Source organism: Streptomyces sp. TRM68416 (assembly GCF_014596915.1).
Lineage (GTDB): Bacteria > Actinomycetota > Actinomycetes > Streptomycetales > Streptomycetaceae > Streptomyces.
Genome location: NZ_JACVWU010000003.1, coordinates 114,380 through 171,002, shown reverse-complemented (window position 1 = coordinate 171,002; position 56,623 = coordinate 114,380). Strand labels below are relative to the sequence as shown.

51 protein-coding genes and 1 pseudogene (2 of these 52 cut by a window edge) are annotated in these 56,623 nt (G+C 72.7%); 20 read left to right on the top strand and 32 right to left on the bottom strand.

Annotated features, from left to right (window positions below; genetic code table 11):
* Positions 1–178 carry the 5' end (the start) of a maleylpyruvate isomerase family mycothiol-dependent enzyme gene (locus tag ICC28_RS06200; RefSeq protein WP_188287388.1) on the bottom strand. The gene continues 488 nt to the left of window position 1, outside the view, so only the first 178 of its 666 coding nucleotides appear in the window; its start codon is at positions 176–178; its stop codon lies off the left edge, out of view.
* Between the two features lie 172 nt (positions 179–350).
* On the opposite strand from ICC28_RS06200, the gene ICC28_RS06195 reads away from it, so the two are divergent.
* On the top strand, positions 351–1,400 hold the full coding sequence (locus tag ICC28_RS06195; RefSeq protein ID WP_188287387.1) for a PASTA domain-containing protein: 1,050 nt from the start codon (positions 351–353) through the stop codon (positions 1,398–1,400).
* 4 nt (positions 1,401–1,404) lie between these two features.
* On the opposite strand, the gene ICC28_RS06190 is transcribed toward ICC28_RS06195, so the two are convergent.
* The 5 genes from ICC28_RS06190 to ICC28_RS06170 form a co-directional block, all read right to left on the bottom strand.
* Complete coding sequence (locus tag ICC28_RS06190) at positions 1,405–1,596, bottom strand: DUF397 domain-containing protein (protein ID WP_188287386.1); 192 nt, start codon at positions 1,594–1,596, stop codon at positions 1,405–1,407.
* Positions 1,593–2,462, bottom strand: a complete 870-nt coding sequence (locus tag ICC28_RS06185; RefSeq protein ID WP_188287385.1) for a helix-turn-helix domain-containing protein — start codon at positions 2,460–2,462, stop codon at positions 1,593–1,595. Before ICC28_RS06185 ends, ICC28_RS06190 begins: the two co-directional genes overlap by 4 nt.
* Positions 2,463–2,645: 183 nt before the next feature.
* Complete coding sequence (locus ICC28_RS06180; protein WP_188287384.1) at positions 2,646–3,065, bottom strand: DUF6299 family protein; 420 nt, start codon at positions 3,063–3,065, stop codon at positions 2,646–2,648.
* Between the two features lie 105 nt (positions 3,066–3,170).
* Positions 3,171–3,569, bottom strand: coding sequence for a RidA family protein (locus tag ICC28_RS06175; RefSeq protein WP_188287383.1), 399 nt, complete (start codon positions 3,567–3,569; stop codon positions 3,171–3,173).
* Positions 3,566–4,696 (bottom strand): acyl-CoA dehydrogenase family protein, encoded by a 1,131-nt coding sequence (locus ICC28_RS06170; RefSeq protein ID WP_188287382.1) that lies wholly within the window; start codon positions 4,694–4,696, stop codon positions 3,566–3,568. The genes ICC28_RS06175 and ICC28_RS06170 overlap by 4 nt, the downstream gene beginning before the upstream one ends.
* A 198-nt stretch (positions 4,697–4,894) precedes the next feature.
* Between ICC28_RS06170 and ICC28_RS06165 the strand changes: the two genes are divergently transcribed.
* From ICC28_RS06165 to ICC28_RS06145, 5 genes are all read left to right on the top strand, one after another.
* Positions 4,895–6,508: an AMP-binding protein gene (locus ICC28_RS06165; protein ID WP_188287381.1), complete on the top strand. Its 1,614-nt coding sequence runs from the start codon at positions 4,895–4,897 to the stop codon at positions 6,506–6,508.
* Positions 6,509–6,552: 44 nt separating this feature from the next.
* On the top strand, positions 6,553–7,389 hold the full coding sequence (locus ICC28_RS06160; protein WP_188287380.1) for a PaaX family transcriptional regulator C-terminal domain-containing protein: 837 nt from the start codon (positions 6,553–6,555) through the stop codon (positions 7,387–7,389).
* Positions 7,390–7,507: 118 nt separating this feature from the next.
* Positions 7,508–8,059 carry an adenylyl-sulfate kinase gene (gene cysC / locus ICC28_RS06155; RefSeq protein ID WP_188287379.1) on the top strand — a complete coding sequence of 184 codons (552 nt, stop codon included), beginning with the start codon at positions 7,508–7,510 and terminating at the stop codon, positions 8,057–8,059.
* Positions 8,056–8,958, top strand: a complete 903-nt coding sequence (gene cysD / locus ICC28_RS06150; RefSeq protein ID WP_188287378.1) for a sulfate adenylyltransferase subunit CysD — start codon at positions 8,056–8,058, stop codon at positions 8,956–8,958. Before cysC ends, cysD begins: the two co-directional genes overlap by 4 nt.
* Positions 8,959–8,960: 2 nt before the next feature.
* Positions 8,961–10,205, top strand: a complete 1,245-nt coding sequence (locus ICC28_RS06145) for a sulfate adenylyltransferase subunit 1 (RefSeq protein ID WP_188287377.1) — start codon at positions 8,961–8,963, stop codon at positions 10,203–10,205.
* A gap of 302 nt (positions 10,206–10,507) precedes the next feature.
* Here the strand turns inward: ICC28_RS06145 and ICC28_RS06140 are convergent, their stop codons facing one another.
* Both ICC28_RS06140 and ICC28_RS06135 read right to left on the bottom strand, forming a co-directional pair.
* Positions 10,508–12,907, bottom strand: a complete 2,400-nt coding sequence (locus ICC28_RS06140; protein ID WP_188287376.1) for a bifunctional salicylyl-CoA 5-hydroxylase/oxidoreductase — start codon at positions 12,905–12,907, stop codon at positions 10,508–10,510.
* Between the two features lie 2 nt (positions 12,908–12,909).
* The gene (locus ICC28_RS06135) at positions 12,910–13,737 is read right to left on the bottom strand and encodes an enoyl-CoA hydratase family protein (protein ID WP_188287375.1); all 828 of its coding nucleotides are present in this window, start codon (positions 13,735–13,737) and stop codon (positions 12,910–12,912) included.
* 304 nt (positions 13,738–14,041) lie between these two features.
* Between ICC28_RS06135 and ICC28_RS06130 the strand changes: the two genes are divergently transcribed.
* Positions 14,042–14,494: an ATP-binding protein gene (locus tag ICC28_RS06130; protein WP_188287374.1), complete on the top strand. Its 453-nt coding sequence runs from the start codon at positions 14,042–14,044 to the stop codon at positions 14,492–14,494.
* A gap of 29 nt (positions 14,495–14,523) precedes the next feature.
* Here ICC28_RS06130 and argF read toward each other — a convergent pair whose 3' ends face one another.
* A complete protein-coding gene (gene argF / locus ICC28_RS06125; protein ID WP_188287373.1) occupies positions 14,524–15,531 on the bottom strand; it encodes an ornithine carbamoyltransferase in 1,008 nt (335 codons plus the stop codon).
* A gap of 60 nt (positions 15,532–15,591) precedes the next feature.
* Positions 15,592–16,815 carry an arginine deiminase gene (locus tag ICC28_RS06120; protein ID WP_188287372.1) on the bottom strand — a complete coding sequence of 408 codons (1,224 nt, stop codon included), beginning with the start codon at positions 16,813–16,815 and terminating at the stop codon, positions 15,592–15,594.
* A 126-nt stretch (positions 16,816–16,941) separates the two neighbouring features.
* On the opposite strand from ICC28_RS06120, the pseudogene ICC28_RS06115 reads away from it, so the two are divergent.
* Positions 16,942–17,945: pseudogene (locus tag ICC28_RS06115) on the top strand (SPFH domain-containing protein).
* Positions 17,942–18,835 carry an NAD(+)/NADH kinase gene (locus ICC28_RS06110; RefSeq protein WP_188287371.1) on the top strand — a complete coding sequence of 298 codons (894 nt, stop codon included), beginning with the start codon at positions 17,942–17,944 and terminating at the stop codon, positions 18,833–18,835. The pseudogene ICC28_RS06115 and the gene ICC28_RS06110 overlap by 4 nt, the downstream one beginning before the upstream one ends.
* 264 nt (positions 18,836–19,099) lie before the next feature.
* Here ICC28_RS06110 and ICC28_RS06105 read toward each other — a convergent pair whose 3' ends face one another.
* The 3 genes from ICC28_RS06105 to ICC28_RS06095 all read right to left on the bottom strand — a co-directional run bounded on the left by ICC28_RS06105 (position 19,100) and on the right by ICC28_RS06095 (position 24,204).
* Positions 19,100–21,637, bottom strand: a complete 2,538-nt coding sequence (locus ICC28_RS06105) for a polynucleotide kinase-phosphatase (protein WP_188287370.1) — start codon at positions 21,635–21,637, stop codon at positions 19,100–19,102.
* Entirely contained in the window at positions 21,634–23,142 is a 1,509-nt protein-coding gene (locus ICC28_RS06100; RefSeq protein WP_188287369.1) for a 3' terminal RNA ribose 2'-O-methyltransferase Hen1, read from the bottom strand. The genes ICC28_RS06105 and ICC28_RS06100 overlap by 4 nt, the downstream gene beginning before the upstream one ends.
* 138 nt (positions 23,143–23,280) lie before the next feature.
* Complete coding sequence (locus ICC28_RS06095; protein WP_188287368.1) at positions 23,281–24,204, bottom strand: LLM class F420-dependent oxidoreductase; 924 nt, start codon at positions 24,202–24,204, stop codon at positions 23,281–23,283.
* 238 nt (positions 24,205–24,442) lie between these two features.
* Here ICC28_RS06095 and ICC28_RS06090 point away from each other — a divergent pair, with 238 nt between their 5' ends.
* The 3 genes from ICC28_RS06090 to ICC28_RS06080 all read left to right on the top strand — a co-directional run bounded on the left by ICC28_RS06090 (position 24,443) and on the right by ICC28_RS06080 (position 26,686).
* Positions 24,443–24,664: a hypothetical protein gene (locus ICC28_RS06090; protein WP_188287367.1), complete on the top strand. Its 222-nt coding sequence runs from the start codon at positions 24,443–24,445 to the stop codon at positions 24,662–24,664.
* A 148-nt stretch (positions 24,665–24,812) separates the two neighbouring features.
* A complete protein-coding gene (locus tag ICC28_RS06085; protein ID WP_188287366.1) occupies positions 24,813–25,385 on the top strand; it encodes a GNAT family N-acetyltransferase in 573 nt (190 codons plus the stop codon).
* 104 nt (positions 25,386–25,489) lie between these two features.
* On the top strand, positions 25,490–26,686 hold the full coding sequence (locus tag ICC28_RS06080; protein WP_188287365.1) for a LuxR family transcriptional regulator: 1,197 nt from the start codon (positions 25,490–25,492) through the stop codon (positions 26,684–26,686).
* On the opposite strand, the gene ICC28_RS06075 is transcribed toward ICC28_RS06080, so the two are convergent.
* The 17 genes from ICC28_RS06075 to ICC28_RS05995 all read right to left on the bottom strand — a co-directional run bounded on the left by ICC28_RS06075 (position 26,638) and on the right by ICC28_RS05995 (position 45,626).
* Positions 26,638–27,963 (bottom strand): MFS transporter, encoded by a 1,326-nt coding sequence (locus ICC28_RS06075; protein WP_188287364.1) that lies wholly within the window; start codon positions 27,961–27,963, stop codon positions 26,638–26,640. The genes ICC28_RS06080 and ICC28_RS06075 overlap by 49 nt on opposite strands.
* Positions 27,960–28,838 carry an isocitrate lyase/phosphoenolpyruvate mutase family protein gene (locus ICC28_RS06070; RefSeq protein WP_188287363.1) on the bottom strand — a complete coding sequence of 293 codons (879 nt, stop codon included), beginning with the start codon at positions 28,836–28,838 and terminating at the stop codon, positions 27,960–27,962. Before ICC28_RS06070 ends, ICC28_RS06075 begins: the two co-directional genes overlap by 4 nt.
* A 129-nt stretch (positions 28,839–28,967) precedes the next feature.
* A complete protein-coding gene (locus tag ICC28_RS06065; protein WP_188287362.1) occupies positions 28,968–30,212 on the bottom strand; it encodes an ATP-grasp domain-containing protein in 1,245 nt (414 codons plus the stop codon).
* The gene (locus ICC28_RS06060) at positions 30,209–31,501 is read right to left on the bottom strand and encodes an ATP-grasp domain-containing protein (RefSeq protein ID WP_188287361.1); all 1,293 of its coding nucleotides are present in this window, start codon (positions 31,499–31,501) and stop codon (positions 30,209–30,211) included. The genes ICC28_RS06065 and ICC28_RS06060 overlap by 4 nt, the downstream gene beginning before the upstream one ends.
* Positions 31,491–32,687, bottom strand: coding sequence for an aminotransferase class I/II-fold pyridoxal phosphate-dependent enzyme (locus tag ICC28_RS06055; protein WP_188287360.1), 1,197 nt, complete (start codon positions 32,685–32,687; stop codon positions 31,491–31,493). Before ICC28_RS06055 ends, ICC28_RS06060 begins: the two co-directional genes overlap by 11 nt.
* A 225-nt stretch (positions 32,688–32,912) precedes the next feature.
* Positions 32,913–33,635, bottom strand: coding sequence for a sulfite exporter TauE/SafE family protein (locus ICC28_RS06050; protein ID WP_188287359.1), 723 nt, complete (start codon positions 33,633–33,635; stop codon positions 32,913–32,915).
* Entirely contained in the window at positions 33,632–34,411 is a 780-nt protein-coding gene (locus ICC28_RS06045; RefSeq protein ID WP_188287358.1) for a fumarylacetoacetate hydrolase family protein, read from the bottom strand. The genes ICC28_RS06050 and ICC28_RS06045 overlap by 4 nt, the downstream gene beginning before the upstream one ends.
* 3 nt (positions 34,412–34,414) lie before the next feature.
* On the bottom strand, positions 34,415–37,501 hold the full coding sequence (locus ICC28_RS06040) for an FAD-binding and (Fe-S)-binding domain-containing protein (protein WP_188287357.1): 3,087 nt from the start codon (positions 37,499–37,501) through the stop codon (positions 34,415–34,417).
* A complete protein-coding gene (locus tag ICC28_RS06035; RefSeq protein ID WP_188287356.1) occupies positions 37,491–38,180 on the bottom strand; it encodes a 2OG-Fe dioxygenase family protein in 690 nt (229 codons plus the stop codon). Before ICC28_RS06035 ends, ICC28_RS06040 begins: the two co-directional genes overlap by 11 nt.
* Positions 38,181–38,714: 534 nt before the next feature.
* On the bottom strand, positions 38,715–39,194 hold the full coding sequence (locus ICC28_RS06030) for a DUF6099 family protein (RefSeq protein WP_188287355.1): 480 nt from the start codon (positions 39,192–39,194) through the stop codon (positions 38,715–38,717).
* 195 nt (positions 39,195–39,389) lie between these two features.
* Positions 39,390–39,716, bottom strand: coding sequence for a nucleotide pyrophosphohydrolase (locus tag ICC28_RS06025; RefSeq protein WP_188287354.1), 327 nt, complete (start codon positions 39,714–39,716; stop codon positions 39,390–39,392).
* A complete protein-coding gene (locus ICC28_RS06020; RefSeq protein ID WP_188287353.1) occupies positions 39,713–40,888 on the bottom strand; it encodes an AAA family ATPase in 1,176 nt (391 codons plus the stop codon). Before ICC28_RS06020 ends, ICC28_RS06025 begins: the two co-directional genes overlap by 4 nt.
* A gap of 86 nt (positions 40,889–40,974) precedes the next feature.
* On the bottom strand, positions 40,975–41,364 hold the full coding sequence (locus ICC28_RS06015; RefSeq protein WP_188287352.1) for a cell division protein SepF: 390 nt from the start codon (positions 41,362–41,364) through the stop codon (positions 40,975–40,977).
* 449 nt (positions 41,365–41,813) lie between these two features.
* A complete protein-coding gene (locus tag ICC28_RS06010; RefSeq protein ID WP_188287351.1) occupies positions 41,814–42,740 on the bottom strand; it encodes an MBL fold metallo-hydrolase in 927 nt (308 codons plus the stop codon).
* Positions 42,737–42,937 carry an acyl-CoA carboxylase epsilon subunit gene (locus ICC28_RS06005; protein WP_188287350.1) on the bottom strand — a complete coding sequence of 67 codons (201 nt, stop codon included), beginning with the start codon at positions 42,935–42,937 and terminating at the stop codon, positions 42,737–42,739. The genes ICC28_RS06010 and ICC28_RS06005 overlap by 4 nt, the downstream gene beginning before the upstream one ends.
* A gap of 26 nt (positions 42,938–42,963) precedes the next feature.
* On the bottom strand, positions 42,964–44,529 hold the full coding sequence (locus ICC28_RS06000; RefSeq protein WP_188287349.1) for an acyl-CoA carboxylase subunit beta: 1,566 nt from the start codon (positions 44,527–44,529) through the stop codon (positions 42,964–42,966).
* Between the two features lie 212 nt (positions 44,530–44,741).
* Positions 44,742–45,626, bottom strand: a complete 885-nt coding sequence (locus ICC28_RS05995; protein WP_188287348.1) for an aromatase/cyclase — start codon at positions 45,624–45,626, stop codon at positions 44,742–44,744.
* Positions 45,627–45,646: 20 nt separating this feature from the next.
* Between ICC28_RS05995 and ICC28_RS05990 the strand changes: the two genes are divergently transcribed.
* Positions 45,647–46,030 carry a hypothetical protein gene (locus tag ICC28_RS05990; RefSeq protein ID WP_188287347.1) on the top strand — a complete coding sequence of 128 codons (384 nt, stop codon included), beginning with the start codon at positions 45,647–45,649 and terminating at the stop codon, positions 46,028–46,030.
* Between the two features lie 72 nt (positions 46,031–46,102).
* Here the strand turns inward: ICC28_RS05990 and ICC28_RS05985 are convergent, their stop codons facing one another.
* Positions 46,103–47,326, bottom strand: a complete 1,224-nt coding sequence (locus tag ICC28_RS05985; protein WP_317453964.1) for a beta-ketoacyl synthase N-terminal-like domain-containing protein — start codon at positions 47,324–47,326, stop codon at positions 46,103–46,105.
* Entirely contained in the window at positions 47,323–48,582 is a 1,260-nt protein-coding gene (locus tag ICC28_RS05980) for a beta-ketoacyl-[acyl-carrier-protein] synthase family protein (RefSeq protein ID WP_188287345.1), read from the bottom strand. Before ICC28_RS05980 ends, ICC28_RS05985 begins: the two co-directional genes overlap by 4 nt.
* Before the next feature lie 440 nt (positions 48,583–49,022).
* Here ICC28_RS05980 and ICC28_RS05975 point away from each other — a divergent pair, with 440 nt between their 5' ends.
* The 7 genes from ICC28_RS05975 to ICC28_RS05945 form a co-directional block, all read left to right on the top strand.
* Positions 49,023–50,861, top strand: a complete 1,839-nt coding sequence (locus ICC28_RS05975; RefSeq protein ID WP_223188479.1) for a 2-oxoacid:acceptor oxidoreductase subunit alpha — start codon at positions 49,023–49,025, stop codon at positions 50,859–50,861.
* Positions 50,851–51,864, top strand: a complete 1,014-nt coding sequence (locus ICC28_RS05970; protein ID WP_188287343.1) for a 2-oxoacid:ferredoxin oxidoreductase subunit beta — start codon at positions 50,851–50,853, stop codon at positions 51,862–51,864. The genes ICC28_RS05975 and ICC28_RS05970 overlap by 11 nt, the downstream gene beginning before the upstream one ends.
* Before the next feature lie 70 nt (positions 51,865–51,934).
* Positions 51,935–53,209, top strand: coding sequence for a cation:proton antiporter (locus ICC28_RS05965; RefSeq protein ID WP_223188444.1), 1,275 nt, complete (start codon positions 51,935–51,937; stop codon positions 53,207–53,209).
* Between the two features lie 20 nt (positions 53,210–53,229).
* Positions 53,230–54,366 carry an acyl-CoA dehydrogenase family protein gene (locus ICC28_RS05960; protein ID WP_188287341.1) on the top strand — a complete coding sequence of 379 codons (1,137 nt, stop codon included), beginning with the start codon at positions 53,230–53,232 and terminating at the stop codon, positions 54,364–54,366.
* Entirely contained in the window at positions 54,363–55,844 is a 1,482-nt protein-coding gene (locus tag ICC28_RS05955; protein ID WP_188287340.1) for an amino acid adenylation domain-containing protein, read from the top strand. Before ICC28_RS05960 ends, ICC28_RS05955 begins: the two co-directional genes overlap by 4 nt.
* Before the next feature lie 20 nt (positions 55,845–55,864).
* Positions 55,865–56,362 (top strand): flavin reductase family protein, encoded by a 498-nt coding sequence (locus ICC28_RS05950; protein WP_223188443.1) that lies wholly within the window; start codon positions 55,865–55,867, stop codon positions 56,360–56,362.
* Positions 56,363–56,481: 119 nt separating this feature from the next.
* On the top strand, positions 56,482–56,623 hold the beginning of the coding sequence (locus ICC28_RS05945; RefSeq protein WP_188287339.1) for an NAD(P)/FAD-dependent oxidoreductase. 1,604 nt of this gene lie beyond the right edge of the window; the window shows 142 of its 1,746 coding nt (coding positions 1–142); the start codon lies at positions 56,482–56,484; its stop codon lies off the right edge, out of view.

Here is a 56,623-nt window from a genome sequence, read left to right as displayed (position 1 = left end):
CCGCGGTGAGGTGCGCCAACACCTCACGCACGGTCAACCCGGTGCACAGCGACGGCGTCGCCCACTGCTCGTCCGTCAGCCCTTCGAGATCGGCCGCCAGCGCCGCCCGCTCGGCGCGGATCACGGGCCAGAGGCCGGTCGTGCGGCTGCGGTCTGCGGTCAGTTCCGGGTCGGTCATGGGGGGGTCTCCTGTCGGGGGGCGTGCTCTACGGCGCTCTGCTCTCTACGGCGCGCTCTACGTCGCGCTCTACGTCGCGTTCCTGAAGGAGACTCTCGCTCCGCGGCGAAGTCATCGCCGACGAGCGGCCTTTTACCGTGCCCGGTCCCGCGCTTGAGGAGTTAGGCCTCGCATGAACCCGTACAACGCCCCAGCCCTGCCCCGCACTTGGTGGAGGACAACACCGGCCGCGCTCGGTGTCCTCGCCCTGGTCGCCCTGCTCAGCGCGTTCAGTTTCGCCCTGGGCTTCCTCGTGATGATCGCCGCCATGGTGGCCGTGTGGGTCCTGCCACCGTGGCGCTGGTTCGCCAGGCTCGGCGCGACGTTCGGAGCCCTGGTGCTCCTGGTGGTCGGCGCGGGCCTGGGCGGGCAACTCGACGAGAGCGGGACGGGCGAGTCGGACGCCAAGCCGGCGGGCGGGGCGAGTGCCGAAGCCGTCTCCGCGTCGCCGACCGCGTCCCCGTCCAAGCCCGTCGAGGCCGCCGACTATGTCGGGCAGCCGCTGGACGAGGCCGAGAAGCAGGCCCGCTCGGCCGGATACACCGCCGGTCACCATGACGCGGCCGACGAAGACCGCTCGATCCTCCTGAAGTCCGCATGGACCGTGTGCTTCCAGAAGGCCGACACAGCCGCGAAGACCATCGACTTCGCGGCCGTCAGAAGCGCCGAGCCCTGCCCCGAGAAGGACGGCGACCCGCTCCCGTGGCCGAGGATGCCGGATGTCGTAGGCGCCACCTACAACACGGCCGTCGGGGATCTGGAGCAGGCCGGTATCGACCCCGACCGCGTCACGCTCGACGACGTCTACCTCGACGTCGACACTCCGAGCGCCGAGGAAGCCGCGGAGGACGGTGACGAGTGGCGGGTGTGCTTCCAGTCCCCCGACGAAGGAACCAAGGTCACCTCCGCCGCCGCGGTCCGTCTCGACCTGGGCAAGTGGAGCGACGTCGACCTCGTACAGCGCTGCCCGTCGGCGAAGGACACGGCCTACAAAATCCCCGCCAACGACCCCGACTACAACAACGACGACGAAGACAGCTCCACCGGAGGCGGCAGCAGCGTCCGCACGGTCCACCCCGGCTCGTACTGCTCCCCGGCCGGAGCGACCGGCGTCACCTCAGCCGGAACCCCCATGGTCTGCGGCCCCGGCTCCGACGGCCGTAACCGCTGGCGCAGGGGCTGACCGTTCAGACGCCTTCCACGAACCGCACGAACCGCCCCCAGCCTTCCCGGCCCACCGCGAACGCCGGGCGGCTCACGTCCTTGGAGTCCCGTACGTGGACGGCGTGTTCGGCGATCGCGATCTCCACGCAGCTGTCGCCCTCGCTACCGCTGTAGCTGGACTTGAACCAGGCCAGTTCCGTCGTCCCGCTGCTCATAGCTCTCCTCGCAGTCGCTCCAACAGGGCCCTGGATTCCTCGGGGTTCAGGGCCTGCGAGCGCAGTGTTTCATAGCGATGGCAGAGCACACTCACCTCTTTCGGGTCGGAGATGAGCCGCCCGTTCTTCTGGCCCTCGGAGTACGCGAGCCGTCGCCCCTCCGGTGTCTCCAGAACCTGCACCGGCCCATCCAGGCACGCATGCAACCCCGCCTCCAGCGGCACCACTTGAAGCGTCACATTGCGCGGAGCAGTGCGCTCGAGGACATGGTCGAACAGCTCCCGCATCGCCTCCGCGTCCCCGAACCGCCGCCGTAACACATGCTCCTCCACGATGAAGCTGAACGGCACGGTGGGCCGCTCCCGCATCATCCGCTGGCGGTCCATCCGCGCGGCGAGCTGGGCCTCCAGTTCCTCATCCGTCCGCAGCGGAATCGCGCCCTCGAACACCGCCCGCGCATACGCCTCCGACTGCAACAGCCCCGGCACCAACCGGCACTCGTACGTGCACAGGCTCACCGCTTCCCGCTCCAACCGCGCCCACCGCCGGAACCATGCCGCGAGTCCCGGCTCGCCCCGGGTGAGATGGCGCGAGGCCTTCCGTAGCGCGCCCGTGCCGCCGGTCGCCTGCTCCCCGCGCTCCACGAAGGAGTCGTCCGGCATCCGGCGACCCAACTCCACCGACGCCACCGTGTGCTTGGAGAACCGCACGATGTCGGCGAACTCCTCCCGGCTGAGCCCCGCATGCTCGCGCAGCGCCTGGACGACCGCACCGAACGTCCGCAGACTGTCCGACGGATGGGGCTCCCGCTCCCACTCCCCCGCTCCCGCCGGAGCCGTCCGGCCCTCCCCCTCGACGCTGTCCATCCGCCGCCCCTCTCCAGCCGCTCGCAGCCGCACACGTTCGGCACCCAGCGTGATGGCCCGCTCACGTACTGTCCACCCCCTGCCCTCGTACGCTGACTTCGCGTACGCGGGCAGCCGGGGCTCGGGCCGACCGGCGGCGCGTGACCCCGCGGGCGACGCGCCGTCGGACAGGGGCGGGCCGGTTCAGGCCTCGACCAGGGTGATGTCCTGCTGGTGTGCGGCGTGGAAGCGGGGCAGGGGCAGGCCGCCGGCGGGGCTGAGTTCCATCACGGTGGCTTCGACGTGGGCCGTGCCGGGTTCCAGGGTGGTGGAGGGCTTGCCGGTGTTCTGCCAGCGGTGTTCGGCACCGTCACACACCGCGCGCGTGCCGCCGATGCCGTAGCGCGTCGTGGGCGAGGCCTGGGCGACGGAGGAGCTGACGAAGACCGGTCCGGTGCCGCCGGTGCAGCGGTAGGTGCCGGAGAGGGTGACGGTTCCGTCGGCGGCGACCGTGCCGGTCGGGTCGACGGTGACCGTCTCGTAGGGGTCGGCCGTGGCCGAGGGGGCCGCGGTCAGCAGGAGCGCGGCTCCCGCGGCGGCGGCGAGGGCGGTGCGTACGGGCATGGTGATGCCTCCCGGGTGAGTGGAATGGGGGCCTCCACTGGTACCGGGCGCACCGGGCCGCGCGCGTGATCGTCACCCCTTCGGCGGCGAGTCCGCCTCCGGCGGTCAGGGCAGTACGGCGAAGCCGTCCAGTTCCACCAGTGCCCGTTCGTCCCACAGTCGTACGATCTCGACCACCGCCATCGCCGGGTAGTCGCGCCCGGCCGCCGTGCGCCAGATCCGGCCCAGCTCCGCCGCGTGTGTGCGGTATGCGGCGACGCTCGTCGCGTACACCGTGACCCGTGCCAGGTCGGCCGGTGTGCCGCCCGCCGCGCGCAGGGCGGTGAGGAGGTTGGTCAGCGCCTGCTCGAACTGCTCGGGGAGTGTGTCTCCTACGATCTTTCCGTCGCCGTCGAGTGCCGTTTGGCCCGCCAGGAACACCACCCGGCTGCCCGTGGCCACGACCGCGTGGGAGAAGCCGGTCGGCGGGGACAGCTCCCCGGGGTTGATCCGCTCCGCGCTCATGCCCGGTCCTCCCTGTCGGCGTACAACTCCTTGGCGATGATGCCGCGTTGGACCTCGCTGGCGCCCTCGTAGATGCGCGGGGCGCGGACCTCGCGGTACAGGTGTTCCAGTAGGTGGCCGCGGCGCAGGGCGCGGGCTCCGTGCAACTGGACGGCGGTGTCGACCACGTACTGCGCCGTCTCCGTGGCCAGCAGCTTCGCCATGGCCGCGCGACGGGGGACGTCCGGGGCGTCTTCGTCGTGCGCCGTGGCCGCCGCGTACACCATCAGGCGGGCCGCCTCCGTGCGCAGGGCCATCTCGGCGACCTGGTGGGCGACCGTCTGAAGGTCCCTCAACTTGCCGCCGAAGGCGTCCCGTTGAGCGGTGTGCTCCAAGGTGGCGTCCAGGGCCGCCTGGGCCATGCCGACGGCGAAGGCGCCGACGCTGGGGCGGAAGAGGTTGAGGGTGCCCATCGCGACGCGGAAGCCGCGGTCGACCTCGCCGAGGACGTCGTCGGCCGTCACGGGTACGGCGTCGAAGGCCAGGGTGCCGATGGGGTGCGGAGAGAGCATGTCGAGGGCCGTGCCGGACAGGCCCGGCCGGTCGGCGGGGACGAGGAAGGCGGTGACACCGCGGGCGCCCGCCCCCGGTGTCGTACGGGCGAAGACCGTGTAGACGTCGGCCTCGGGGGCGTTGGAGGTCCAGCACTTCTCCCCCGTGAGTCGCCAGCCGGTGGTGCCGTCGCGCTCGGCCGCCAGGGACAGTGCCGCCGCGTCCGAGCCCGCGCCCGGCTCGCTCAGCGCGAAGGCGGCGACGGCCGTGCCGTCGCTCACCCGGGGCAGCCAGCGCTCCCGCTGGGCCGGGGTGCCGTGGGCGTGGACCGGGTGGGCGCCCAGGCCCTGGAGGGCGAGGGCGGTCTCGGCCTCCGTGCAGGCGTAGGCCAGGGACTCCCGCATCAGGCAGAGGTCGAGGGCTCCGGAGGTGAAGAGCCGGGGCAGCAGGCCGAGGCTGCCCAGTTCGGTGAGGAGCGGACGGTTGACGCGGCCCGGCTCGCCCTTTTCGGCCAGCGGGCGCAGGCGGTCGGCGGCGAGGGCGCGCAGTTCCGCACACCAGGCGGTCTGTTCCGGTTCGAGTGAGAATGCGGGCATTGCCGGTCCTCTCCTGCGCCTGCCGGGAAGGGCACTTCCTGGGCCTGCCCAAGGGGGCACTCGCGCCCACTGACGGGGGCCCTCCCTCGACGGTATCGCGCACCGTTGACTGTCGTCACCAACGCGATACGCTCGGTGCGCGGACCCTGCCCCACCACGGCAGGACCCCGTCCCACCACGACAAGGGGGCGAACCGCCATGGACGGCCTCACCCGCTCCGCCCACGTCGACACCTTCGCGCGCGACCACCTCCCGCCCGCGGACCAATGGCCACAACTCCGCTTCGACCTGCCGGAACTGCGCTACCCCGAACGGCTGAACTGCGCCGCCGAACTGCTCCTCGGCCCCGCCGACGACCGCCCGGCGTTCCGCACCGCCACCGGCACGACCTGGAGCTACGGCGAGCTGCGCGCCCGCGTCGACCGGCTCACGCACCTGCTCACCGGGGAGCTCGGCGTCGTCCCGGGCAACCGGGTGCTGCTGCGCGGCCCCACCACGCCGTGGCTGGCCGCCTGCTGGCTGGCGGTGCTGAAGGCGGGCGCGGTCGCCGTCACCGTACTGGCCCAACAGCGCCCCCACGAACTGCGCACGATGTGCGAGATCGCCGAGGTGCGGCACGCCCTGTGCGACGTCCGGTCCGTCGACGACCTCGCGAAGGCGGAGATACCGGGGCTGCGGATCACCACGTACGGCGGTGACGGCCCCGACGACCTGCTCAAGCGCCCGGCGCCGGGCACGCCGTACGCCGCCGTGGACACCGCGGGCGACGACGTGGCGCTGATCGCCTTCACCTCCGGCACCACCGGACGGCCCAAGGGCTGTATGCACTTCCACCGGGACGTGCTGGCCATAGCGGACACCTTCTCCCGGCATGTGCTGCAACCGCATGCGGGCGATGTCTTCGCCGGCAGTCCCCCGCTCGGCTTCACCTTCGGGCTCGGCGGTCTCGTCGTCTTCCCGCTGCGCGCCGGGGCCAGCGCCCTGCTGCTCGAACAGGCCGGTCCCAAGCAGTTGTTGCCGGCGATCGCCGAGCACCGGGTGACCGTGCTGTTCACCGCGCCCACCGCCTACCGCGCCATGCTCGACGAGTTGGACGGGCACGACATCTCCTCGCTGCGCCGCTGTGTCTCCGCCGGGGAGAACCTGCCCGCCGCCACCTGGCGGACGTGGCACGAACGGACCGGGCTGCGGGTCATCAACGGCATCGGCGCCACCGAGCTGCTGCACATCTTCATCTCCGCCGCCGACGAGCACATCAGGCCCGGTACCACCGGCGTCCCGGTGCCCGGCTGGCAGGCGCGCGTGATCGACGGCGAGGGCCGGGAGCGGCCCGACGGGGAACCGGGGCTGCTCGCCGTACGCGGACCGGTCGGCTGCCGCTACCTCGCCGACCCGCGGCAGCGGGAGTACGTGCGCGACGGCTGGAACATCACCGGCGACACCTACGTCCGTGAGGGTGACGGCTACTTCCGGTACGTCGCCCGCGCGGACGACATGATCATCTCCGCGGGGTACAACATCGCCGGGCCCGAGGTCGAGGAGGCGCTGCTGCGCCACCCGGACGTGGTGGAGGCGGCGGTGGTCGGCCGGCCGGACGAGGCGCGCGGGCAGGTCGTGGTGGCGTACGCGGTGCTGGGACAGGGCGCGCGGCGGGACGCGGAGGCGCTGCGCGCCTTCCTCAAGGCCGAGCTGGCGCCGTACAAGTGCCCGCGCGAGATCGTCTTCCTGGACGCGCTGCCGCGCACGGCGACCGGCAAGCTCCAGCGGTTCCGGCTGCGCTCGGGCGGTCACACCGAAGGTGACCAGCAGTGATGCGGACGACCGAAGGTGACCGGCAGTGATGCGGACGACCTAAGATGATCACCGTGTCCGACCAGCATGCACCACGGTCTCTCATCGTCACGCTCTACGGCGCCTACGGCCGCTTCGTGCCCGGCCCGGTACCCGTCGCCGAGCTGATCCGGCTGCTGGCCGCGGTCGGGGTGGACGCCCCTTCCGTACGGTCGTCGGTGTCCCGGCTCAAACGGCGCGGGCTGCTCGTCCCGGCCCGTACCGCCGAGGGCGCGGCGGGCTACGAACTCTCCCCCGACGCCCGCCAGTTGCTCGACGACGGCGACCGCCGCATCTACGCCACCACGCCGCCCGAGGACGAGGGCTGGGTGCTCGCGGTGTTCTCCGTGCCGGAGTCGGAACGCCAGAAGCGGCACGTGCTGCGCTCCCGGCTGGCCGGCCTCGGCTTCGGCACGGCCGCCCCCGGGGTGTGGATCGCGCCCGCGCGGCTGTACGAGGAAACCCGGCACACCCTCCAACGGCTGCGCCTCGAGGCCTACGTCGACTTCTTCCGCGGCGAGCACCTCGGCTTCGCGCCGACCGTCGAGGCGGTGGGCCGCTGGTGGGACCTGGCCGCCATCGCCAAGGAGCACGAGGCGTTCCTCGACCGGCACGCGCGCGTGCTGCACGCCTGGGAGCGGCGGGCGGACACCCCGCCCGAGGAGGCCTACCGGGACTATCTCCTCGCCCTGGACTCCTGGCGCCATCTGCCCTACGCCGATCCCGGCCTGCCCGCCCGGCTGCTGCCCGAGGACTGGCCGGGCGTGCGGTCGGCCGCGGTGTTCCGGGGGCTGCACGAGCGTCTGCGGGACGCGGGGGGTGTTTTCGCCGGAATCCCACCGGAATCCCAGCGGAGGGTGTGACTTCATTCACAACTTATGTCACTCAGGGAACCCTCAGCGTCTTCCGTCCCTCTTCTCAGATTTCTAACCTAGCGTGCACCGAACCGCATGCCGGGCAAGAAAAAGAGGACTGTTGCGCATGACCAGGACGGCAAGGGCTCAGGGAGCCACGATCTGGCTCACGGGGCTGCCGAGCGCGGGCAAGACGACGATCGCTCGCCTGCTCGGGGACAGACTCAAGGCCGAGGGGCATCGCGTCGAGGTCCTCGACGGTGACGAGATACGCCGCTTCCTCTCCGCCGGCCTCGGCTTCTCCAAGGAGGACCGCAACACCAACGTCCAGCGCATCGGCCTGGTCTCCGAGGTGCTCGCGCGCAACGGCGTGCTGTCCGTCGTCCCCGTGATCGCGCCGTACGCCGAAAGCCGCGAGGCGGTCCGGGCGCGGCACGACAAGAGCGGGACGCCGTACCTCGAAGTGCACGTGGCGACGCCGGTCGAGGTGTGCAGCGAGCGCGACGTGAAGGGGCTCTACGCCAAGCAGGCCGCGGGCGAGCTGTCCGGGCTGACCGGGGTCGACGACCCGTACGAGCCGCCGGTGGACCCGGCGTTGGTCCTGCCGACGCAGGAGCAGAGCCCTCGGGAGTCGGCGGACGCGGTGTACGCGCTGCTGGCGGAGCGGGGGTTGGTGTGAGCGGGGTCGGTCTGTCCCACCTGGACGCGCTGGAGTCAGAGGCGGTCCACATCTTCCGTGAGGTGGCGGGTGAGTTCGAGCGGCCGGTGATCCTGTTCTCCGGCGGCAAGGACTCCATCGTCATGCTGCACCTGGCGCTGAAGGCGTTCGCCCCGGCGGCGATTCCCTTCTCGCTGCTGCATGTTGACACCGGGCACAACTTTCCCGAGGTCCTCGACTATCGGGACCGTGTGGTGGCCAGGCACGGGCTGCGGCTGCACGTCGCCTCCGTGCAGGACTACATCGACCGCGGGGTGCTGCGCGAACGTCCCGACGGGACGCGGAACCCGTTGCAGACGGTGCCGCTCACGGAGAAGATCCAGAGCGAGAAGTTCGACGCGGTCTTCGGCGGCGGGCGCCGGGACGAGGAGAAGGCGCGCGCCAAGGAACGGGTGTTCTCACTGCGCGACGAGTTCTCCCAGTGGGACCCGCGGCGGCAGCGGCCCGAGCTGTGGAACCTCTACAACGGCCGGCACGCGCCCGGCGAACACGTCCGCGTCTTCCCGCTGTCCAACTGGACCGAGCTGGACGTCTGGCAGTACATCGCGCGCGAGGAGATCGAACTGCCGGAGATCTACTACGCGCACGAGCGCGAGGTGTTCCGGCGCGACGGGATGTGGCTGACCGCGGGCGAATGGGGCGAGCCCCGGGCATCGGAGACCGTGGAGAAGCGGCGGGTCCGCTACCGCACGGTCGGCGACATGTCCTGCACCGGCGCGGTGGACTCCGACGCCGACACCATCGAGAAGGTGATCGCCGAGATCGCCGCGTCCCGGCTGACCGAGCGGGGAGCGACTCGCGCGGACGACAAGCTGTCCGAGGCCGCGATGGAAGACCGCAAGCGCGAGGGGTACTTCTAGCCATGGGCACGACCACGATCACGACGACGGCCACGACCACGACCACGACCATCGATACGCTGCGGTTCGCGACGGCCGGGTCCGTCGACGACGGCAAGTCCACGCTGGTGGGGCGGCTGCTGCACGACTCCAAGTCGGTGCTGTCCGACCAGTTGGAGGCCGTGGAGCGGGCCTCGTTGAACCGGGGGCAGGAGGCACCCGACCTGGCACTGCTCACCGACGGGCTGCGGGCCGAGCGCGAGCAGGGCATCACGATCGACGTGGCGTACCGCTACTTCGCCACCCCTCGGCGGCGGTTCATCCTCGCCGACACGCCAGGGCATGTGCAGTACACCCGGAACATGGTGACGGGTGCGTCCACCGCCGAGCTCGCGATCATTCTGGTCGACGCGCGCAACGGGGTTGTCGAGCAGACGCGTCGGCATGCCGCCGTGGCCGCGTTGCTGCGGGTGCCGCATGTGGTTCTCGCCGTGAACAAGATGGACCTCGTCGGGTACGAGGAGAAGGAGTTCGAGCGCATCGTCGAGGACTTCGCGGGGTACGCCGCGGAGTTGGGGCCGACCGGGTTCACGGCGATTCCGGTGTCGGCGCTGGTCGGTGACAACGTTGTGGATCGGTCGGTGCGGATGGGGTGGTACCGGGGGCCTGCGCTGCTGGAGTTCCTGGAGAGCGTGCCTGTCGGCGGCGAGGGCGGCGTGGAGGCGCCGACGCGGTTTCCGGTGCAGTACGTCATCCGTGACGGTGACGTGCGGTACTACGCGGGGCAGTTGGTGTCCGGGGCGTTGCGGGTCGGGGATCGGGTGACGGTGCATCCCTCGGGCGAGACCTCGGAGATCACGGGGATCGATGTGCTCGGGGTGCCCGCCGAGGAGGCGTGCGCGCCGCAGTCGATCAGTGTGCGGCTGGGTGATCAGCGGGACGTCTCGCGAGGCGACATGATCACCGCGGGGGTCGGTGTCCCGGCGCTCACGCAGGAGGTGCGGGCGGAGGTGTGTCATCTGGCCGACCGGGCGCTGCGGGTGGGTGACCGGGTGCTGGTCCGGCATACGACGCGGACGGTCAAGGCGATCGTGACGGACCTCGGCGGGGCGGACGCGTTGTCCGTGAACGACCTGGGGCGGGTCGCGCTGCGTACGGCGGAGCCGTTGGCGCTGGACGACTACGCGGTCTCCCGGCGCACCGGGGCGTTCATCCTCATCGACCCGTCGGACGGGGCGACGCTCACGGCGGGGATGGTTTCGCTGTAGCGGAAGTTGGTGCCGGCCGGGGGTGGGTCGCGCAGCCCGGCGCTACCGGGGTGCCGCCTGCGCCCACCCGTGCCGCCCCAGGCGGCACGCATGCCCGCAGGCTCAACGGCGTGGGGTGGGCGCCGCCCCAGGCGGCACGCATGCCCGTAGGCCGAGCGGCAGGGCGGGACAGCGCCCCGAAGGGGCGCGGGGAACTGCGCGACCAGCCCCCACCGGGCCGCAGGCTGGGCGGATACGGGAGCGCCGCCTGCTGGAGTGAGCGGCTGCTGTCGCGCTCCGAAGGGGCGCGGGGAACTGCGCGATCAGCCTCCACCGGGCCGCAGGTTGGGCAGTTGGAGGGCCGGAGGTCGAAGGCGGGGCTTGGGGGTGTCTGTGCGGCCTGTTTGGGGGCGGCGGCTGCCTGCGGCGTACGGGGGTGGCCAGGGGGCGGCCGGGCCGGTATAGGACTGGTCGGCGGCGGCGTGCAGGGTCCAGTGGGGGTCGTAGAGGTGAGGGCGGGCCAAGGCGCACAGGTCGGTGCGGCCCGCGAGGATCAGGGAGTTGACGTCGTCCCAGGATGAGATCGCGCCGACCGCGATCACAGGGACGCCGATGGTGTTGCGGATGCGGTCGGCGTACGGCGTCTGGTAGGAGCGCCCGAACTCCGGGTGCTCGTCGGCGACGACCTGGCCGGTGGAGACGTCGATCGCGTCGGCCCCGTGCGCCGCGAAGGCGCGGGCGATCTCGACGGCGTCCTCCGCGCCCGTGCCTCCCTCGGCCCAGTCGGTCGCGGAGATGCGGACCGTCATGGGCCGTTCCTCCGGCCATACGCCCCGCACGGCGTCGAAGACCTCCAGCGGGAAGCGGAGCCGATTCTCCAGCGAGCCGCCGTAGGCGTCCGTGCGGCGGTTGGTCAGCGGGGAGAGGAAGCCGGAGAGCAGGTAGCCGTGCGCGCAGTGGAGTTCGAGGAGGTCGAACCCGGCCCGCGCCGCCCGCCACGCGGCCGCCGTGAACTGCTCGCGGATGTCGGTGAGTTGGGCGCGGGAGAGCTCGCGCGGGGTCTGGCTGCCGGGCTTGTAGGGGATCGGCGAGGCGGCCACGAGCGGCCAGTTGCCGTCCGGGAGGGGCTCGTCCATGCCCTCCCACATGAGCCGCGTGGAGCCCTTGCGCCCGCTGTGCCCGAGCTGCACGCCGATCGCGGTGCCGGGCGCCTGGGTGTGCACGAAGTCGGTGATCCGGCGCCAGGCCTCCGCCTGACGGCCGTTGTACAGGCCGGTGCAGCCGGGGGTGATGCGTCCCTCCTCGCTGACGCAGACCATCTCGGTCATCACCAGACCCGCGCCGCCCAGCGCGCGGGCGCCGAGGTGGACGAGGTGGAAGTCGCCGGGCAGGCCGTCGACCGCCGAGTACATGTCCATCGGGGAGACGACGACCCGGTTGCGCAGGGTCAGGCCGCGCAGCCGGAACGGGGTGAACATCGGCGGAGTCCCCGGCGGGCAGCCGAACTCGCGTTCCACGGACTCGGTGAAGCGGGCGTCGCGCAGCCGCAGGTTGTCGTGGGTGACCCGGCGGCTGCGGGTGAGCAGGTTGAAGGCGAACTGGCGGGAGGGCTGGTCGAGGTAGAGGCCGAGGTTCTCGAACCATTCCAGGCTGGCGCGGGCGGCACGCTGCGTCGAGGCCACGACCGGTTTGCGTTCCTCCTCGTAGGCGCTCAACGCGCTTGCCACATCGGGCTGTTCCTCCAGACAGGCCGCGAGGGACAGCGCGTCCTCGACGGCGAGCTTGGTGCCGGAGCCGATGGAGAAGTGGGCGGTGTGGGCGGCGTCGCCGAGGAGGACGACGTTGCCGTGCGACCAGCGTTCGTTGACGACCGTACGGAAGGTGGTCCACGCCGAGTTGTTGGAGCGCAGCGGCCGTCCGCCGAGCGCGTCCGCGAAGATCTTCGCGCAGCGGTCGATCGACTCGCCCTCATCCGTGTCGTCGAATCCGGCCGCCCGCCACACCTCCTCGCGCATCTCGACGATCACGGTGGACGCGTCGGGCGCGTAGGGGTAGCCGTGCAGTTGCATCACGCCGTGTTCGGTCTCGGCGATCTCGAACCGGAAGGCGTCGAAGGCGAAGTCGGCGGCGAGCCAGATGTAACGGCAGCGGTGGGTGGTCACACGGGGCCGGAGCACGGGGGCGTAGGCCTCGCGGGTGGTGCTGTGCACACCGTCGGCGGCGATGACGAGGTCGTGGGACTCCGCCAGCCGGGCGGGGGGCGGGGCCTCGGAGCGGAACTTCAGCTCCACGCCGAGGTCCCGGCAGCGGGTGTGCAGGATGTCGAGGAGCCGTTTTCTGCCCAGGGCCGCGAAGCCGTGTCCTCCGGAGGTGTGGCGGGTGGTGCGGTGGACGATGTCTATGTCGTCCCAGCGGGTGAAGTGCTTCTGGAGTTCCTCGTAGACCTGGGGGTCGGCGTGTTCGATGCCGCCGAGGGTTTCGTCGGAGAGGACCACGCCGAAGCCGAAGGTGTCGTCGGGGGCGTTGCGTTCCCAGACGGTGATGTCTCGGCGGGGGTCCAGGCGTTTGAGGAGCGCGGCCGCGTAGAGGCCGCCGGGGCCGCCGCCTACGATCGCTACGCGTAGGGGGTGGTCTGTCGTCATTGGCGACTGCGGGTGCGTGGGGGCCGGTCGCGCAGTTCCCCGCGCCCCTGAGGTGGGACCGCTCCCCTGCCTCGAAGGCATCCCTACCTCCCCCTCCACTTCGGCGGGCGCTTCTCCGTGAACGCGGCGTGGAACTCCGCGTAGTCCTCGCCGTTCATCAGCAGGGCCTGGGTCGCCGCGTCCAGTTCCACGGCTGCCGCGAGCGGCATGTCCAGTTCCGCGGTCAGGAGGGCCTTGGTCTGGGCGTACGCGAGCGCCGGGCCGTCGGCGAGGCGGCGGGCGAGGGCCGCGGCGGCCTCGTCGACGCGGCCCTCGTCGGTCAGCTGGCTGATCAGGCCGATCCGCTCGGCCTCGGGTGCCCGTACCGGCTCGCCCAGCATCAGCAGGCGGGTCGCGTGGCCGAGGCCGACCACCCTGGGGAGCAGGTAGGCCGCGCCCATGTCGCCGCCGGACAGGCCCACCCGGGTGAAGAGGAACGCGAACCGGGCGCTCGGGTCGGCGATCCGGAAGTCCGCCGCGAGCGCCAGGACCGCGCCCGCGCCCGCCGCCACCCCGTGCACCGCCGCGATCACCGGGAACGGGCACTCCCGTACCGCCCGTACGACCTGGCCGGTCATCCGGTTGAAGTCCAGGAGCTGGGCGGTGTCCATGGACAGGGTGGCGCCGATGATCTCGTCGACGTCGCCGCCGGAGCAGAAGCCGCGGCCCTCGCCGGCCAGCACCAGGGCGCGTACCGACCGCTCCCGGGACAGTTCGGCGAGCAGGTCGCGCAGGTCGGCGTAGGCGCCGAAGGTGAGGGCGTTGAGTTTGTCGGGGCGGGCGAGGGTGACGGTGGCGACTCCGTCGGTGAGGTCGAGGCGCAGATGCTGCCAGCGGGGGGTGCGGGCGGCGGAGCCGGTGAAGGGACTCATGGCGTGCGGCCTCCTCGGGCGGACGGCTGGCGGCACTGACTCGCTGAGTTCTGCCCTTCGAAGCTATCACTCATCCGTGACTGTCGTCATGACAGCGCAATAGAGCCGGGCGGTGACCCGGCCGCGTCACAGCCGTCACGGGTCGTCGACACCCGCGTAACGGCGGGATCAGGTGTGCGAGGGCGGGCGTTCGTACGGGTAAGTCGCCCGGTAGCGGGGCCGAAGGTCCCGTACGGTGCCCGACGGACGCCTCTGCCGGGCGGCGCCGTACCATTCATAAGGTTGAAAGCAGGTCAGCCTGCTCATGAACGGACCCGCCGTGCTAGAACGCTCCTCGCCCTCCGCTTCCTGGCGCATCCCGCTGCCGCACACCGCCGCGGCCGTGCCCGTGGCGAGAGCCCTGGTCCGCACGGCACTGGCCGACCTCGAGCACGGGGCCGACAGCGACACCGCCGAGCTGCTGACGGCGGAGCTCGTGGCGAACGCCGTGGAGCACGCGGCGGGCGAGGGCCCGATAGAGCTGGTCGTGGAGCTGCTGCCGAGCGGCTGCCGGGTCGAGGTGCACGATCCGGACCCGCAGCCGCCGGGCGATCTCACCCGGCCGAGCGCCGGTGAACCCGACCCCTGGCAGGAGCACGGGCGCGGCCTGCTGCTGATCCGCGCCCTGAGTTCGTCCTGCGGGCACCGCCCCACCGAGTCCGGCAAGGCGGTGTGGTTCCGGTTGCCGACCGTTCCCCGGCAGTGGCGTCCGGCGTGACGGACGCGTAGACCCGTCAGCGGGCCCGGTCAGGCGAGGGTCGCCACCAGGATGGCCTTGATGGTGTGCATCCGGTTCTCGGCCTCGTCGAAGACGACCGAATGGGCGGACTCGAAGACCTCGTCGGTCACTTCGAGGGAGTCCAGGCCGTGGGAGGCGTGGATCTCCCGGCCGACCTTGGTGCCCAGGTCGTGGAAGGCGGGCAGGCAGTGCAGGAACTTCACATCCGGGTTGCCGGTGGCGCGCAGGACGTCCATGGTCACGGCGTACGGGGCGAGGGCCTTGATCCGCTCGTCCCAGACCTCCTTGGGCTCACCCATGGAGACCCAGACGTCGGTGGCGACGAAGTCGGCGCCGCGGACGCCCTCCGCGACGGTCTCGGTGAGGGTGATCCGGGCACCGCTCACCTCGGCGAGATCCCGGGCGCGGTCGACGATCTCCTCGGCGGGCCAGTAGGCCTTGGGCGCGACGATCCGTACGTCCATGCCGAGCAGGGCCCCGGTGACCAGGTAGGAGTTGCCCATGTTGAAGCGGGCGTCGCCGAGGTAGGCGAAGGCGATCCCGTTCAGGGGCTTGTCGGTGTGCTCGGTCATGGTGAGCACGTCGGCGAGCATCTGGGTGGGGTGCCAGTCGTCGGTGAGCCCGTTGTAGACGGGCACACCGGCGTACGCGGCCAGCTCCTCGACGTCCGCCTGGCTGTCCCCGCGGTACTCGATGGCGTCGAACATCCGCCCGAGGACGCGCGCGGTGTCCTTCACGGACTCCTTGTGCCCGATCTGCGAGCCGGAGGGGTCGAGGTACGTCGTCGAGGCGCCCTGGTCGGCGGCGGCGACCTCGAACGCGCAGCGGGTGCGGGTGGAGGTCTTCTCGAAGATGAGCGCGATGTTCCGGCCCCGCAGGTACTGGGTCTCGGCCCCGGCCTTCTTGGCCGCCTTCAGCTCCGCGGCCAGGGCGATCAGACCGCGGAACTCCTCCTCGGTGAAGTCCAGCTCCTTGAGGAAGTGACGGCCGGCGAGGGCGGTGGGGACAGTCGCCATGGGGCGCTCCAGGAGTGCGGGGACACGTGACCCTGGAAGTCTATACGACTCTCTGTATTTCTATACGGCACCCCGTTCGACCGGGCAGCTCATGCACCGCGGCCCGCCCCTCCCCCGGCCCAGCTCACTGCCCGGGATCTCGATCACCTCGATGCCCTGCTTGCGCAGATGGGTGTTGGTGGTGGCGTTGCGCTCGTAGGCGACGACGACGCCCGGCTCCACGGCGAGCACGTTGCAGCCGTCGTCCCACTGCTCGCGCTCGGCCGCGTGGACGTCCTGGGTCGCGGTCAGCACCCGGATCTCGTTCAGCCCGAGGGCGGCGGCGATCGCGCGGTGCATGTGCTCCGGCGGGTGGTCGGTGACCTTCAGCTCCTTGTCGGCGACGCCCGGCTCGATGGTGTACGAGCGGAGCATGCCGAGGCCGGCGTACTGGGTGAAGATGTCGCCGTCGACCATCGTCATCACCGTGTCGAGGTGCATGAAGGCGCGCCGCTTGGGCATGTCGAGGGCCACGATGGTGCGCGCGGAGCCCGCGGCGAAGAGCTTGTGCGCGAGCATCTCGACGGCCTGCGGGGTGGTTCTCTCGCTCATGCCGATGAGGACGGCGCCGTTGCCGATCACCAGGACGTCCCCGCCCTCGATGGTGGACGGGTAGTCGGCCTGCCCCTCGGACCAGACGTGGAACGTTTCGTCACGGAACAGCGGATGGTGCCGGTAGATCGCCTCGAAGTGCACGGTCTCGCGCTGCCGGGCGGGCCAGCGCATGGCGTTGACGGAGACGCCGCCGTAGATCCAGGCGGAGGTGTCGCGAGTGAAGAGGTGGTTGGGCAGGGGCGCGAGCAGGAAGTCGTCGAGGTCCATGCAGTGGAAGCGCACCGAGACGGGTTCCGGGTGCGCGTCGAGGTACTCGCGCTTGGTCATGCCGCCGACGAGCGCCTCGGCCAGTTCGGCGGCGGTGAACCGCTCGAACGTGGCACGGAGGTGGTCGGTGGCGAGCACCCCGTACTCCTTCTCGTCGAAGACCCGGTCGAGGACGAGCGTGCGGGCCGCCGGGATCGCCAGGGCCTCGGTGAGCAGGTCGCCGAAGAGGTGGACGGCGACGCCCCGGTCGCGCAGGACGTCGGCGAACCCGTCGTGCTCGGCGCGCGCCCGGCGCACCCAGAGCACGTCGTCGAAGAGCAGGGCGTCCTTGTTGCTGGGGGTGAGCCTTTTGAGCTCAAGATCCGGCCGGTGCAGGATGACGCGGCGCAGCCGCCCGGCCTCGGAGTCGACATGGAATCCCATGCCTCCATCCTGACCACCGACGCCCCCGTTCACCCCCTGCTTGACCCTTCTCATTCTCGTCCTCTTGACGATAATCGGATGCGCGGTTATCGTCGCGATGACGAGAAACGCGGAGGGGACACACCCATGGCCGACATCACCCGGCGCCTCGGCTGGCGCCACCTGCGGGGCACGCCCACGGCGCACATCCGGCACCACCGGGGCGGGAAGCTGCTGCACGACGGCCCGGGGCTCAGCTTCTGGTTCCGCGCGCTGACCGCCGCGCTCTCCGAAGTACCGGTCGACGACCGGGAGTTGGCGATGACGTTCCATGCGCGGACGTCGGACTTCCAGGACGTGGCGGTGCAGGCGACGGTCACCTACCGGATCGGCGACCCGGCCGTCGCCGCGGCCCGCCTGGACTTCTCGATCGACCCGGACACCGGATCCTGGCGCGGGGCACCGCTGGAGCAGTTGGCCACCCTGCTGACCGAGACGGCCCAGCAGCACGCGCTGGACGTCCTGGCCCGTACGCCGCTGTCGTCGGCGCTGGTCGACGGGGTGGCGGCGGTACGGGAGCGGATCGCGGCCGGGCTCGGCGGGAGCCGCGGCTGCCCGCGACCGGCATCGAGGTAGTGGCCGTACGCGTCATGGCGCTGCGGCCGGAGCCCGACGTGGAGCGGGCGCTGCGCACCCCGGCGCGCGAGCAGATCCAGCAGGAGGCCGACCGGGCGACGTACGAGCGGCGGGCCGTGGCCGTCGAGCGGGAGCGGGCCATCGCCGAGAACGAACTGGCCAGCCAGATCGAACTGGCCCGCCGCGAGGAGCAGTTGGTGGAGCAGCGCGGCACGAACGCACGCCGGGAGGCCGAGGAGCACGCCGCCGCGGACGCGGTGCGGGCCGAGGCGGAGGCGGCCCGTTCGGTACGGCTGGCCCGGGCCGAGGCGGAGGGCGCGCGGGAGGTGGGCGAGGCCAGGGCGCAGGCCCAGGCCGCCTGGCTGCGGGTGCACGCCGAGGTGGACGCCGCGACGCTGCACGCCCTCACCGGGGCGCGGCTGGCGGAGAACCTGCCGCGGATCGAGAGCGTCACGCTCTCGCCCGACGTGCTCACCGGGCTGCTGGCCAGGCTGGGCACTCAGGAGCGGCCGTGAGCCTCGCCCCGCGGGCCGTCCTCGTCCACCGGACCACGGAGTACGAGGAGTTGGTGGCCCGCCACGGCACCCACGGGCAGGCCGCGTTCTTCCTCTCCTCACGCGGACGGGACATCGAGGAGGTCGCCGAGCGGCACCGCCGGACACGGCGGGCCCTGGCGGAGGTGGCCGCCGCCGTACCGCTGACCTGGCGTCAGGCCCGGGTGGAACGGGCCGACTTGGAACGCTTCCTGTTCGCGCCGGAGGACGTGGTGGTCGTCGTCGGCCAGGACGGGCTGGTGGCGAACGTCGCCAAGTACCTCGCGGGGCAGCCGGTGATCGGCATCGACACCGACCCCGGCCGCAACCCCGGTGTTCTGGTACGGCACCGGCCCGCGGACGCGGCCAAGCTGCTGCCGTCCGCTGCGACGGCCCGTGCGGACGCGCTGACGATGGTCGAGGCCGTCGCCGACGACACCCAGCGCCTCGTCGCGCTGAACGAGATCTACCTGGGCGCGGCCGGGCACCGCACGGCCAGGTACCGCCTGGGCCTCGACGGCGACGGGGGTGCCGCCGAGGCCCAGGCCTCCTCCGGGGTGCTGGTCGGCACCGGGACGGGGGCCACGGGCTGGCTCCGCTCGCTCTGGCAGGAACGGGGGTCGGCCCAGCGGCTGCCCGGCCCCACCGAGGAACGGCTCCTGTGGTTCGTGCGCGAGGCCTGGCCGTCCCCGGCGACCGGGACGACGCTGGTCGCCGGGGAGCTGTCGCGGCAGTCCCGACTGACGGTCACCGTCGAGTCCGAACGGCTGATCGCCTTCGGGGACGGCGTGGAGACCGACGCGGTGGAACTGACCTGGGGGCAGACCGTGCGGCTGGGGGTGTGCGGGGAGCGGCTGCGGCTGGTGGGGTGAACGGGATCGGCATGCCCGTCCGCTGCGGCTCGCCGCGCACGAGCCGGGCCGTCGGCCGTCGGCCGTCCGCGGGACCGTGGTGGCGGGTCGCCGCGGGGCTGTTGGGGCGGGTGACCGCAGCGCCGTTGGGGCGGGTCGCCGCGGGGCCGTTGGAGCGGGTCGCGCAGTTCCCCGCGCCCCTGCGGGGCGCTGCCGTTGCGTTACGGCACGTACTCCCCGGCCCTGAGCGTCCGGAAGGACGCCAGGACCGAGGAGTACGGTGCGTCACAGCCGCGGGTCCACCGGCTCCGACTCCAGGGCCAGGACCCCGAACACCGCCTCGTGGATCCGCCACAGCGGCTCACCCTCGGCCAGCCGGTCCAGGGCTTCCAGGCCGAGCGCGTACTCGCGGATCGCGAGGGAGCGCTTGTGGTTGAGGAAGCGCTGGCGGAGGCGGGCGAGGTTGTCCGGGCGGGTGTACTCCGGGCCGTAGATGATCCGGAGGTACTCGCGGCCGCGGCACTTGATGCCGGGCTGGACAAGGCGGCCCTCGGTACCGCGCACCACCGCGCCCAGCGGCTTGACGACCATGCCCTCGCCGCCGCGGCCCGTCATCTCCAGCCACCAGTCGACACCGGCCCGGACCGACTCGGGGTCGGCGGTGTCGACGTACAGCCGGCGGGTGGTCTGGAGCAGGCCGGTGCCGTCGTGCTCCACCAACCGGTCGAGCAGGGCGAGCTGCTCGTCGTGCGGCAGGGCGGCCAGGCTGCGGCCCTGGACGGCGAGGATCTGGAACGGTGCCAGGCGGACGCCGTCCAGGCCGTCGGTGGTCCAGCAGTAGCGGCGGTACGCCTCGGTGAACGCGGCCGCGTCGGCGGCTCGGGAACGCTGCCGGTCGAGCAGCTCGCCCACCTCGACCCCGCGCGCCGCCGCACCCTCCAGCGCGGCCAGCGCACCCGGGAACGCCGCCCCGGACGCGGCGCCGACCGCCGCGTACTGCGAGCGCAGCAGGCCGGACGCCTTCAGCGACCACGGCATCAGCTCGGCGTCCAACAGCAGCCAGTCCGTGTCGAGTTCGTCCCACAGACCGGACTCGCCGATCGCCGTGCGCAGCCGGTCGAGGATCGTCTCCGTCACCGACGCGTCGTCGAAGAAGGGGCGTCCGGTGCGGGTGTAGAGGGAGCCTGTAGGGCCGTCCACACCGAAGCGCCTGCTCGCCGCCTCCGCGTCGCGGCACACCAGCGCCACTGCCCGCGAGCCCATGTGCTTCTCCTCGCACACGACCCGCGCGACACCGTCGTCCTTGTACTGTGCGAAGGCCTCGGCCGGGTGCTCCAGGTAGCCCTCGACGTGCGAGGTCGCCGTCGGGGCCATCGTCGGCGGGAGGTACGGCAGCAGCCGCGGGTCCACGGCGAACCGGCTCATGACCTCCAGGGCCGCGGCGGCGTTCTCCTCGCGCACCGAGACACGCCCCGCGTGCCGCGTCTCCACCACACGCCGCCCGTGCACGTCCGCCAGGTCCAGCGGCCGCCCGTCCTGCCCGCCCGGCGCCTCGGTGCGCAGCGGCTTGGCGGGCTCGTACCAGACCCGCTCGGCCGGTACGTCGACCAGCTCGCGCTCCGGCCAGCGCAGCGCGGTGAGCCTGCCGCCGAAGACGGCGCCGGTGTCCAGGCAGATGGTGTTGTTCAGCCAGGTGGCCTCCGGTACCGGAGTGTGGCCGTAGACCACGGCGGCCCGGCCCCGGTAGTCCTCGGCCCACGGGTAGCGCACCGGCAGCCCGAACTCGTCGGTCTCCCCGGTGGTGTCGCCGTACAGCGCGTGCGAGCGGACCCGGCCGGAGGTGCGGCCGTGGTACTTCTCCGGCAGTCCGGCGTGGCAGACCACCAGCCGCCCGCCGTCGAGGACGTAGTGGCTGACGAGCCCGTCGATGAACTCACGTACCTCGGCGAGGAACTCCTCGCTCTCGCCCGCCATCTGCTCGACGGTCTCGGCGAGGCCGTGCGTCTGCTGGACCTTGCGGCCCTTGAGGTAACGGCCGTACTTGTTCTCGTGGTTGCCCGGCACGCACAGCGCGTTGCCCGACTTCACCATCGACATCACGCGGCGCAGCACGCCGGGGCTGTCCGGGCCGCGGTCGACGAGGTCGCCGACGAAGACGGCGGTGCGGCCCTCCGGGTGCACGCCGTCGACGTAGCCCAACTTGCCGAGCAGGGACTCCAGTTCGGAGGCGCAGCCGTGGATGTCGCCGATGATGTCGAAGGGGCCGGTGAGGTGGGTCAGGTCGTTGAACCGCTTCTCGGTGACGACGGTGGCCTGCTCGATCTCCTCGACACCGCGCAGGACGTGCACCTTGCGGAAGCCCTCGCGCTCCAAGTGGCGCAGAGAGCGGCGGAGTTCGCGGGTGTGGCGCTGGATGACCCGCCTCGGCATGTCGGCCCGGTCGGTGCGGCCCGCGTTGCGCTCGGCGCACACCTGCTCCGGCACGTCCAGGACGACGGCGATCGGCAGCACGTCGTACCGCCTCGCCAGGTCGATCAGCTGACGCCGGGCGTCCTGCTGCACGTTGGTGGCGTCGACGACCGTGCGGCGGCCGGCCGCGAGCCGCTTGCCCGCGATGTAGTGCAGGACGTCGAAGGCGTCCCGGCTGGCGCTCTGGTCGTTCTCGTCGTCCGCGACCAGGCCGCGGCAGAAGTCGGAGGAGATCACCTCGGTCGGCTTGAAGTGCCGTCGGGCGAAGGTGGACTTGCCGGAGCCGGAGGCGCCGACGAGCACGACGAGGGAGAGGTCGGTGACGGGCAGGGTGCGCCCCTTGGTCTCGGTCATGCGGCCTTCTCCTCCTTCTTGTCGTTGGCCTGCTTGTCGTTCTTGTCGCCGGCCTGCTTGTCGTTGTCGGCGCGCTTGAACACGGCCATCTGGGTGGGCGGTCCGACCTCGGGGTCGTCCGGCCCGACGGGCACGAACTCCACCTCGTAGCCGTGCCGTTCGGCCACCGCGTCCGCCCAGGTGCGGAACTCCGCGCGGGTCCACTCGAAGCGGTGATCGCCGTGCCGGACGTGTCCGGCCGGGAGGGACTCCCAGCGGACGTTGTACTCGACGTTCGGGGTGGTCACGAGGACGGTCCTCGGGCGGGCCGAGCCGAACACCGCGTACTCCAGGGCGGGCAGCCGGGGCAGGTCGACGTGCTCGATCACCTCGCTGAGCACGGCGGCGTCGTAGCCCTTGAGCCGGTTGTCGGTGTAGGCCAGGGAGCCCTGGAGGAGCTTCACGCGGGACGCCTGCCGCTCCCCCATCCGGTCCAGCTTCAGCCGGCGCCCGGCGATGGTCAGCGCGCGCACGGACACGTCGACGCCGACGATCTCGGTGAACACCGGGTCCTTGAGCAGGGCCTGCACCAACTGGCCCTGGCCGCAGCCGAGATCGAGGACGCGGGCGGCCCCGGCCTGCTGGAGCGCGGCGAGGATCGCGTCCCGGCGCTGCACGGCCAGCGGCGTGGGCCGCTCCTCCTCCTCGGACTCCGCCTCGACCGCGTTGTCGATGGCCTCGACCTCGCTGTCGTCGGCCTCGGCGAGCCGCACCAGCTCCAGCCGCTCCATCGCCTGCCGGGTCAGCGACCAGCGGCGCGACAGATAGCGGCTGGTGATCAGCTTCTGCTCGGGGTGCACCGGCAGCCAGCCCGCACCGGCGCGCAGCAGCTTCTCGACCTCGTCGGGGGCGACCCAGTAGTGCTTGGCGTCGTCGAGGACCGGCAGCAGGACGTACAGGTGGCGCAGCGCCTCGGCGAGGGTCAGCGCCTCGGACTCCAGGACGAGACCGACGTAGCGCGACTCGCCCCACTCGGGGAACTCGGCGTCCAGCGGCACCGGTTCGACGGTCACCGTCCAGCCGAGCGGCTCGAAGAGGCGGCGTACCAGGTCGGGACCGCCGCGGGCGGGCAGCGCGGGCACCTCGACGCGCAGCGGGCGCGGCTCGGCCGGGAGGTCCGGCTTCGCCGTGCAGGTGCCCTTCATCGCGCTGGAGAACACCGCGCTGAGCGCGACCGCGAGCAGCGAGGAGGCGGCGTACGGGCGGTCGTTGACGTACTGCGCGAGCGCCGCGTCGGGGGCGCCGCCGCGGCCCTTGCCCTTGCCGCGCCGGACCAGTGCCACCGCGTCGACCTCCAGCAGCAGCGCTGCCGTGCAGCGCTCGGCGTCCGCCTCGGGGTAGAGGACGTGGGCCTTGCCGTAGGAGGTGGAGAACGCCTGGGATTTCTCGGGATGCTTGTGGAGCAGGTAGCCGAGATCGGTCGCCGGGCGGTCCGGGGTTCCGGTGGTGGTGATGGTCAGGAACACGGTGGGTGTCCTCGAAGTAGTGGTCTGAACTGCGGATATGCACACCGTACAGACCGGTCATCGAGAGCATCCGGGAATTTTCGGCCCGGCCGGGGCGGGCCGCGCCGCACGGCACGGCCCGCCGCCGTCCTACGAGAGCTACGACAGCTGGGACTGCACCTGGGAGGAGATCAGTTCCAGGTGGTCCAGGTCGGACAGGTCGAGGAGCTGGAGGTAGATCCGGCGGGCGCCGATCGCGGCGTACCGGCCGATCTTGTCGACCACCTCGGCCGGGGAGCCGGCCAGGCCGTTGGCCTTGAGTTCGTCGACCTCGCGGCCGATCGCGGCGGCGCGGCGGGCGACCTCCTGATCGTTCTTGCCGACGCAGACGACGAGGGCGTTGGAGAGGGTGATGTCGTCCGCCGTGCGGCCGGCCGCCTCGGCGGCGGCACGCACCCGGCCGAACTGCCGCTCGCTGTCCTCGACCGAGGCGAACGGCATGTTGAACTCGTCGGCGTACTGTGCGGCGAGCCGGGGCGTACGGGTCGGGCCGTGGCCGCCGATGAGCACCGGGATCTTCGCCTGCGCGGGCTTGGGCAGCGCGGGCGACTCGGTGAGGTCGTAGTGGGCGCCGTGGAAGTCGAAGGTCTTGCCGACCTCCGTCGCCCACAGGCCGGTGACGATCGCGAGCTGTTCTTCCAGGCGGGCGAACTTCTCCTTCGGGAAGGGGATGCCGTAGGCCTTGTGCTCCTCCTCGAACCAGCCCGCGCCCAGGCCCAGTTCGACGCGGCCGCCGGACATCTGGTCGACCTGCGCGACCTGGATGGCGAGCACGCCGGGGAGCCGGAAGGTGCCGGCGGTCATCAGGGTGCCGAGGCGGATGCGCTTGGTCTCGCGGGCGAGTCCGGCGAGGGTGATCCAGGCGTCCGTGGGGCCGGGGAGACCGTCGGCGGAGCCCATGCTGAGGTAGTGGTCCGAGCGGAAGAAGGCGTCGAAGCCGAGATCTTCCGTGGCTTTCGCCACGGTGAGCAAGGTGTCGTAGGTGGCCCCCTGCTGGGGCTCGGTGAAGATGCGGAGATCCATGCCTCCATCCTGCACGGTCGGGTGGTGGTCAACCCCGGCGGTCCCTCCGGCCCCACTCCGCCCCGGTCGGGTGAAAATCCGTCCGCCGTGCGCCCGGGGCGGGTGCGCGCCAGTGACCCGGCCCGGTGATGATCGTTGGCTCGGGCGGAGCCGGACCGCCCGGCGCCCGCGCCGGCTGATCGTCGCCGGCGCGACACCCGCGTCGGCCCTGCTGGGGCCGGGGGCCGAGGAGGCCGTCATGTCCGAAGAATCCGTGCCGCAGCAGGGCGGGGCCGGTGACGCCGAGGGCGCCACCGGCCGCCCCAAGGGACTGCTGCAGCAGATGGAGGAGCTGATGGCGGCGCTGAACGCGGACCTGTCCGCGTTGGACGCGGACCTGCAGTCCGCGGGGAGCGGTGGCGCGGGCGCGGGCGAGCCGGCGCGCGCGACGGTGGTGGAGGGGGGCGACCGCAGCGCGTAAGGCGCCGCTTCGGCGGAAGGGCCGTGGCGCGCTGCGGCGGCAGGACCGCCAGGGGCCGCGGCACGCTCCGGCGGAAGGCCGGGAGGGGCGTCGGCTGCCTGTGCCGTGGGGGCGGGCCGGTCGTGCCGCCCCGGCACCTCCGGAAGCCATGCCCATCGAAGTGCGTCCGGCCACCGTCTTCGAGGACGTCCGCGCGGTGATCGGACCGAAGTCGCCCACCGCGAGCGTCTGCTGGTGCCTGAGCTACCGGATCCCCTCGAAGCTCAACAACGAGCTGCGCGGGCCTGCCCGCGGCGAGTACGTGGCCGGGCTGTGCCGTGCCGAGCCCCCGCCGGGGGTGCTCGCGTACGACGGTGACGAGCCGGTCGGCTGGGCCGCCGTGGCTCCGCGCGCGGAGACCTCCTTCGCCCGCAACCGCAAGATCCCGCACGTCGACGACCTGCCGGTGTGGTCCCTGTGGTGCGTCCGCGTCCGCCCCGGCCACTGCGGGCAGGGCATCTCCCACGCCCTCGTCGCGGGCGCCGTCGACTTCGCCCGCGCCCACGGGGCCCCGGCGGTCGAGGCCTACCCCCTCGACAACGGCGACGCCCGGGTCGACCTGACCATGGCCTATCCCGGCCTCCGCAAGAACTTCGAACGCGCCGGCTTCACCCACGCCGCGGACACGACCTCGGTGCTGTCCGGGCATCCCCGCGTGCTGATGCGCCTCGATCTGCGCTGAGCGCGGGCGAGACAGTCGTCACAAGCCCTGTCGAGTGTGCTGGCCCGCTTCGATGGTTAGCTTTCGAAGATCGTGATGTGTGAGCGACCAACGGGGGTGGCGTGGTGGACGGGACAGGACCGCACGGCGGGCGCGGTGAGCGCGGCGAGTGGGGCCAGTGGGGGTACCGGGGCGGCCAGAGCGACGGGGGCGACGGGGGCGACGGGGGCGACGGGGGCGACGACGGGCCGGTACGACCCGAGGACATCCAGGTCTACACCTCCCTGCTCCCGCGGCTCCCGGGACCGGCCGACGACGTGCCACCTGAGTCCCTGCGACGGCTGGTGGCGTACGGGCTGCTCTACCGCGACAACGATGGCAACGGCGGCGACCGCGCGGGCGGTGCCGATGGTTCCGGCAGTGCCGACGGCGCCACCTACCTGCCCGTGAACCCCGGCCTCGTCTGCGGCCGGCGGGCCCGCGCGATCCTCGGCGAGGCGCAGGAGGCGCTGGACCGGCTGGTGCGCAGCCAGGAGACGCTGGCCCCGGCGGTGGAGGCGTACCGGCACTACCGGGACCTGGGCGACTACGAGGTCCACTCGGGCCTCTCCCGGATCAACGCGGCGATCGAGCTGGCCACCCGCGAGTGCCACGAGGAGATCCTCACCTCGCAGCCGGGCGGCCCGCGCTCCGCGGAGGTGCTCGCCTCGTCCCTGCCGCCCACGCTCGCGATGCTCGCCCGCGGCGCCCGGATGAAGACGATCTACCAGCACAACGCGCGCACCAGCGCCGCCACCCGGGCGTATGTGCGGACCGTGGAGGAACACGGGGCCGAAGTACGCACCCTGGACGAGAACTTCGACCGGCTGATCATCTTCGACCGCAAGGTCGCCTTCATCCCGTCGGCCGCCGACCGCACGGTGGCCGTGGAGATCCGTATCCCGGCGGTGGTCTCCTTCCTCGTGGGCTCCTTCGAGCGGTCGTGGATGCGGGCCGTCCCGTTCACCCCGCCGGGCCGGGACAAGGTGACCGCCCGGATCACCGACGAACTGGAGCTGGCGGTCCTGCGGCACGTGGTGGCCGGGGACAAGGACGCCGTGACCGCGCAGCAGCTGGGGATCAGCGTGCGGCGCTGCCAGGAGTACATCGCCCGGCTGTCGGCCCGGTTCGGCAGCCGCAGCCGGGCCCAGCTGGGCTATCTGATCGCCAAGTCCGGGGTCCTGGAGGGGTCCGGGCAGGGCGAGGAGGCCTCCGGGGCCGTCCCGGAACCGGTTCAGGTACCGCGGCTGTCGGCGCTGTCCTCCGCCTCGGCCTCCGACTGACCGGGCCGGCCCCGGCCCGCCCCGCCGCCCGGCGCACTCGGGTCCGCCCCGCCCCGCGCGGTCTTCGCGCGGGCCCGGTCCCGCACCGCGTACGCCGCGTACACCGCGACCACCGCGGCGCCCAGGGCCAGGCATCCCGCCCACAGCGTGTCACCGCCGTACCCGTCGCGGACCGCCATGCCGAGCGGGGCGCCCACTACCAGGCCCAGGTTCCACACGAACTGGTAGGCGCCCTGGTAGGAGCCCGCGCGGCCCGGCGGCGCGTGCCGCACCAGGAACGCCGAGGCCTGCGGCACCAGCAGGATCTCGCCGAGGGTCCACACGGTGAGGGCCGTGCCGTACGACCACGCGCTCCCGGCGACCGCGTTGGCGCCGAAGCCGACGGCGACCAGCAGCCCGGCGAGCACGAACTGGGTGTCCATGCCGAGCCGTTCGGCCGCCCGGGAGACGAACGGCTGGAGCACGATGATCAGCAGGCCGTTGAGGGAGGCGACCAGACCGTAGACGTGCGGAGCCAGCCCGTGCGCGGCCATGTCCAGGGGCAGCGTCGACTGCTTCTGGAGGTAGATCAGCGCGAGGCAGAACGACAGCACCAGGAAGCGGGCGACCGGACCGGAGCGGAACGGCGCGAGCAGGCCGGGCCCCGGCGACCGGGCCGGCCGGGCCTCCTCGGCGGCGTCACCGGCGAGCCCCGGCAGCCGCAGCGCCACCGCGCCGTAGCACACGGCCGTCACCATGTTGAGGACGATCAGCCAGCGCGGATCCCACCCCAGCAGCACGCCGGAGACCGCGGGCGACACCGCGGCGCCGATGTTCGACGCCCAGTAGAGCAGCCCGAACGCCCGCACGTGGACGCCCTCGGGCAGCTCCCGGGAGACCACCACCGCCCCGGCCGGCTTGTGCAGCGTGGACGCGCAGCCGGACAGCAGCACGACCCCGGCCAGCACGCCCGCCCGCTGGGTGCACACCAGGCAGACGGACGCGGCCAGCGACACCGCCTGCGAGACCAGCACCGCCGCCCGCGGCCCGACCCGGTCGGCCAGCGCCCCGCCGGCCAGCGCCCCCACCACCGACCCGGCGCCCCACAGCCCGACCAGGACGCCGATGGCCCCCGTGGACAGACCGGTCTCGGCGGCCAGGAACAGGGACAGGAAGGCGGGGACGAGGATGCCCAGCCGGTTGAGCAGCGTGCCGGCGAACAGCAGCCAGAACACCGGCGGCAGCGGCCGCCGTTCGCCGGTCACCCGCCGCGCGGACGGGCCTCGCACGGCCGTCATGCCGATTCCAGCTCCTGCCACACGGCCTGGTCCTGGAGCGCGAAGACGTCCTTCACCGGGGCGATGCGCTCCTCCAGGCCGGTGGTGTCGCCCCGGTCCAGGATCGTCGTGTACGTCTCGCGCAGGGCGCTGATGGTGGCGCGCAGCCCCTGGTTGGCGTAGATGACCGTCGACACCCCGGCCTTGACGACGTCGTCGATGTGCCAGTCGGGGTAGGTCGTCGGGACGACCACCACGGGGGCGCGGTCGCCCCACTCGGCGAGGAACGCCAGCACCTGCTCGTTGGTCGGCTTCTTGGAGTGCACGAGCACGCCGTCGGCGCCCGCGTCGACGTAGGCGTGGCAGCGCTCCAGGGCGACGTCGACGCCGAGTCCGTCGATCAGCGCCTCGGTGCGGGCGATGACGAAGAAGTCCCCGGTGCGCTGGGCCTGTTTGGCGACGCGCAGCTTGGCGGCGAACGTGTCGGTGGGCAGCAGGGTGTGGTCGGTGGCGATGAAGCTGTTCATCTTGGGGAACTGCTTGTCCTCCATCGCCACGGCGGTGATGCCCGCCGCCTCGTACTCGTGGACCATGTGGGCCACGTTCAGGTTGTTGCCGTAGCCGGTGTCGACGTCGGCGACGACCGGGATGCCGAGCGCCTTCTGGATGTTGGCGGCGGCCTCCAGGTACTCGGTCATGGTCAGCACGCTGGCGTCGGGCAGGCAGCGGGCGGCCGACACCTCCAGGCTGGACGACCATACGGCGTCGAAGCCGGCGGCCTCGGCGAGCCGGCCGCCGAGCGCGTCGTGCGCGCCGACGACCCGTACCGCGCTCCCGGCGGCACGGCGGGCGGCGAGGACCGACCGGAAGGACGGGTGGGAGAAGGGCTTGAGCATGGCGGTGCTCCTCACAAACTGGCGGATGAACAGTGGGGTCGGTCAGCCGACGGTGGCCGTCGGTGGAGGCGACGGTGGCCGTCGGTGGAGACGACGGTGGCCGTCGTTGAAGGGGGCGGTGCGGGTCGGTCAGACGGGTGACGTGGTCACGGTGATGGCGTCCGCCGCGGCCCGGGCCCGCGCCAGCGCCTGCGCGCCGCTCGGGGCGACGGCGACGACATGGCCGTGGCGGGCGGTGTTGTTGGGCTGCGCGGCGACCCGGGTGCCGGGCTCGACGTACAGCCCGACGTCCACCACTCCGGGCAGCCGGGCCGCCGCGCCGGCGCCGGACACGGCGGTCACCGTGCCCGCGGCGGCCGGCAGGAACGCGATGGCGGCGGCCTGGCGGCGGCCGGGCGCGGGCAGGGGACGCGCGGGGTCCAGGTACAGGGCGACGAGCTCGGCGGCGATGTCCACGCCGGTGCTCAGCGCGACGAGCCGGGTGATCCGGTCGCCCGCCGGACGGCAGTTGATCTCGATCAGCCGGGGGCCGTCGGCGGCCAGCCGCAGCTCCACGTGGGCGGCGCCGAAGTCGAACCCGACGGCGCGCAGCGAGCGTACGGCCACGTCCGCGCACCGCTCGTCCAGGCCGGAGCCGAGCGCGGCGGGCACATGGTGGCCCGTCTCGCAGAAGTACGGCAGCTCCCCCAACTGCTTGGCGGTGACGGCGAGCACGGACACCTCGTCGCCGCGCACCAGCACCTCGACGCTGACCTCGGGCCCGTCGACGTACTCCTCCACGAGCGCCGCCGGGATCTTGCGCTGGCCGCGCTCGTTGTGGGTGTCCTTCAGCAGCAGCCTTACGTGGTCGGCGGCCTCGTCGGCGTCGCGGCACAGACGGACGCCGTTGCTGCCGCCGTCGTCGAGGGGCTTGACCACGCACGGCCAGGCCAGGCCGAGCCCGTGCACCTCCTCGGGTGCCGCCACGCGGGCGAAGCCCGGCACCGGCACCCCGGCGGCCGCGCACCGCCGCCGGGTGGCGGACTTGTCACGGGCCGCGCGCACCCCGTCCGGGTCCGGTCCGGGCAGGCCGAGCGCACGGGAGGCGACGGCGCCGCTGATCATGTGCCACTCGCCGACGGCGACGACCGCGTCCGCCGGGACGGCCAGGGCCCGCACGGCGGCGACGACGGCGTCCGGGTCGTTGGTCTCGCAGGTGACGGCCTCGTCGACGAGGGACAGGTCGAGGCGTTCGTGGCCGGGCGCCAGGTAGGTCGGCAGCTCCCGGGTCAGGAAGGTGACCCGGTGGCCGGCCCGGCGGGCGGCGGCGATCGCCTCGTAGCCGCTGCCGGTGAGGTTGCTCTCCAGGAAGACGACGTGCCGGCTCCCGCTCATCCCACGGCCTCCGGGGTCCGTACGACGAACAGGTCCTCGCTCAGCTCGCGCAGCCGGTCGAGGTCGGCGAGCAGCCGCTCGGGCGAGTCGGCGCGCAGCTCGATCCGCAGCGGCGATCCGGCGCCCTCGTGGCGGGGCCGGACCAGGTCGCCGGGGTGCTTGTAGACGTCGATCTGGGCGGTGGACGGCAGGGCGCGGACGCGGTCCAGGCCGGCGTACTCGACGAGCGTCCCGGCGTGCTCGGGGTACGGGGTGACGACCGCCGCGGCGCCGTCACGCACCGGCTCGACGTCGGGTGCCACGCCGCGCAGGACGTCCCGGTACCCGGCGATCAGGTTGATGCCGTAGGCCTCGCGCAGCAGCGGTGCCCGGTTGGCGCCGGGCCGGCCGGCCACCTCGATCAGCCGCGGGCCCGTGGGTCCGTGCACGAACTCGACGTGGGCGAGGCCGCGCCGGATGCCGAGGGCGCGGACGGCGTCGGCGGCCAGGTCCCGCATCCGGGTCCGTTCGGCCGGGCTGAGCCGGGTGGCGGTGACCCGGGCGAAGTGGTGGAAGTCGGTGCCGCCGAGGTCGGTGCCGGTGACGACGTCCACGACCGGGGTGGTCCACACCCGGTCCTCCAGGACCAGGCACTCCACCGAGTGGTTGGTGCCCGTCAGGAACTCCTCGACCAGGATCTCCGCCGGGGTGTCGGTGATGCGCTGACCGGCGCTGAACCCGGGGAGCGTGGCGGCGAGCCGGCGGTACGCGGCCGTCAGCTCGGCCCGGTCGTCGCAGCGGGAGACGAAGTAACTGCCCCACAGGTTGCCGGGCTTGAGGATCACCGGGTAGCCGGTCCCGGCGGCGAAGGCCAACAGCTGTTCCTCGTCGGTGACGACGGCCGATCGGGCGGAGGCGTGCTCGCCGATGTGCCGGGCGAACCGCCGCCGCATCTCGCTCTTGCTGCGCACGGCGGCCGCGGCCTCGCCGCTCATCGCGGGCAGCCCGAGCCGCGCGCAGACCTCCGCCCACAGCGGGACCAGGGTCTCGTCGACGTTCAGGACCGCCTCGATCCGCCACCGCCGGCCGATCTCCCGGACACGCTCGGCGACCGCGTCGGCGCCGTCGGCGAAGGGCATCCGCTCGATCAGCGTGAACTCCTCCGGCTCCAGCGTGTGGATGCTGTCCGAGTCCCGCAGCACACCGAGGGCCACCCCGCTGCCGAGCAGGCCGGCGTAGAACTCGGGGCGCTGGACGGCGCCGAAGTACAGCACCAGGGGCGGGAGCGTCACCACCGGGTCACTCGACACCGCTCATCACCTCCCGCAGCGACGCCAGCCCCTCGGCGATCCGGTCCTCGGCGATCGCGTACGACAGCCGCACGAACCCCTCGGCGCCGAAGGCGGTGCCCGGGGTCACGGCGATCCGGGCCTGCTCCATGAGGACGCCGGTGAGGGTGTCGGTGTCCGGGACGGGCACGCCGCCGATCTTGCGGCCGAGCACGTCGCGGACGTCGAGGAAGTAGTAGAAGGCGCCCTCGGGGGTGGCGGCGGGCCGGATGTGTCCGATGTCCGCCAGGGCCTCGGCGACGGAGGCGTGGCGGCGGGCGAGGATCTCGCGGGCCCGCGCGGTGAAGCCGTCGAGTTGGCCGCGGGCGGCGGGCAGCAGGGCGTGCTGCACGACGCTGGTGACGTTCGAGGCGGTGTGGCTCTGGAGGTTCTTCAGCACGTCGATCAGCGGACGCGGGCCGTGCACGTGGCCGGCCCGCCACCCGGTGACGGCGAAGCTCTTGGAGAACGAGCCGATGCCGACGGTCAGTTCGCGGGCCTCGGGGACCAGGGCCGCGGGGTGGGCGTGGGTGACGCCGGGCAGCACCAGCTCGCCGTAGCACTCGTCGAAGACGATCCACACCCGGTGCTCGACGGCCCAGGCGGCGATGCGGGCCAGCTGTCCGGGCGGGCAGACGGCGCCGGTCGGGTTGTTCGGGGTGTTGAGGACGAGCATCCGGGTGCGCGGGGTGCGCAGCGCCTCCAGCCGGTCCACGTCCGGGACGAACCCGGTGTCCGAGGTGTCCACGGGGACGGGTTCACCGCCCGCGATGCGGATCTGCGCGGCGAACGTCCCCCATCCCGGGTTGGGCACCAGCGCCTGGTCGCCCGGGTCGAGCAGGGCGAGCGCGGCGAGGTGCAGTCCGTGCTTGGCGCCGGTGGTGACGATCACCTCGCCCGCCTCGTACGGCACTTGGGACAGGCGGGAGATCCGCTCGGCGAGGGCCGCGCGCAGGGCGGGCAGGCCGGCGGTGTCGGTGTAGCGGTGGGTGCCGGCGTCGGCGGCGGCGTGCAGGGCCTGGAGCACCTCGGGGGGCGGGGCGAGATCCAGCTCTCCCGCGGCGAAGTTGACGATCTCGACGCCCTGCGCGCGCAGGGCTTCGGCCTTGTTGCGGGTACCGGATGTCTTGGACCCGGAGACGGAGTGCGCACGTGCGGCGAGGCGCATGCGGGGCTCCTTTCAGTGGGGGGCGGGGTTCTTGGGTGGGGGGAGGGTGGAGGCTGTGGGGGCGTAGGGACCGCGGCGGCTCGGTCGAAGCAGGTCGGGCGAGGTCAACTACGGTTCGGCAGCGCCCTGAAGGGGCGCGGGGAACTGCGCGACCAGCCACGACGGCGTCGCAGGCGAACCACACCGCAGCGGGGCACTTCCATCGGGGCGCTTCCAGCGGAGCGCTCAGCTCGCGACCACCCCGGCCAGCACCGATACCGAACTGACCACGAGCAGGCCCAGTACGGCGCGGCGGAAGCGATCGGCGTCGAAGCGGGCGAAGATGCGCTCGCCCGCGAAGATGCCGATGAACAGGGCGGGCACGCCGGCCAGCAGCGCCCAGCCGACCTCGGCGGTGAGCTGCCCGCTGATCCCGAAGCCTGCCAGTGACGCCAGGCTCGTACCGGAGAAGACGACGCCGAGGGTGGCCCGCTGGACCCGCGGGGGCAGCCGCAGGCCCTGCATCGCGGCCACCATCGGCGGGCCGTCGATGCCGGTGGAGGCGAAGGAGGCGCCGGAGAACGCACTGATCCAGGCGACCGCGCCCAGCCCGCCGCGCACGGTGAACCGACGCCACACCATCACCGTGCACAGCAGCACGACCACGGCGATGACCAGCGACAGCGCCCGCGGGGGCAGCGCGTGCAGCAGCCACACCCCGAACGGCACCCCGGCCAGCCCGGCGGCGAGCGCGACGGCGGTGATCCGCCGGTCCACGTGCCGCCAGTCCTTCACGGCGATCCACAGGCTCAGCGGCGCCGCCATGATCGCCGCGACGACGACCGCGGTCACCGGGTCGAGCAGCAGCGTCAGCGGCGGCACCGCGACCAGCGAGAAGCCGAAGCCGGCGGTGGTGCGGATGACGGAGGCGAGGGTGAGGACGAGGAAGACTCCGAGCACGGCGGTCATATGTCCACCCGCACCACGTCGTTGGTCAGCTCGCCAACGCCCTCGACGGCGACCGTCACCGAGTCGCCGGGGTGCATCCGGGAGACGCCCGCCGGGGTGCCGGTGAGGATCACGTCCCCGGGCAGCAGGGTCATCGCCGCGCTGATGTGGGCGATCAGCTCGTTCACCGGCCGTACCATCCGCGCGGTCGAACCGTCCTGCCGCAGCTCGCCGTTGACGGTGGCGGTGACCCGCAGCGCGGCCGGGTCCAGTTCCGTCTCCACCCACGGGCCGAGCGGGCAGAAGGTGTCCGAGCCCTTGGCCCGCCACCACTGCCCGTCCGGCTTCTGCAGGTCCCGCGCGGTGACGTCGTTGGCGCAGGTGTAGCCGAGCAGGGCAGCGGGCACGTCCTCGGGCCGCAGGTCGCGGCAGCGGATGCCGACGACGGCCGCCAGCTCCGCCTCGTGGTGCAGCTCGTCGCTGTACGCGGGGAACACGATCGGCGCGCCCGGCCCGATCACGCTGGTGGACGGCTTGAGGAAGATCAGCGGCCGTTCCGGCACCTGGTTGCCCAGCTCGGCGGCGTGCGCGGCGAAGTTGCGGCCGACGGCGACCACCTTCGAGGGCTCGACGGGCGCGAGCAGGCGCACCTCGTCCAGCGGGCGGGCGGAGCGGCCGGACGCCGGGCGGCGCTCCCCGTAGGGATCGCCCTCCAGCGGGACCACCAGCCCGTCGGCGCCGAGGACGCCGTACGAGACCTCCCCGCCGTCCGCCTCCTGGTATCTGACGATGCGCATGTGTCACCCGTTCTCTTGCTGTGCCGGCGTATCGCGTCCGGCGCTCTCTGGCTGTGCCGGCGTGTCGCGTCCGGTGGTCAGTGCCCGGCGCAGCAGCGTGGCCAGATGCGTGGCCCGCCGCTCGGTGCCCTGGGAGATCTGCGTACGGCAGGAGAAGCCGTCGGCGACGATCGCTGTGCCGGAGTCCGCGGCCCGCACCTTCGGGTACAGCTCGCGCTCCGCCGAGGACTGGGAGACCTCCCAGTGCCCGGGCTCGTAACCGAAGTTGCCGGCCAGGCCGCAGCAGCCCGCGGTGACGACGTCGGTGTCGACACCGAGCCGCTTCAGTACCTGAAGCTCCGCGCCGTGCCCGGGACCGGCCTCGGTGTGGCAGTGCGGCTGGAGCACGGCCGGGGAGTCGAGCGTGCCGAAGGGCCAGTCGCCCTCGTGGCGGGCGACGAGTTCGGCGAGCGTGGTGGTCTGCCGGGCCAGCCGGCGCGCGGCCGGCGAGTCGGGCAGCAGCTCCACGGACTCCTCGCGCAGCGCCTGGGTGCACGACGGTTCGACGCCGACGACGGTCCGCCCGGCCGCCAGGTGCTGTTCCAGGGACTTCAAGGAGCGTCCCAGCACGGCCCGCGCGACGCCCAGTTGACCGGTGGAGTACCAGGTCAGGCCGCAGCAGACCGGGCCGTCCGGCAGGACGACGTCGTAGCCGAGCGCTTCCAGCACCTCGACGGTGTCGCGCGCGCCGGACGGGTCGAGGAAGTTGGAGAAGGTGTCCGGCCACAGCACGACCGTCTCGCGCCGCTCGCCGGATGCCGTGTCCGATGCGCCGGATGCCGTGTCCGATGCGCCGGATGTCTTGCCCGGTACACCGGAAGCCGTGCCCAGTGCGCCGGAAGCCGTGCCCGGTACACCGGATGTCGCGCCCGGTACGCCGGATGTCTTGCCCGGTACGCCGGAAGCCGTGCCCGGTGTGCCCGCGCGTGCGGTCCTGGTGCGGAACCACTGCCGGAACGTGCGGGGCGCGACGCCCAGCAGGTCGCGCCGGGGCTCCAGACCGGCGAGCCGGGACAGCCGCCGGGCGACCCCCGGCCGGGTCGCGAGCGCGTTGACCGCGCCCGGCGCCAGCGAGGCGAGCCGGCCGAGCAGCGGCAGCCAGCCGAGGACGTAGTGCGCCCGCGGCCGCAGCCGCCCCTGGTAGTGCCGGTGCAGGAACTCGGCCTTGTAGGCGGCCATGTCGACGTTGACCGGGCACTCGCTCTTGCAGGCCTTGCACGACAGGCACAGGTCGAGCGCCTCGCGGACCTCGTCCGAACGCCAGGCGTCCGGCAGGGTCTCGCCGCGCAGCATCTCGCCCAGCACCCGGGCCCGGCCGCGCGTGGAGTGCACCTCGTCACCGGTCGCCTGGAAGGAGGGGCACATCGCGCCGGTGGCGTTGCGGCAACTGCCGACGCCGATGCAGCGGCGCACGGCGCCCGCCATGGAGCCCCGGTCGGCGGAGAGGGTGACCATCGGCAGGGCGTGCCGGTCGTGCCCGGGACCGGGCCGCACCGCGGCGTCCAGCGGGGCGGGGTCGACGAGGATGCCCGGGTTGAGCAGCCCCTCGGGGTCCCAGAGCCGCTTGAAATCACGGAACGCGCCGAGGAGTTCGGGCGAGTAGGTGCGGCTGAGCAGTGCGGAGCGGGCGCGGCCGTCGCCGTGCTCGCCGGAGGCGCAGCCGCCGTGCGAGACGGCGATGTCGGCGGCGGTCTCGATGAAGGCGCGGTAGTCGGCGATGCCGGCGTCGGTGGTGAGGTCCCAGTCGACGCGCAGGTGCAGACAGCCCTCGCCGAAGTGCCCGGTGATGGTGCCCTGCCGCCGCCGCTCCGCCATCAGGGCGTGCAGGTCCTTCAGGTAGCCGGCGAGGTTCTCGGCGGGCACGGCGGAGTCCTCCCAGCCGGGCCAGGCCTCGCGCCCGTCGGCCATGCGGGTGGCGATGCCGGCGCCGTTGCGGCGGATGCTCCACAGGGCGTCGGTGCGGGCGGCGTCGGTGAACACCTCCCAGCGGGCCCCGCTCTCCCGGCCGACGCGGCGGGCGCGGGCCTCGGCGTCGGCCGGGTCGGTGCCCTCGATCTCGCAGTACAGCCAGGCGCCGCCCGGCGGCAGCAGGTCGACGCCCTGGGCGCGGCCGGGCCGTGAGCGCAGCGCGTCGACGAGGGCGGCGTCCATGCCCTCGACGGTCAGCGCGCCCGCCGCGGCCAGCGCCGGGGCGGCCGAGGCGGCGTCGTAGACGTCCGGGAAGCCGAGGACCAGCAGCACGCGGGCGGCGGGCACCGGGACCAGGCCGATGGTGGCGCCGACGACGATGCCGCAGGTGCCCTCGGAGCCGACCAGGGAGCGGGCGGCGTGGAAGCCCCGCTCGGGCAGCAGCCGGTGCAGCCCGTAGCCGGAGACCTGGCGGCTGAACCGCCCCAGCTCGGTGCGGATCGCGGCGAGGTGCCCGTCCCGCAGGTCGCGCAGCCGGGCGTCCAGGTCCTGGTCGCCGGTGGTGTCCGCGCCCACGCCGAGCAGTTGTCCGCCGGCGCGCAGCACGTCGAGGCGTTCGGTGATGTCGGCGGTGGTGCCCCACGCCACGGAGTGCGGTCCGCAGGCGTGGTTGCCGATCATCCCGCCGATGGTGCAGCGGGAGTACGTCGAGGGGTCCGGGCCGACGGTCAGCCCGTGCTCGGCGGCGCGGGCCCGGACGGCGCCGAGCACCGCGCCGGGCTGCACGGTCGCCGTCCGGGCGTCCGGGTCGACGTCGACGATCCGGTTCATGTGCCGGGAGAAGTCCAGCACCAGGCCGGGGCCGATGGCGTTGCCCGCGATGGAGGTGCCGCCGCCGCGGGCGGTCACGCCGACCCCGTGGGCCGCGGCGACCGCCACCGCGGCGGCGGCCTCCTCGGCGTCGCGGGGTTCGACGACGGCGCGCGGCACGACCCGGTAGATCGAGGCGTCCGAGGTGTACGCGGACCTGGTGAGGGCGTCGACGCGGGCCCCGGGCAGCCGTTCGGCCAGCTCCCGCAGGAAGCCGTCGGCGGTGTCGGCCCCCGGACGGGCGCCCGCTTCCGGGGCCGCGTCAGCCGTCATTGCGCGGGAAGAAGTCGACGAGCAGCATGTCGCGGACGCCGGTGCGGTGGCCCTCGGCCGGCTCGATGGCGTCGACGCCGTGGAAGACCCGCCGGTCGTCGATGACGATCGTCTCGAACGGCTCGGTGAGGGTGGTGCGCAGCAGCGGCCGGTGCTCCCGGTCGTAGATCTGGGAGGTGCCGCCCTGGACGCCGGTTCGGCCCATGAAGACCTGGGCGACGAAGTGGTGGCCGTCCTCGTGGACGCCCTCGGGGGCGGGCAGGCCCTCGGCGTCGCGGGTGGCGGTGATCCGGATCTGGTGGATGCCGACGCCGCCGCGCTCGCGGTCGAACACGCCGGGCAGCCGGTCGGCGAGGGCGGCGACGAGGGTGCGCAGCACAGCGGACGTCGCGAACTCCTCGGCGAGCGGCGGGAAGTGCCGGTCGACGCCGCCGTGCAGGGCGTTGACCTCGACGGACTGGTGGAAGGCGCCGGGGCCGTCGGGCTCCATGCGGTCCACGCCGCGGAAGGAGCCGTAGCGGCGGCGCCGGTAGTCGGCGCCGTCCTTCAGGTACGCGTCGACGGGCAGGTCCTCCCAGGTTTCCCGGAATGCCTTCACTTCCTCCTCGGTGTGGCCCGCCAGTGCGCCGAGCATGTCGGCGGCGGGTATGTGGAGATAGGGCGCGGCGGTGGTGGTCATGCTGTTTCCCCCTCGATCGATGGACGCTGCGGCGGGCGCCGGACCCTGGTCGGCGGGTCCGGATGGACGGGCGCGTGGCGTCCGGGTCAGACCGCCGACTCGGCGGGCCGGGCGCTGTCCCAGCCGATGTCGTCGGCGAGCGCTGGGGTGGTGGCGAGGAGGAGGGCCGCGAGGGTGGCGGCCGGTATCAGCAGACGGCGAAGCACAGTGGTACTGCCTCTCTGGGTGCGATGCGGGTGTACGGCGATGCCGGGCCACGTTCCGTACGACGCTGTTCACAGCGGGTTCGTGTGGCCTTCGACAGCCTGTCCCAGCCGCCGGGCCCGCCTCAAGATCAACAAGGGAGCCGGAACCCGCACTGCGGGAACATGACGGGCGCACACCCTGCGCACGGAGGCATTCGCGAGGGCGTACGCCGAGCCGTGTTGACACCCCGAGCAGCCCCGGGCGAAATCCGCGCTAGGCCTCTCGGGGCACAAACCAGAGGGCCTCCGACCACAGGGCCGCCCCGTCGCGGCACGTCCGGCGGAGCGCTCAGCCTGCCTCCCGCTGCTCCTGCAGCACCTGCTCCCGGTCCCGGTCCGCCAGTCTGCGCAGCATCTCCAGGACGCGGTCGCGGGATTCGTCGGCCGCGTCGATCGCCTCCATGCACTGCCAGTAGGTGCTCTCGTCGTCCGCGGAGCTGGCCAGGCCGACGAGGGCGATGCCGACCTCGCCGAGGAGGCCGCCGAGGTACATCAGGGCCTGGCGGGCGTCGCCCAGTTCGGTGAGCTGGGCCGCGCGCAGGTCCCCGGCGTCGAGCTCGGGGGTGACCAGCACCCCGCAGCCGCGGCCCGCCAACTCGGTCAGTCCCAGGGCCTCGCCGCGCAGTTCGGGCGGGCCGAAGACGGCGAGCCGGCTGCCGATCGCCTGGGCCAGGGCCTGCGCCTGCCAGACCTCCGTCATGACCTCCGGCGGTTCGCCGCTCCCCGCCAGGGCGCGTCTGCTCGTCACGATGAGCCGCACCGCGTCCATGCGCTGCCCCCGGTCTGTCCGACACGCCCCTCGGCGCGTCCGCCCGAACTCCGTTGTCCACTACCCAGAGTGAGGGTGTGTGGGATGAAAAGCCAGAGGAAGGCGGAAATCTGCGGACAACAAATCGGTTTCAGGCCGTTGATTGAATGCGGAGAGTAATAGCGGATCGATTCGCTCCTGTTGACGCCTCCGGGGTCACGGCGCCGGGAACCTCCGCTCGTTCCGGTCGATCTTCGCGTCCAGCGCCGCCAGGGGGTCGATGCCGAGCACCTCGCACAGCTGGAGCAGGTAGGCGAGCACGTCGGCGACCTCGTCCGTGACGCGGTGCGCGGTGTCCGCGTCGGCCATCACACGCGTCGACTCCTCGGGCGTCAACCACTGGAAGATCTCGACGAGTTCGGAGGCCTCCACACTGAGCGCGGCGACGAGGTTCTTGGGGGTGTGGTACGGCTGCCAGTTGCGGGCGGCGGCGAACTCGGCCAGCCTGCGCTGGAGTTTCGCCACGTCGAGAGGTTCGGTCACGGGTCCAGGTGTACCACCGTGGCGCCGGGCACCGGGACCGCCCAGGATCCGTCGCTCACGGCCGCGACGAGGCGGATGTGGCCGCGCTCGCACATCCGGGCGGCGAGCCGCAGCAGTTCGACGCGCTGGCGGGGGTCCAGCGAGCGGTCGAGGCCGTCGGCCAGGACGGTGAGCGTCTGCATGGCGGGCGGCACCTCGCCGGCCGCGTCGACCTCCAGTACCCCCGGTCCGGTGAGCAGCACCAGGGTGAGCGCGGCATACCGCAGCTCGCCGTCGCCGAGGCGGCCGAACTCGGTGCGGTGTCCGCCGCCGCGGTCGAGCACCGCCCGGACCGTGCCGTCCGCGAGGGGCTCGGCGAGTACGTCCGCGACGGGGCCGGCGCATCCGGCGCGCACCGCGGCGACCAGCTGCTGGTGGCGTCGCACGCATTCGGACCGGGTGCGCCACAGTACGTCGGCGAGGTTGTCGCAGCCGCCGAGCAGCCGTCCCGAGCCGGTCGGCACGGGGACGCGCATCCAGTCGGGCCGTGGATCGCAGGCGAAGACGGAGCGCAGGGCCACCACCATCTGCTCGGCGGCGGCCAGCACCCTGCGCTGTCCGTCGGTCTTGCCGGCCACCCGCAGGGGCAGCAGCGCGGTGCCGAGCCGGTCGTCCGGCAGCGGGGCGCGGGTGACCGGGGCGGATCCGGCGGTGTGCCAGGCGGCCTGCACGGCACGTCGGCCGGGATCGCGCAGGGCGGTCTCCAGCAGGGTCAGCCCGTCCGCGGTCAACCTCTCCCCCGCGATGCGCAGTTCCGGCTCGACCTGTACGGCGACGTCGAGCCGGACCGGCCCCTCGGGCCCGTCGGCCGTGCAGCCGATCCGGAAGCCGCGGCGGCGCTGCGCGTCGGGGCGGGCCCGCTCCGGGACGCAGGAGACCGGGTCCGGGAACACGTCACCGAGCCGTGCGCCGCCACCGAGGCGGGCGAGTGCCTCGTACGCCCGCAGCGCGCTGGTCTTGCCGCAGCCGCTGGGGCCCGCGAACACCGTGAGCGGTCCGAGCGGGAACCCGGCGCCGCGGTGCCCCGCGAAGGCGGACAGCCGCAGCTCGGTGAGACAGGGCCGGTGCGATGCCAAGGGCTCGGGTGACGTCGGCAGGGTCGCCGCGGTGGGGGGTACGGAGGGCGCGGTCATATGCGGACCGTAGGACTCCGCCCGTATGGCGAACCGTTCCGCCGCCGTGACCTTCCTACGATCGAGGGACCACGGAAGGGTGGGGCTCAGGACTCCGGGACGCCCGCCGTCTCCATGATTCCGCTGACCTCGGTGCCGGGCGGGGTCAGCAGGAAGACGTTGCGGTCGACGCGGTGCATCCCGCTGGACAGGCCGAAGACGACGCCGGTGCTGAAGTCGAGGACGCGCTTGGCCACCTCCGTCTCCGCGCCGGTCAGGTCGAGCAGGACGGGGATGCCCGCCATCAGCGTCTCGGCGACCTCGCGGGCGTCGCCGAACACGTTGACCCGGAGGACGACGAAGCGGCGGCGCGGCTCCGTGGCCGCCTCGGGGAGTGAGCGGTGGTCCACCGCCGACGGCCAGGCGTCCCGGCCGCGCAGGGGTACCACCTGGGCGAGCCCTTCCCACTGCTCATCGGTGACGTCGTAACGGTTCACCGGCTCCCCCCGAACTGACTCGCCTTCAATGCGTGCACCAGCCAATTCTTACGCCAAGTCACCCGTCCGGCCCAACTGCGACACGGTGCCCGGCGCCAACGGGGTGCCGGCGGTTGCACTTGCCGGGTGGGTCGCGCAGCCCGGCGCTACCGGGGTGCCGCCTGCGCCCACCCGTGCCGCCCCAGGCGGCACGCATGCCCGCAGGACGGACGGCGTGAGCCGACACCGCCTGCCAGGGTGGGCGCCGCCCCAGGCGGCACGCATGCCCGCAGGACGGACGGCGTGAGCCGGCACCGCCTGCCAGGGTGGGCGCCGCCCCGGGCCGCACGCATGCCCGCAGGCTCAGCGGTGTGGGGTGGGCGCAGGGTGAGTGCCCGAAGGGGCGCGGGGAACTGCGCGACCGGCCCCCGCCGGGCCGCAGGTCGTCGGCTGCCCCGCCCGGCGGAGCGTCACGCGTGGCAGGTGGGGAGTCTGCCGTTGTTGTAGGTGATCATTTCGGCGAAGGCCTCGGGGATGTCGACGGTCCGGCCGGAGGCGATGGCTTCGCGTTCGTCGAGTTCGGCGTAGGCGCGGTGGAGGTTGCCGACGACGCGTTCGAACTCGGTGAGGTGCCCGAAGGTGCCCCTGCCCGCTTCCTTGGCGGCGGCGAGCGGGGTGAGGCCCTGGGCGCGTCCCTCCGTCGCGACGCGCTGGATCCAGCGCAGGTACTCCTCCGTCTCGTCCAGGACCTCCGGGCCCCGGACGGGACCGTGCCCGCAGACCACCGTGCGGGGGCGCAGTGCGCGCAGGCGGGCCAGAACCTCGAGGGATCCGGAGACCGAGCCCATCAGGACGAAGGGCGAGCTGCCCGCCATCGCGATGTCCCCGGCGAACAGCACGCGTTCGGCGGGCAGCCAGGCCACCACGTCGTCGTTGGTGTGGGCGGGCCCGAAGTGGAGCAGCCGCACCTCGCGGTCGCCCTGGTGCAGCCGCAGCTCCTGGTCGAAGGTGATGTCGGGGAGCCGGACCGAGAGTTCGCCCCAGGAGACGTCCGGCCAGACGCCGGTGAGGGCCAGGCCGTTGCGCTCCATCTCGGCCCGGGTGCCCCGGTGGGCGACGACGGTGGCGCCCCCGAACGTGCCGTTGCCGTGGGTGTGGTCACCGTGGTGGTGCGTGTTGACGAGCAGCCGCACCGGGCCCCGCCCCAGCCCCTGGACGGCCTCCCGCAGGGCCGCGGCACGGGCGGCCGTGGCCGCCGTGTCGACCAGGAGCAGGCCGTCGGGCCCGGCCACCACGCCCGCGTTGCTCAGACACCACCCTCCGTCGGGCTGGAGGTGGGCGTACACCCCGTCGGCGACCTCGACCAGCTCGGTGCGCAGCGCGGTGGGCGCGGTCACGAGGCCACCGCCCAGTACGGGTGTCCGGGCGCCGCCCAGCTCGTACCGCCGCCCCCCTGCTGGGTCCAGGCCACCGCCGGCGGCGCCACCGGCAGGGGCTCCACCGTGGCCGTCGTACGGCTTCCCGCGAGTGCCAGCAGGACCGTGAGCAGCGCTGAGAGCTCCTCCGCCGTGGGCTCGCCACGCACTACCTTCACGACCCGCTCCGTCTCCTCCGCCGCGCTCACTGGGGCTGGTTCCCGTGCTTGCGGGACGGCCGCCCGGCGTGCTTGCGGCGCAGGGTGCGCAGGGCGTCGATCAGCCGGGCGCGGGTCTCCGCCGGGTCGATCACGTCGTCCACGAGGCCGCGTTCGGCCGCGTAGTAGGGGTGCATCAGCTCGGAGCGGTACTCCTTCACCAACTGCTCGCGCGTGGCCTGCGGGTTGTCGGACGCGGCGATCTCGCGCCGGAAGACCACGTTGGCCGCGCCCTCCGCGCCCATCACGGCGATCTCGTTGACCGGCCAGGCGAACGACACGTCACAGCCGATGGAACGGGAGTCCATGACGATGTACGCGCCGCCGTAGGCCTTGCGCAGGATGACCTGCACCCGGGGCACGGTCGCGTCGCAGTAGGCGTACAGCAGCTTCGCGCCGTGCCGGATGATGCCGCCGTGCTCCTGGTCGACGCCGGGCAGGAACCCGGGGACGTCGACGAGGGTGACCAGCGGGATGTTGAAGGAGTCGCAGAACCGCACGAACCGCGCCGCCTTCTCGGAGGCCGCGATGTCCAGCGAACCGGCCTGCACCATGGGCTGGTTGGCGACGATGCCGACGACGTCGCCGCCCATCCGGACCAGGGCGCAGACCACGTTGCGCGCCCAGTTCTCGTGGACCTCGAAGAGGAAGCCGTCGTCGACGATCTCCTCGATGACGTCCCGGACGTCGTAGGAGGCGCGCGGGTCGGCCGGAACCATGTCCAGCAGGGCCTCGGTGCGGCGGTCGACGGGGTCGGACTCCTCGACGGAGGGCGGGAGTTCGCGGTTGTTGGCGGGCAGCATGGAGAGCAGGAAGCGGACGTTCTCCAGGCACTCCTCCTCGTCGTCGAAGGCCGCGTGGGCCACGCCCGAGGCGGTGGAGTGCGGGTCGGCGCCGCCGAGCCCGTCCATGGTGATCTCCTCGCCGGTGACCGCCTGCACGACGTCCGGTCCGGTGATGAACATCTGCGAGGTGCCGCGGACCATGAAGACGAAGTCGGTCAGCGCGGGCGAGTAGGCGGCGCCGCCGGCGCAGGGGCCCAGGACGACGCTGATCTGCGGCAGGACGCCGGAGTTGGCGACGTTGCGGGCGAAGATGCCGCCGTAGCCGGCGAGCGCGGTGACGCCCTCCTGGATACGGGCGCCGGCGCCGTCGCACAGGCCGACGACCGGGGCCCCGGCCGCCGTCGCGAGGTCCATCAGCTTGTGGATCTTCTGGGCGTGCGCCTCGCCGAGCGCCCCGCCGAAGATGCGGAAGTCGTGGGCGTAGACGAAGACGGTACGGCCGTACACCTTGCCCCAGCCGGTGATCACGCCGTCGGTGTGCGGACGGCGGGCCTCCAGGCCGAAGCCGGTCGCGCGGTGCCGGCGCAGGCCCTCGGTCTCGGTGAAGGTGCCCTTGTCGAAGAGCCGGTCGATCCGCTCGCGTGCGGTCAGCTTTCCCTTGGCGTGCTGCGCCTGGGTCGCCCGCTCCGAGGGACCGCGGCGCACCGAGTCACGCAGTTCGTGGAGTTCGGTCGTCCGTTCCCGGAGTGGCGGGGTAGTGCGGTCCATTGACGCTCCTCACAGGGTGTCAAGCGGCTTGTTCAGCCCGTTCTCGGAACGCGTGGCCGACAGAGTGCGACCGGGTGCTAAAGCGCCGGTGGAGCTGGGCTCAGGGGCGGTACGCGGGGCGGATCACGCGGGTCGAGCGTGCGCGGGGGTGCTCAGGGCGGGGTCGAGGGGCGCTGCAGCCGTCCGGGGCGGCGGCCTGCGGGTCCGGAGGGCTACCGGGTGCCGTTCTCCGCGTGCTCCTTGGCCCTGCGCAACGTCGCCCTGGCGGTGCGGCCCAGGGTCTCGCGTACCGTCTCGCGGGCCTTGTGGTCGGCCAGGAGGACGTGGTGGCGGGAGGTGGCGAGGGTGCTGCCGTCGTCGAGTTCCCGCAGGTGCCAGGCGCCCGTGTGGGCGATCAGGACCGTGGGGGTGCGGGTGTGCTTGTAGACGATGCTGCCGGTCTCGGGGCGGCAGACGCGGACGGACTCGCTGTGGTGGACGGTGCCGTCGGGGCCCCGGGTGTCCATCCGCAACCGCTGGATGCCGGGGGTGTCCTCGGTGAGGTCCAGCGCGGCCACGTGCGGGAGGCGCTCCGGCCAGCGGTCGGCCTCGCGGAGGAAGTCGTAGACGGCGGCCGGGGGCGCGACGATGCGCAGGCTGTCCTCGAAGGTGTACGGGGTCCTCGGCCGTTCGGCCGCGATGCGGACGCCGGCCAGCTCGGCGGGGCTGTTCTGGTGCAGGGCGTGCAGCACGAAGTGCTCGTCGGAGGCGGTCTCGAACTCGTGGTGGAGTTCCAGCAGGGTCTGTCCGTCGCCGATGTCCTTGACCAGCCAGCGCCCGCTCATCGAGGTCAGCGGCGGGGCCGGGTGCTCCTGCCGGAAGGTGACGGTGCGGGCGTGCGGGTCGAGGACGCGCTCGGAGGTCCAACTGCGGATCTCCCGGCCGGTGAACGCCCAGATCCGGATGCGTTCGCGGCCCTCGCTGCGGGTGCCGCCCGCCACGTACTCGGTGTGGATGTTCGGCTCGAACATCAGCGGCCAGACGGTGACGTCCGCGACGAGGGCGTGGACGGTGTCGGCGGGCGCTGAGATCCGGGTGGTGTGCACGGTGAATGGCATGCCGGTCCTGTCTCCTGTGCGTGACGTGGTCGGTGACCGCCCAGTCCGCCGCGGACGCCGACGGCCTGCGCGGGGGTGGTACGACGGCCTGGCGGAGTCTCGGCGCCGGGGTGCTCGACGGCGTCCCCGGCGGCGAGGCCGCCGTTCCCGGGACCCCCGGAGACGGGGCAGTGGTGCTCCGGTCGCCGCCCGCCCCGAAGGGCCGCTGCCTCACGGCCACGGCACCGGACCGGCGTCGGGCGCCCCTGACGGGACATCACCTCACCGTCGCCGGGGCCGAGTGGGAACCGTCGCGGCCGCGCGCCGACGCCGGCTCGGCGGGCAGGGCGAGCGGGCGCGGGGCGCGGCTCGGCCGCCGACTGTTCCCAGTGGCCGTCATCTCGCCGCCGCCGCTGCCGAGTTGAGCCTGCCGTACCCGCGGTGCGGCGCCGGCACGGCACGCGTGACAGCCGGGCGCCGAGCGTCCCGGGCAGGGGTCATCGCACCACCACCGCGGCCGAGTTGAAGCCGCCGTGCCCGCGGGCCAGTACCAGTACGGCGCGCAGGGCGACCGGGCGTGGGGTCGTGACGAGGTCCAGGTGCCAGCCGTCCCTGGGGTGGTCCACGTGGGCCGTGGGGGGCAGGACGTTGTCGCGCAGGGACAGGAGGGCGGCGGCCACGTCGAGGGCGGATCCGCCGGCGCCGATCCGGCCGGTCATCGTCTTGGGTACGGCGACGGGGACGCCGTAGGGGCCGAAGAGTTCGGTGATCACGTGCGCCTCGGCCTCGTCCAGGGCGGGTACGCCGTAGGCGTCGGCGAAGACCGCGTCGATGTCGCCGGGGCCGAGTTGGGCGTCGGCGAGGGCGAGGCGCGCGGCCTGGCCGAGGTTGCCCGGGCCGGTGGGCGGGTCGAAGGCGGCCGCGTAGCCGGCGATCTCGCCGAGGACGGCGGCGCCGCGTGCCTCGGCGGCGGCGCGTTCCTCCAGTACGAGGTAGGCCGCGCCCTCGCCGGGTACGTAGCCGGAGGCCTCGGCATGGAAGGGCAGGTAGGCGCGGGCCGGGTGGCTGTGCGGGCTGACCCGGCCGGTGGCGAGGTGGCCGGACCAGCCCAGCGGGCACAGTCCGGCGTCGGCGCCGCCGGCGAGCAACGCCGTGCCCCCGGAACCGAGTTGGCGGCGGGCCTGACCCACGGAGTCGATTCCGCCGCACTGTTCGGTGACCAGGGTGCCCCCGGCCCCGCGCAGCCCGTGCCGGATCGAGACCTGGCCGGTGCAGGCGGCGTAGAACCAGGCGAAGGACTGGTAGGCGCTGACGCTGTCGCTGCCGTGGCGCCAGAGGTTGCTCATCTCGTGCTGGCCGAACTCGTAGCCGCCCGCCGAGCTGGACGTGAAGACGCCGACGCCGTAGCGCGGCAGGGCGGCCGGGTCGACGGCCGCGTCCTGGAGCGCCTCGGCCGCGGCGGCGAGCGCCAGCCGGGTGAAGCGGGCGGTCTGCGGCAGCAGTTGGCCGGGGACGTGCTTCTCGGCGACGAAGCCGTTGATCTCCCCGGCCACCGGAATGCGGTCCGCGGGTGCGTCGCGGGCCGGGCGCAGGGCGCTGACCCCGCGCAGGGTGGCCTGCCACCACTCGCGGGTGCCGACCCCGTTGGGGGCGACGACACCGAGTCCGGTGACGGCCGCGCGCACCCGGGCCGGCGGGGCGGCGGTGTCGCCGGGGTTCACTGCGGCTTCCTCAGAACGAGGGCGCTCTGCAGCCCGCCGAAGCCACTGCCCACGCTGAGCACTGTGTCGAGGCGCTGGGACCGAGCGGTCAAGGGCACGTAGTCGAGATCGCATTCCGGGTCCGGGGTGTGGAGGTTCGCGGTCGGCGGGACGGTGCCGTGTTCCAGGGCCAGGGCACAGGCGGCGGCCTCCAGGGAGCCGATGGCGCCCAGGGAGTGACCGATCATCGACTTGATGGAGCTGACCGGCACGTCGTAGGCGTGCGAGCCGAGGCTCAGCTTCAGTGCGCTGGTCTCGTGGACGTCGTTCTGCCGGGTTCCGGAGCCGTGCGCGTTGACGTAGTCGACGGCGTCGGCGGGCAGCCGGGCCTCGTCCAGGGCGGCCCTGACCGCCTCGGCGAGTTCGGTGCCGTCGGGGCGCAGGCCGGTCATGTGGTAGGCGGTGCCGCGGGTGGCGAAGCCGGCGATCTCGGCGTAGACGTGCGCGCCGCGGCGGCGGGCGTGCTCCTTCTCCTCGACGACCAGGACGGCGCCGCCCTCGCCGAGGACGAACCCGTCGCGGGTGAGGTCGAAGGGCCGTCCGGCCTCGGCCGGGTCGTCGCCCGCGTACGGCGTGGTGGCCTTGATGGCGTCGAAGGAGGCCGCGGTGATGGCGCAGACGGGGGCCTCGGCGGCGCCCGCGAGCATCACGTCGGCGGCACCCTCGGCGATGATCCCGGCCGCGTGTCCGATGGCGTCCAGGCCCGAGGTGCAGCCGGTGGAGACGACGGCGACGGGTCCCTGGGCGGCGACGGTCCAGGCGACCTCCCGGGCCAGGGCGCTGGGCACTGTGTAGTCGTACAGGTGGGCGCCGGCGTAGGACGTGTCGGTCCGCCAGTCGCGGCCCTCGTCGCTGAGCAGCGGGTAGGCGGCGTCCAGGCTGGTGGCGGCCCCGACGGCGCTGCCGATGCTCACGCCGGTGCGCAGCGGGTCGAGGCCGTCCACTGCCAGTCCGCTGTCGGCGACGGCCTCCCAGGAGCTGACCACGGCGAACTGCGCCGAGCGGTCCATGCGGTGGATCTCCCGCCGGCCCAGTCCGGCCGCCGTGGGGTCGAAGTCGACCTCCGCGGCCACGCGGGAGCGGTAGGCGGAGGCGTCGAAGAGGGTGATGGAACGGGTCGCTGCCCGGCCGCTGGTGAGCAGCGCCCAGTAGTCCTTGGTGCCGATGCCACCGGGGGCGACCACCCCCAGACCTGTGATCACTGCGCGTCGGGTCATGGGGGGATGGTCGACGCGCACACTCAGCGGGCGCTCAAGGGGCAGTGGAGCGCCGAGCGGGCCGAAGGGCCGGGGGCACTGGAGCGCTGAGCGGGCCGAAGGGCCGGGGGGGGCGCCGGAGCACCGGGCGGGCCGAAGAGCCAGCAGGCGGCCGAACCACCGGGCGGGCCGAAGAGCCACGGGGGCACCGAACCACCGAGCAGGCCGAAGAGCCAACAGGCGGCCGAACCGCCGCCCCATGGTCGGCGCGTCCTGGCCGAGATCGTTCGTCCGCGGCTGACGCGCGTGCCACCGCTTCTTGACCACCTCTCAAGCCCGGCTCCCCAAACTGCAACCGCCTTGGGCACCCCCGAAAGAGAGGTAGAGGCTCGGTGACTGCAGCTCCTGAACCCAGCACCCGACCGGAGGCGGCCGCGAGCGCCGTCGTACGGACCGAGCGGCTGTCCCGGGTCGTCATCCGCTTCGCGGGTGACTCCGGCGATGGCATGCAGCTCACGGGTGACCGGTTTACCGCGGAGACGGCAGGGTTCGGCAACGACCTTTCGACGCTGCCGAACTTCCCTGCCGAGATCCGCGCGCCCGCCGGCACCCTGGGCGGCGTCTCCTCGTTCCAGCTGCACTTCGCCGACCACGACATCCTCACGCCGGGCGACGCCGCCGACGTGCTCGTGGCCATGAACCCCGCGGCGCTGAAGGCGAACCTGGCGGACCTGCGCCCCGGTGGCGAACTCCTGGTCAACAGCGACGAGTTCGGCGCTCGGGCGCTGACCAAGGCGGGGTACGACAGCTCGCCGCTCGACGACGGCTCGCTGCAGGGGTACCGCGTGCATCCGGTGCCGTTGACCAGCCTGACCGTCGAGGCGCTGAAGGAGTTCGGCCTGACCCGCAAGGAGGCCGAGCGGGCGAAGAACATGTTCGCGCTGGGCCTGCTGTCGTGGATGTACCACCGGCCGACGGAGGGCACCGAGAGGTTCCTGAAGGCGAAGTTCGCCAAGAAGCCGCAGATCGCCGCCGCCAACATCGCGGCGTTCAAGGCGGGCTGGAACTTCGGCGAGACGACGGAGGACTTCGCGGTCTCCTACGAGATCGCCCCGGCCGCGGACGCGTTCACGTCCGGCACCTACCGCAACATCTCCGGCAACCTCGCCCTGTCCTTCGGGCTGCTCACCGCGGCCCAGCAGGCCGACCTGCCGCTGTTCCTGGGCTCGTACCCGATCACTCCGGCCTCCGACATCCTGCACGAGCTCAGCAAGCACAAGAACTTCGGGGTGCGCACCTTCCAGGCGGAGGACGAGATCGCCGCGGCGGGTGCCGCGCTCGGCGCGGCCTTCGGCGGGTCGCTGGCCGTGACGTCGAACTCGGGTCCGGGGATGGCGCTCAAGAGCGAGACGATCGGCCTGGCCGTCGCCCTCGAACTCCCCATGGTGATCATCGACATCCAGCGCGGCGGCCCGTCGACGGGTCTGCCGACCAAGACCGAGCAGGCGGACCTGCTGCAGACGATGTACGGCCGCAACGGCGAGGCACCGGTCCCGGTCGTGGCCCCGCGCACGCCCGCCGACTGCTTCGACGCGGCGCTGGAGGCGGTCCGGATCGCGCTGACCTACCGCACCCCGGTGTACCTGCTCAGCGACGGCTACCTGGCCAACGGCGCGGAGCCGTGGCGCATCCCGGAACTGCACGAACTCCCTGATCTGCGGGTGGACTTCGCCGACGCGCCCAACCACACGCTGGAGGACGGCACCGAGGTCTTCTGGCCGTACAAGCGCGATCCGCTGACCCTGGCGCGGCCCTGGGCGATCCCCGGGACTCCGGGTCTGGAGCACCGCATCGGCGGCATCGAGAAGCAGGACGGCACGGGTGACATCTCCTACGACCCCGCCAACCACGACTTCATGGTGCGCACGCGGCAGCGGAAGATCGACGGCATCTGGGTGCCGGACGTCGAGGTCGACGACCCGGACGGCGCGAACACGCTGGTGCTGGGCTGGGGTTCGACCTATGGGCCGATCACCGCTGCGGTGCGGCGGCTGCGGGCCGCCGGGGAGCGGATCGCGCAGGCGCACGTGCGCCATCTCAGTCCCTTTCCACGCAACCTCGGCGAGGTGCTGGGGCGTTACGAGCGGGTCGTGGTGCCGGAGATGAATCTCGGGCAGCTCGCCTCCCTGCTGCGTGCCCGCTACCTGGTCGACGTGCACAGCCACACCCAGGTGAGCGGCATGCCCTTCAAGTCCGAGCAGCTCGCCACCGCTCTGCAGGAGGAGATCCATGCCGACTGACCTGCTCGCCCGTGACTTCAAGTCCGACCAGGAAGTGCGCTGGTGTCCGGGCTGCGGCGACTACGCGATTCTCTCCGCCGTGCAGGGCTTCATGCCCGAACTCGGCATCGCCCGGGAGAACATCGTCTTCGTCTCCGGGATCGGCTGCTCCTCCCGGTTCCCGTACTACATGAACACCTACGGGATGCACTCCATCCACGGCCGGGCCCCCGCGATCGCGACCGGGCTGGCGGTGACCCGTCCCGAGCTGAGCGTGTGGGTGGTCACCGGTGACGGCGACGCGCTGTCCATCGGCGGCAACCACCTGATCCACGCCCTGCGCCGCAACGTCAACCTCAAGATCCTGCTGTTCAACAACCGCATCTACGGCCTGACCAAGGGCCAGTACTCGCCGACCTCCGAGGTCGGCAAGATCACCAAGTCGACGCCGATGGGCTCGCTGGACGCGCCCTTCAACCCGGTGTCGCTGGCGATCGGCGCGGAGGCGTCCTTCGTCGCCCGCACCGTCGACTCCGACCGCAAGCACCTCACCGAGGTCCTGCGCCAGGCCTCCGCCCACCAGGGCACCGCACTGATCGAGATCTACCAGAACTGCAACATCTTCAACGACGGCGCCTTCGAGGCCCTGAAGGACAAGCAGCAGGCCCAGGAGTCGGTGATCCGGCTGGAGCACGGCCGGCCGATCCGCCTCGGGGCCGGTGATTCCAAGGGGGTCGTCCGCGATCCGGCCACCGGCGAGCTGGAGGTCGTCGAGCTGAGCGAGGGGAACGAGGGGCGGGTCCTGGTCCACGACGCCCGTTCCGCCTCTCCCGCGACCGCCTTCGCGCTCTCCCGGCTGGCGGACCCGCAGACCCTGCACCACACGCCGATCGGTGTCTTCCGGGACGTCGAACGACCGGTCTACGACACGACGATGGCCGACCAGCTGGAGGAGGCCGTCGCACGAAACGGCAAGGGCGACCTGGCATCCGTCCTGGCCGGAAGCGACGCGTGGAGCCGCTGACCGTACCCGCACCGCCATTCTTCGTTCGTAAGGAGATCCAGTGGCTTCCCCTGCCGCACACTCCGAGTGGTTGACCACAACAGTAATCGGCGGCGTCGCGCTGACGCTGCTGGTGGGCGTCACCTTCGCCATCGGGGCCCGCCGCATACGGCAGCCCGCCGTCGTCGGCGAGATCGCCGCGGGTATCTGCCTGGGTCCGAGTCTCCTCGGGCTGCTGCCGGGAGATCTGCCGGACAAGTTCTTCCCGGCCGAGGCGCGGGCCCATCTGGGCACCGCCGCCCAAGTCGGCCTGATCTTGTTCATGTTCGTCATCGGCTGGGAGTTCGACGGCACGAGCTTCAGCGGGCGCCGCAAGTCCACCGGCATCATCTGGCTGAGCTCGATCGCCTGCCCCCTCGCGCTCGGCATGGGCCTCGCCGCGCTGATCTACGGCACCTACGGCACCGTGAACGGCAAAGAGGTGGGGATGCTGGAGTTCACCCTCTACCTCGGCGTGGCCATGTCGATCACGGCCTTCCCGGTGCTGGCCCGCATCGTGGCCGACCAGGGGCTCCAGTTCAGCCGGCCCGGGGCGCTCTCCCTGGCGCTGGCGGCCGCCGACGACGTCCTGGCCTGGTGCATGCTGGCCCTGGTCGTGGCGCTGGTGACGGCCAGCGGGACGGGCGCGTTCGTCACGATGCTGCTGTGGGCGCTGGTGTACGTCGCCGGCATGATGTGGATCGTCAAGCCGCTGCTGCGCAGGGTCACCGCCAAGGTGCCCGACTCGGGCCTGCCGTACATCATGGTGCTGGCCGCGTGCGGTGCCTTCGGCTCGGCCTGGCTGACCTCGGAGATCGGCATCCACGCCATCTTCGGTGCGTTCTTCTTCGGCCTGGTCATGCCGCGCGACCGCAGGATGATGCAGGCGGCCTTCGGGCCGATGGAGAACGCCAGCAAGCTGCTGCTGCCCCTGTTCTTCGTCGTGACCGGCCTGTCCGTCGACCTCACCACGATCACCGGCCAGGGCCTGCTGGTCATGCTGGCGGTCATCGTGGTGGCCTGCCTCGGCAAGCTCGGCGGTGTGGCGATCCCGGCCCGGCTGACGGGCATGAACTGGCGCGACGCCACCACCCTCGGGCTGCTGATGAACACCCGCGGTCTGACCGAGCTGGTGATCCTCAACGTCGGTCTGCACCTGGGTCTGCTCACCGTCGAGCTGTTCAGCGCCATGGTGATCATGGCCCTGGTCACCACCGCGATGGCCGCGCCGCTGCTGAGCACCCTGCTGTCCCGTCAGAAGGAGCGCGCCCAGGAGGAGCTGCTGAACTCCCGGCCCGTGGCCCACGTCATGACCGCCCCAAAGTGATCGAAAGGCAGGCAATCGCCATGGACTTCGCCTGGACCGAGGAACAGCGGCAGGCATACGACCGGACCCTGGCCGCCGTACGCGAGGCGTTCCCGGCCGACTCCGAGGGGACCGGCTACTACGACCGGGACGACTGGACGCAGCTGGGCAAGCTCGGCCTGCTCGGTCTGTCCGTTCCCGTCGAGTACGGCGGTGGCGGCCTCGGTGCCGTGGACACCGCGCTCCAGGTGGAGGCCCTCGGGCGGGGCTGCACCCGCACCGGCCTGGTCTTCGGAGCCTCGGCGCACCTGTTCGCCTGCGCGATGCCGATGGTCGACTTCGCGAGCCCGGCGCTCAAGGCCCGGATCCTGCCCGGGATGTGCCGGGGCGAGCTGATCGCGGGCAACGCCATGACGGAGGACGAGGCGGGCTCCGACGTGTCCCGGCTGGCGACGGTCGCGGAGCGCACGGACGGCGGCTGGATCCTGAACGGCGAGAAGAGCTTCGTCACCAACGGGCCGGCCGCCGACGTGTTCACCACGTATGCGACCACCGATCCGAAGGCGGGCTATCTGGGCGTCACCGGGTTCGTGGTGGAGCGCTCGGCGAAGGGTGTGACGATCGGCGAGCCCTTCGAGAAGATGGGCATGTCGCACGTCCCGGCCGGCCGGATCCGCTTCGAGGACTGCTTCGTCCCGGACGAGCAGGTGCTCGGCGAGGAGGGCCAGGGCGGCTTCATCTTCCAGCACTCGATGGGCTGGGAGCGGTGCTGTCTGTTCGCCGGCTTCCTCGGTCTCGCCGACCGGCTGCTGGACCGGGCCGTCGAACACGTCCGCACCCGGAAGCAGTCGGGCCGGCGGATCTCGCAGTTCCAGGCCGTCGCGCACCGCCTCGCGGACATGAAGCTGCGCACGGAGAGCGCCCGGCTGCTGCTCTACCGCGCGGCCTGGGAGATGGACCGGGGCGGCCCGGCCACCCTGTGGATCGCCCTGTCCAAGCTCGCCGTCTCCGAGGGCGTGCTCACGACGGCGATGGACGCGGTGCGCCTCTTCGGCGGCCGCGGCTACCAGCGTGACGAGGGCATCGAGGCGGCTCTCAGGGACGCGGTTCCCTCGGTCATCTTCTCCGGCACATCGGACATTCAGCGCGACATCATCTCCAGGGAGCTGGGACTATGAGCACCAATGTCAGCCTGCACCGCCTGCTGTACGACTCCGCCCGGCGCTATCCGTATTCGGTGGCGGTGCACGGGGCCGACGGGCCCGTGGACTACCGCAAGCTCGACCGTCTCGCGGACCGTGCCGCCGCCGCCCTGCTGGCGAGCGGGGTCGGTGTGGGCGACCGGGTGGTGGTGTGGAGCCACAAGAGCGTCGACGCCATCGCGGTGATGCAGGCGGCGCTGCGCATCGGCGCCCTGTACGTGCCGGTGACCGGCTCCAACCCGCCGGCGCGGGTGGCCCGGATCGCCGCCGGCTGCTCGCCGGCACTGGTCGTGGCCGACGAGGGCGGGGTGGAGCGGGCCCGGGCGGCGGACTGGGACGCGGCGCCGATCGCCGGGTTCGCCGAGCTGCTGGAGCGGGCCGAGGAGGGCGCGCGTCCGGAGCACTACCGCAACGAGCCGGACGACCCGGCGTACATCCTCTACACCTCCGGTTCCACGGGCGAGCCCAAGGGCGTGGTGATCAGCCACCGCAACGCGCTGGCGTTCGTGGACTGGGCGGTGGAAGAGCTGCAGCTCACCCCGTCGGACCGGCTGTCGAACCACGCCCCGTTCAACTTCGACCTGTCCGTCTTCGACCTGTACGGCGCCTTCGCCTCGGGTGCCTCGGTGCACCTGGTCCCCGAGGAACTGGCCTACGCCCCCCTGCAGCTTGCCGAGTTCATGCGGCAGCGGCTGATCACCGTGTGGTACTCGGTGCCGTCGGCGATCAGTCTGATGATGCGGGAGGGCGGGCTGCTGGAGGGTCCGCCGCCGTCCGCGCTGCGGGTCTGTCTCTTCGCCGGTGAGCCGTTCGCGATCCACCACGTCCAGGAGCTGCGCAAGGCCTGGCCGGGCGTGCGGCTGCTCAACTGGTACGGCCCGACCGAGACCAACGTCTGCACTTCCTACGAGGTGACCGAGGCCGACCTGGAGCGGGAGACCCCGCTGCCGATCGGCAAGGCCTGTTCGGGCGACACCGTGACGCTGGACGGCCCGGAAGGCGGCGAGGGCGAGGTCGTCGTGACCGGCCCGACGGTGATGCTCGGCTACTGGGGCAGGGCGCCGCACGAGGGGGCGTACCGCACCGGTGACATCGCCCGGCTGGGCCCGGACGGCGACCTGGAGTACGTAGGGCGCCGTGACCACATGGTGAAGGTGCGCGGCAACCGGATCGAACTGGGCGAGATCGAGGCGGCCATCGGCACCCTCGAGTCCGTCGCCGAGGTGACGGTTCTGGTGATCGGCACCGGTCTCACGTCCCAACTGCACGCGGTCGTCGTCCCCTCGCCGGGGCAGCGGCCTTCCCTGCTCGCCATCAAGCGCCGTTGTGCGGAAAGGTTGCCCACGTACATGAACATAGACCGCTTGCACATCGCGGAGGATCTGCCGAGGACTGCCAACGGCAAACTCCACCGGGCCGCGCTCGTCACGGCCGTGGAAGGCGGTGAGCTGTGATGCAGGCTTCCGTGCCGACCATGGCTCCCTCCGTCGACATCCAGTTGTTCCGGACGGTGATGGCCTCGCTGGCCAGCGGGGTCTCCATCGTCACCACCCTCGACAAGGACGACGCGCCGCGCGGGCTGACCTGCTCCGCGGTGTGCAGTGTCTCCGTCGACCCGCCGCTGGTGCTGGCGAGTGTCAGCAACCTCAGCGGGACGCTGCAGGCGGTGCTGGACCGCGCCGCCTTCTCCGTCAACATCCTGGGCTCGCAGGGGCAGACGGCTTCGCAGCTGTTCGCCTCCGGGGCGCAGGACAAGTTCGAGCGGGTGCGCTGGTCGCCCGGACCGGCAACGGGTACGCCGTTGCTCCAGGTCACGGTCGGCCATGCCGAGTGCGAACTGCATGACGCGGTCGAGGCCGGTGACCACACGCTGCTCATCGGGCGTGTGGTCGGCGGCGGTTCGGCCGAGGAACGATTCCCGCTCACGTACTGGCGCGGCGGTTACGCACGACTGCTGCCCAACGCGGCCTGAAAGGGCCCCCGTCCCGGCGCGGGCCTCGGCCCGTGCCGGGCTCTCGGCATCCCATGAGCCGGCCCTGACTCCGACTCCCACAGTGAGCCTGCACGGCCGGCACACGAAGGGATTCGCACATGCACCAGACATCCACTCCATCCCACCAACACGACGTCGCGATCATCGGATCCGGCGTGGCGGGGTCGATCCTCGCCGCCTGCCTCGCCCGCCAGGGCGCCGATGTCGTCCTGATCGACGCGGGTACCCACCCGAAGTTCA

Bases quoted from the DNA above. Each gene is read 5' to 3' on its own strand.
- ICC28_RS06195 (WP_188287387.1), top strand. From the start codon at position 351: ATGAACCCGTACAACGCCCCAGCCCTGCCCCGCACTTGGTGGAGGACA.
- ICC28_RS06190 (WP_188287386.1), bottom strand. From the start codon at position 1,596: ATGAGCAGCGGGACGACGGAACTGGCCTGGTTCAAGTCCAGCTACAGC.
- ICC28_RS06185 (WP_188287385.1), bottom strand. From the start codon at position 2,462: ATGGACAGCGTCGAGGGGGAGGGCCGGACGGCTCCGGCGGGAGCGGGG.
- ICC28_RS06180 (WP_188287384.1), bottom strand. From the start codon at position 3,065: ATGCCCGTACGCACCGCCCTCGCCGCCGCCGCGGGAGCCGCGCTCCTG.
- ICC28_RS06175 (WP_188287383.1), bottom strand. From the start codon at position 3,569: ATGAGCGCGGAGCGGATCAACCCCGGGGAGCTGTCCCCGCCGACCGGC.
- ICC28_RS06170 (WP_188287382.1), bottom strand. From the start codon at position 4,696: ATGCCCGCATTCTCACTCGAACCGGAACAGACCGCCTGGTGTGCGGAA.
- ICC28_RS06165 (WP_188287381.1), top strand. From the start codon at position 4,895: ATGGACGGCCTCACCCGCTCCGCCCACGTCGACACCTTCGCGCGCGAC.
- ICC28_RS06160 (WP_188287380.1), top strand. From the start codon at position 6,553: ATGATCACCGTGTCCGACCAGCATGCACCACGGTCTCTCATCGTCACG.
- cysC (WP_188287379.1), top strand. From the start codon at position 7,508: ATGACCAGGACGGCAAGGGCTCAGGGAGCCACGATCTGGCTCACGGGG.
- ICC28_RS06145 (WP_188287377.1), top strand. From the start codon at position 8,961: ATGGGCACGACCACGATCACGACGACGGCCACGACCACGACCACGACC.
- ICC28_RS06140 (WP_188287376.1), bottom strand. From the start codon at position 12,907: ATGCCTTCGAGGCAGGGGAGCGGTCCCACCTCAGGGGCGCGGGGAACT.
- ICC28_RS06135 (WP_188287375.1), bottom strand. From the start codon at position 13,737: ATGAGTCCCTTCACCGGCTCCGCCGCCCGCACCCCCCGCTGGCAGCAT.
- ICC28_RS06130 (WP_188287374.1), top strand. From the start codon at position 14,042: ATGAACGGACCCGCCGTGCTAGAACGCTCCTCGCCCTCCGCTTCCTGG.
- argF (WP_188287373.1), bottom strand. From the start codon at position 15,531: ATGGCGACTGTCCCCACCGCCCTCGCCGGCCGTCACTTCCTCAAGGAG.
- ICC28_RS06120 (WP_188287372.1), bottom strand. From the start codon at position 16,815: ATGGGATTCCATGTCGACTCCGAGGCCGGGCGGCTGCGCCGCGTCATC.
- ICC28_RS06105 (WP_188287370.1), bottom strand. From the start codon at position 21,637: ATGACCGAGACCAAGGGGCGCACCCTGCCCGTCACCGACCTCTCCCTC.
- ICC28_RS06095 (WP_188287368.1), bottom strand. From the start codon at position 24,204: ATGGATCTCCGCATCTTCACCGAGCCCCAGCAGGGGGCCACCTACGAC.
- ICC28_RS06090 (WP_188287367.1), top strand. From the start codon at position 24,443: ATGTCCGAAGAATCCGTGCCGCAGCAGGGCGGGGCCGGTGACGCCGAG.
- ICC28_RS06085 (WP_188287366.1), top strand. From the start codon at position 24,813: ATGCCCATCGAAGTGCGTCCGGCCACCGTCTTCGAGGACGTCCGCGCG.
- ICC28_RS06075 (WP_188287364.1), bottom strand. From the start codon at position 27,963: ATGACGGCCGTGCGAGGCCCGTCCGCGCGGCGGGTGACCGGCGAACGG.
- ICC28_RS06070 (WP_188287363.1), bottom strand. From the start codon at position 28,838: ATGCTCAAGCCCTTCTCCCACCCGTCCTTCCGGTCGGTCCTCGCCGCC.
- ICC28_RS06065 (WP_188287362.1), bottom strand. From the start codon at position 30,212: ATGAGCGGGAGCCGGCACGTCGTCTTCCTGGAGAGCAACCTCACCGGC.
- ICC28_RS06055 (WP_188287360.1), bottom strand. From the start codon at position 32,687: ATGCGCCTCGCCGCACGTGCGCACTCCGTCTCCGGGTCCAAGACATCC.
- ICC28_RS06050 (WP_188287359.1), bottom strand. From the start codon at position 33,635: ATGACCGCCGTGCTCGGAGTCTTCCTCGTCCTCACCCTCGCCTCCGTC.
- ICC28_RS06045 (WP_188287358.1), bottom strand. From the start codon at position 34,411: ATGCGCATCGTCAGATACCAGGAGGCGGACGGCGGGGAGGTCTCGTAC.
- ICC28_RS06040 (WP_188287357.1), bottom strand. From the start codon at position 37,501: ATGACGGCTGACGCGGCCCCGGAAGCGGGCGCCCGTCCGGGGGCCGAC.
- ICC28_RS06035 (WP_188287356.1), bottom strand. From the start codon at position 38,180: ATGACCACCACCGCCGCGCCCTATCTCCACATACCCGCCGCCGACATG.
- ICC28_RS06030 (WP_188287355.1), bottom strand. From the start codon at position 39,194: ATGGACGCGGTGCGGCTCATCGTGACGAGCAGACGCGCCCTGGCGGGG.
- ICC28_RS06020 (WP_188287353.1), bottom strand. From the start codon at position 40,888: ATGACCGCGCCCTCCGTACCCCCCACCGCGGCGACCCTGCCGACGTCA.
- ICC28_RS06000 (WP_188287349.1), bottom strand. From the start codon at position 44,529: ATGGACCGCACTACCCCGCCACTCCGGGAACGGACGACCGAACTCCAC.
- ICC28_RS05995 (WP_188287348.1), bottom strand. From the start codon at position 45,626: ATGCCATTCACCGTGCACACCACCCGGATCTCAGCGCCCGCCGACACC.
- ICC28_RS05980 (WP_188287345.1), bottom strand. From the start codon at position 48,582: ATGACCCGACGCGCAGTGATCACAGGTCTGGGGGTGGTCGCCCCCGGT.
- ICC28_RS05970 (WP_188287343.1), top strand. From the start codon at position 50,851: ATGCCGACTGACCTGCTCGCCCGTGACTTCAAGTCCGACCAGGAAGTG.
- ICC28_RS05960 (WP_188287341.1), top strand. From the start codon at position 53,230: ATGGACTTCGCCTGGACCGAGGAACAGCGGCAGGCATACGACCGGACC.
- ICC28_RS05955 (WP_188287340.1), top strand. From the start codon at position 54,363: ATGAGCACCAATGTCAGCCTGCACCGCCTGCTGTACGACTCCGCCCGG.
- ICC28_RS05950 (WP_223188443.1), top strand. From the start codon at position 55,865: ATGGCTCCCTCCGTCGACATCCAGTTGTTCCGGACGGTGATGGCCTCG.